Source organism: Pantoea sp. PNA 14-12, from assembly GCF_004364735.1.
In the GTDB taxonomy this organism is placed as follows: Bacteria; Pseudomonadota; Gammaproteobacteria; order Enterobacterales; family Enterobacteriaceae; genus Pantoea; species Pantoea stewartii.
Genome location: NZ_SOAJ01000001.1, coordinates 169847 through 226563 on the forward strand (window position 1 = coordinate 169847; position 56717 = coordinate 226563).

General features: G+C 49.8%; 58 protein-coding genes, 1 other RNA gene and 1 other annotated feature (2 of these 60 running past the window's edge). Of the genes, 33 read left to right on the forward strand and 26 right to left on the reverse strand.

Annotated elements, in window-relative coordinates:
• The 4 genes from C7434_RS00850 to amtB form a co-directional block, all read left to right on the forward strand.
• On the forward strand, positions 1–524 hold the final stretch of the coding sequence (locus C7434_RS00850) for a SmdA family multidrug ABC transporter permease/ATP-binding protein (protein ID WP_033738672.1). 1246 nt of this gene lie to the left of the window's left edge; the window shows 524 of its 1770 coding nt (coding positions 1247–1770); its start codon lies beyond the left edge, outside the window; the stop codon is at positions 522–524.
• On the forward strand, positions 517–2292 hold the full coding sequence (locus C7434_RS00855) for a SmdB family multidrug efflux ABC transporter permease/ATP-binding protein (protein WP_110268602.1): 1776 nt from the start codon (positions 517–519) through the stop codon (positions 2290–2292). The genes C7434_RS00850 and C7434_RS00855 overlap by 8 nt, the downstream gene beginning before the upstream one ends.
• A 257-nt stretch (positions 2293–2549) precedes the next feature.
• Entirely contained in the window at positions 2550–2888 is a 339-nt protein-coding gene (glnK, locus tag C7434_RS00860) for a P-II family nitrogen regulator (protein ID WP_003850469.1), read from the forward strand.
• 33 nt (positions 2889–2921) lie between these two features.
• Positions 2922–4208 carry an ammonium transporter AmtB gene (gene amtB, locus C7434_RS00865; RefSeq protein ID WP_033738675.1) on the forward strand — a complete coding sequence of 429 codons (1287 nt, stop codon included), beginning with the start codon at positions 2922–2924 and terminating at the stop codon, positions 4206–4208.
• A gap of 48 nt (positions 4209–4256) precedes the next feature.
• On the opposite strand, the gene tesB is transcribed toward amtB, so the two are convergent.
• Entirely contained in the window at positions 4257–5120 is an 864-nt protein-coding gene (gene tesB, locus C7434_RS00870; RefSeq protein WP_006117944.1) for an acyl-CoA thioesterase II, read from the reverse strand.
• Between the two features lie 192 nt (positions 5121–5312).
• Here tesB and C7434_RS00875 point away from each other — a divergent pair, with 192 nt between their 5' ends.
• Positions 5313–5870, forward strand: a complete 558-nt coding sequence (locus C7434_RS00875) for a YbaY family lipoprotein (RefSeq protein WP_006117943.1) — start codon at positions 5313–5315, stop codon at positions 5868–5870.
• Positions 5871–5910: 40 nt separating this feature from the next.
• Here C7434_RS00875 and C7434_RS00880 read toward each other — a convergent pair whose 3' ends face one another.
• Positions 5911–6225 carry an MGMT family protein gene (locus C7434_RS00880; protein ID WP_033738677.1) on the reverse strand — a complete coding sequence of 105 codons (315 nt, stop codon included), beginning with the start codon at positions 6223–6225 and terminating at the stop codon, positions 5911–5913.
• Between the two features lie 161 nt (positions 6226–6386).
• Here C7434_RS00880 and ffs point away from each other — a divergent pair.
• The 6 genes from ffs to C7434_RS22090 all read left to right on the forward strand — a co-directional run bounded on the left by ffs (position 6387) and on the right by C7434_RS22090 (position 11735).
• Positions 6387–6483, forward strand: an RNA gene (gene ffs, locus C7434_RS00885) — signal recognition particle sRNA small type.
• 109 nt (positions 6484–6592) lie between these two features.
• Entirely contained in the window at positions 6593–7669 is a 1077-nt protein-coding gene (locus C7434_RS00890) for a site-specific integrase (protein WP_116584274.1), read from the forward strand.
• A 57-nt stretch (positions 7670–7726) separates the two neighbouring features.
• A complete protein-coding gene (locus tag C7434_RS00895; protein WP_133745054.1) occupies positions 7727–8638 on the forward strand; it encodes a hypothetical protein in 912 nt (303 codons plus the stop codon).
• Between the two features lie 1054 nt (positions 8639–9692).
• Positions 9693–10160: a hypothetical protein gene (locus C7434_RS00900; RefSeq protein ID WP_116584277.1), complete on the forward strand. Its 468-nt coding sequence runs from the start codon at positions 9693–9695 to the stop codon at positions 10158–10160.
• A 707-nt stretch (positions 10161–10867) separates the two neighbouring features.
• Positions 10868–11407, forward strand: coding sequence for a hypothetical protein (locus C7434_RS22085; protein WP_226374637.1), 540 nt, complete (start codon positions 10868–10870; stop codon positions 11405–11407).
• Positions 11408–11414: 7 nt separating this feature from the next.
• Positions 11415–11735, forward strand: coding sequence for a hypothetical protein (locus C7434_RS22090; protein WP_226374638.1), 321 nt, complete (start codon positions 11415–11417; stop codon positions 11733–11735).
• Positions 11736–11875: 140 nt separating this feature from the next.
• Here the strand turns inward: C7434_RS22090 and C7434_RS00910 are convergent, their stop codons facing one another.
• The gene (locus C7434_RS00910) at positions 11876–12544 is read right to left on the reverse strand and encodes a hypothetical protein (protein ID WP_133745055.1); all 669 of its coding nucleotides are present in this window, start codon (positions 12542–12544) and stop codon (positions 11876–11878) included.
• Positions 12545–12766: 222 nt separating this feature from the next.
• Between C7434_RS00910 and C7434_RS00915 the strand changes: the two genes are divergently transcribed.
• From C7434_RS00915 to C7434_RS00930, 4 genes are all read left to right on the forward strand, one after another.
• A complete protein-coding gene (locus tag C7434_RS00915; protein WP_116584278.1) occupies positions 12767–13495 on the forward strand; it encodes an HNH endonuclease in 729 nt (242 codons plus the stop codon).
• On the forward strand, positions 13496–14287 hold the full coding sequence (locus C7434_RS00920) for a hypothetical protein (RefSeq protein WP_133745056.1): 792 nt from the start codon (positions 13496–13498) through the stop codon (positions 14285–14287).
• 517 nt (positions 14288–14804) lie between these two features.
• A complete protein-coding gene (locus tag C7434_RS00925) occupies positions 14805–15401 on the forward strand; it encodes a hypothetical protein (RefSeq protein WP_133745057.1) in 597 nt (198 codons plus the stop codon).
• A 22-nt stretch (positions 15402–15423) separates the two neighbouring features.
• Positions 15424–15780, forward strand: a complete 357-nt coding sequence (locus C7434_RS00930; protein ID WP_116584282.1) for a hypothetical protein — start codon at positions 15424–15426, stop codon at positions 15778–15780.
• A gap of 758 nt (positions 15781–16538) precedes the next feature.
• Here C7434_RS00930 and C7434_RS00935 read toward each other — a convergent pair.
• Genes C7434_RS00935 through C7434_RS00945 form a run of 3 tightly spaced genes read right to left on the reverse strand, consistent with a single transcriptional unit; the run spans position 16539 to position 19499 of the window.
• Positions 16539–18326 (reverse strand): DUF2326 domain-containing protein, encoded by a 1788-nt coding sequence (locus C7434_RS00935; protein ID WP_133745058.1) that lies wholly within the window; start codon positions 18324–18326, stop codon positions 16539–16541.
• Positions 18323–18562, reverse strand: coding sequence for an ABC-three component system middle component 8 (locus C7434_RS00940; protein WP_044263712.1), 240 nt, complete (start codon positions 18560–18562; stop codon positions 18323–18325). Before C7434_RS00940 ends, C7434_RS00935 begins: the two co-directional genes overlap by 4 nt.
• Positions 18552–19499, reverse strand: coding sequence for an ABC-three component system protein (locus C7434_RS00945; protein ID WP_133745059.1), 948 nt, complete (start codon positions 19497–19499; stop codon positions 18552–18554). Before C7434_RS00945 ends, C7434_RS00940 begins: the two co-directional genes overlap by 11 nt.
• A 459-nt stretch (positions 19500–19958) precedes the next feature.
• Here C7434_RS00945 and C7434_RS00950 point away from each other — a divergent pair, with 459 nt between their 5' ends.
• From C7434_RS00950 to C7434_RS00960, 3 genes are all read left to right on the forward strand, one after another.
• The gene (locus C7434_RS00950; protein WP_205956238.1) at positions 19959–20579 is read left to right on the forward strand and encodes a recombinase family protein; all 621 of its coding nucleotides are present in this window, start codon (positions 19959–19961) and stop codon (positions 20577–20579) included.
• A 220-nt stretch (positions 20580–20799) separates the two neighbouring features.
• Complete coding sequence (locus C7434_RS00955) at positions 20800–21027, forward strand: DUF2188 domain-containing protein (RefSeq protein ID WP_205956239.1); 228 nt, start codon at positions 20800–20802, stop codon at positions 21025–21027.
• A gap of 200 nt (positions 21028–21227) precedes the next feature.
• Positions 21228–21680 carry a hypothetical protein gene (locus C7434_RS00960; RefSeq protein ID WP_226374639.1) on the forward strand — a complete coding sequence of 151 codons (453 nt, stop codon included), beginning with the start codon at positions 21228–21230 and terminating at the stop codon, positions 21678–21680.
• A 455-nt stretch (positions 21681–22135) separates the two neighbouring features.
• Here the strand turns inward: C7434_RS00960 and C7434_RS00965 are convergent, their stop codons facing one another.
• The 3 genes from C7434_RS00965 to C7434_RS00975 form a co-directional block, all read right to left on the reverse strand.
• Complete coding sequence (locus tag C7434_RS00965; RefSeq protein ID WP_006117940.1) at positions 22136–22351, reverse strand: HHA domain-containing protein; 216 nt, start codon at positions 22349–22351, stop codon at positions 22136–22138.
• Between the two features lie 24 nt (positions 22352–22375).
• Complete coding sequence (tomB, locus tag C7434_RS00970; protein WP_039338473.1) at positions 22376–22753, reverse strand: Hha toxicity modulator TomB; 378 nt, start codon at positions 22751–22753, stop codon at positions 22376–22378.
• 146 nt (positions 22754–22899) lie between these two features.
• Positions 22900–23253 (reverse strand): hypothetical protein, encoded by a 354-nt coding sequence (locus tag C7434_RS00975; RefSeq protein WP_033738682.1) that lies wholly within the window; start codon positions 23251–23253, stop codon positions 22900–22902.
• A gap of 349 nt (positions 23254–23602) precedes the next feature.
• On the opposite strand from C7434_RS00975, the gene C7434_RS00980 reads away from it, so the two are divergent.
• From C7434_RS00980 to C7434_RS00990, 3 genes are read left to right on the forward strand one after another with little or no spacing between them, the layout of a single operon-like run.
• Positions 23603–24271: an ATP-binding cassette domain-containing protein gene (locus tag C7434_RS00980; protein WP_033738793.1), complete on the forward strand. Its 669-nt coding sequence runs from the start codon at positions 23603–23605 to the stop codon at positions 24269–24271.
• Positions 24268–25107, forward strand: a complete 840-nt coding sequence (locus C7434_RS00985; protein WP_006117933.1) for a metal ABC transporter permease — start codon at positions 24268–24270, stop codon at positions 25105–25107. Before C7434_RS00980 ends, C7434_RS00985 begins: the two co-directional genes overlap by 4 nt.
• Before the next feature lie 12 nt (positions 25108–25119).
• Positions 25120–25998: a metal ABC transporter substrate-binding protein gene (locus tag C7434_RS00990; RefSeq protein WP_033738684.1), complete on the forward strand. Its 879-nt coding sequence runs from the start codon at positions 25120–25122 to the stop codon at positions 25996–25998.
• Positions 25999–26055: 57 nt separating this feature from the next.
• Here the strand turns inward: C7434_RS00990 and ykgO are convergent, their stop codons facing one another.
• The 4 genes from ykgO to C7434_RS01010 form a co-directional block, all read right to left on the reverse strand.
• A complete protein-coding gene (gene ykgO, locus C7434_RS00995; protein ID WP_006117931.1) occupies positions 26056–26196 on the reverse strand; it encodes a type B 50S ribosomal protein L36 in 141 nt (46 codons plus the stop codon).
• Between the two features lie 11 nt (positions 26197–26207).
• Positions 26208–26462, reverse strand: a complete 255-nt coding sequence (locus C7434_RS01000; RefSeq protein WP_033738687.1) for a type B 50S ribosomal protein L31 — start codon at positions 26460–26462, stop codon at positions 26208–26210.
• Between the two features lie 559 nt (positions 26463–27021).
• Entirely contained in the window at positions 27022–30180 is a 3159-nt protein-coding gene (locus tag C7434_RS01005; RefSeq protein ID WP_033738689.1) for a multidrug efflux RND transporter permease subunit AcrB, read from the reverse strand.
• Positions 30181–30196: 16 nt separating this feature from the next.
• Positions 30197–31399 (reverse strand): efflux RND transporter periplasmic adaptor subunit, encoded by a 1203-nt coding sequence (locus C7434_RS01010; RefSeq protein ID WP_033738691.1) that lies wholly within the window; start codon positions 31397–31399, stop codon positions 30197–30199.
• Between the two features lie 142 nt (positions 31400–31541).
• Between C7434_RS01010 and acrR the strand changes: the two genes are divergently transcribed.
• Positions 31542–32180 carry a multidrug efflux transporter transcriptional repressor AcrR gene (gene acrR / locus C7434_RS01015; RefSeq protein WP_039338471.1) on the forward strand — a complete coding sequence of 213 codons (639 nt, stop codon included), beginning with the start codon at positions 31542–31544 and terminating at the stop codon, positions 32178–32180.
• On the opposite strand, the gene rsmS is transcribed toward acrR, so the two are convergent.
• On the reverse strand, positions 32177–32332 hold the full coding sequence (gene rsmS / locus C7434_RS01020) for a pleiotropic regulatory protein RsmS (protein WP_006117926.1): 156 nt from the start codon (positions 32330–32332) through the stop codon (positions 32177–32179). The genes acrR and rsmS overlap by 4 nt on opposite strands.
• A gap of 76 nt (positions 32333–32408) precedes the next feature.
• Positions 32409–32939 carry a primosomal replication protein gene (locus C7434_RS01025; protein WP_039338470.1) on the reverse strand — a complete coding sequence of 177 codons (531 nt, stop codon included), beginning with the start codon at positions 32937–32939 and terminating at the stop codon, positions 32409–32411.
• Positions 32940–32996: 57 nt separating this feature from the next.
• On the opposite strand from C7434_RS01025, the gene C7434_RS01030 reads away from it, so the two are divergent.
• The 8 genes from C7434_RS01030 (at position 32997) to C7434_RS01065 (ending at position 41775) form a co-directional block, all read left to right on the forward strand.
• A complete protein-coding gene (locus C7434_RS01030; protein ID WP_058708335.1) occupies positions 32997–33386 on the forward strand; it encodes a DUF454 family protein in 390 nt (129 codons plus the stop codon).
• Positions 33387–33531: 145 nt separating this feature from the next.
• Positions 33532–34083 (forward strand): adenine phosphoribosyltransferase, encoded by a 552-nt coding sequence (gene apt / locus C7434_RS01035; RefSeq protein ID WP_133745060.1) that lies wholly within the window; start codon positions 33532–33534, stop codon positions 34081–34083.
• Between the two features lie 158 nt (positions 34084–34241).
• Positions 34242–36218 (forward strand): DNA polymerase III subunit gamma/tau, encoded by a 1977-nt coding sequence (gene dnaX, locus C7434_RS01040; protein ID WP_133745061.1) that lies wholly within the window; start codon positions 34242–34244, stop codon positions 36216–36218.
• Positions 35560–35621 (forward strand) — a sequence feature (DnaX frameshifting element). It overlaps the preceding gene by 62 nt.
• A 56-nt stretch (positions 36219–36274) precedes the next feature.
• Positions 36275–36604 (forward strand): YbaB/EbfC family nucleoid-associated protein, encoded by a 330-nt coding sequence (locus C7434_RS01045; protein ID WP_033738698.1) that lies wholly within the window; start codon positions 36275–36277, stop codon positions 36602–36604.
• Complete coding sequence (gene recR / locus C7434_RS01050) at positions 36604–37209, forward strand: recombination mediator RecR (RefSeq protein WP_006117920.1); 606 nt, start codon at positions 36604–36606, stop codon at positions 37207–37209. The genes C7434_RS01045 and recR overlap by 1 nt, the downstream gene beginning before the upstream one ends.
• A 98-nt stretch (positions 37210–37307) precedes the next feature.
• A complete protein-coding gene (gene htpG / locus C7434_RS01055) occupies positions 37308–39182 on the forward strand; it encodes a molecular chaperone HtpG (protein ID WP_033738700.1) in 1875 nt (624 codons plus the stop codon).
• A gap of 278 nt (positions 39183–39460) precedes the next feature.
• Positions 39461–40105, forward strand: a complete 645-nt coding sequence (gene adk, locus C7434_RS01060; protein ID WP_033738701.1) for an adenylate kinase — start codon at positions 39461–39463, stop codon at positions 40103–40105.
• Between the two features lie 368 nt (positions 40106–40473).
• On the forward strand, positions 40474–41775 hold the full coding sequence (locus C7434_RS01065) for an inosine/guanosine kinase (RefSeq protein ID WP_033738797.1): 1302 nt from the start codon (positions 40474–40476) through the stop codon (positions 41773–41775).
• Between the two features lie 67 nt (positions 41776–41842).
• Here C7434_RS01065 and ybaL read toward each other — a convergent pair whose 3' ends face one another.
• Positions 41843–43537 (reverse strand): YbaL family putative K(+) efflux transporter, encoded by a 1695-nt coding sequence (gene ybaL / locus C7434_RS01070; protein ID WP_033738703.1) that lies wholly within the window; start codon positions 43535–43537, stop codon positions 41843–41845.
• 716 nt (positions 43538–44253) lie between these two features.
• On the opposite strand from ybaL, the gene ushA reads away from it, so the two are divergent.
• On the forward strand, positions 44254–46020 hold the full coding sequence (gene ushA, locus C7434_RS01075; RefSeq protein ID WP_133745062.1) for a bifunctional UDP-sugar hydrolase/5'-nucleotidase UshA: 1767 nt from the start codon (positions 44254–44256) through the stop codon (positions 46018–46020).
• Positions 46021–46065: 45 nt separating this feature from the next.
• On the opposite strand, the gene C7434_RS01080 is transcribed toward ushA, so the two are convergent.
• Entirely contained in the window at positions 46066–46488 is a 423-nt protein-coding gene (locus C7434_RS01080) for a multidrug/biocide efflux PACE transporter (protein ID WP_133745063.1), read from the reverse strand.
• Positions 46489–46574: 86 nt separating this feature from the next.
• On the opposite strand from C7434_RS01080, the gene C7434_RS01085 reads away from it, so the two are divergent.
• Positions 46575–47444 (forward strand): LysR family transcriptional regulator, encoded by an 870-nt coding sequence (locus C7434_RS01085; protein WP_033738707.1) that lies wholly within the window; start codon positions 46575–46577, stop codon positions 47442–47444.
• Here C7434_RS01085 and ybaK read toward each other — a convergent pair.
• The 4 genes from ybaK to C7434_RS01105 all read right to left on the reverse strand — a co-directional run bounded on the left by ybaK (position 47441) and on the right by C7434_RS01105 (position 52254).
• On the reverse strand, positions 47441–47920 hold the full coding sequence (gene ybaK / locus C7434_RS01090; RefSeq protein WP_006117912.1) for a Cys-tRNA(Pro)/Cys-tRNA(Cys) deacylase YbaK: 480 nt from the start codon (positions 47918–47920) through the stop codon (positions 47441–47443). The two genes, C7434_RS01085 and ybaK, sit on opposite strands and share 4 nt — an antisense overlap.
• A 184-nt stretch (positions 47921–48104) precedes the next feature.
• Positions 48105–48908, reverse strand: a complete 804-nt coding sequence (locus tag C7434_RS01095) for a TraB/GumN family protein (RefSeq protein WP_006117911.1) — start codon at positions 48906–48908, stop codon at positions 48105–48107.
• Between the two features lie 67 nt (positions 48909–48975).
• Complete coding sequence (copA, locus tag C7434_RS01100) at positions 48976–51492, reverse strand: copper-exporting P-type ATPase CopA (RefSeq protein WP_133745064.1); 2517 nt, start codon at positions 51490–51492, stop codon at positions 48976–48978.
• A gap of 429 nt (positions 51493–51921) precedes the next feature.
• Positions 51922–52254: a seryl-tRNA synthetase class IIa gene (locus tag C7434_RS01105; protein WP_033738713.1), complete on the reverse strand. Its 333-nt coding sequence runs from the start codon at positions 52252–52254 to the stop codon at positions 51922–51924.
• Positions 52255–52654: 400 nt separating this feature from the next.
• Here C7434_RS01105 and cueR point away from each other — a divergent pair, with 400 nt between their 5' ends.
• Positions 52655–53071, forward strand: a complete 417-nt coding sequence (gene cueR / locus C7434_RS01110; protein ID WP_006117867.1) for a Cu(I)-responsive transcriptional regulator — start codon at positions 52655–52657, stop codon at positions 53069–53071.
• Here the strand turns inward: cueR and C7434_RS01115 are convergent.
• From C7434_RS01115 to tesA, 5 genes are all read right to left on the reverse strand, one after another.
• Positions 53047–53505: an NfeD family protein gene (locus C7434_RS01115; RefSeq protein ID WP_033738715.1), complete on the reverse strand. Its 459-nt coding sequence runs from the start codon at positions 53503–53505 to the stop codon at positions 53047–53049. The genes cueR and C7434_RS01115 overlap by 25 nt on opposite strands.
• Positions 53505–54419 carry an SPFH domain-containing protein gene (locus tag C7434_RS01120; protein ID WP_006117865.1) on the reverse strand — a complete coding sequence of 305 codons (915 nt, stop codon included), beginning with the start codon at positions 54417–54419 and terminating at the stop codon, positions 53505–53507. The genes C7434_RS01115 and C7434_RS01120 overlap by 1 nt, the downstream gene beginning before the upstream one ends.
• A gap of 58 nt (positions 54420–54477) precedes the next feature.
• Positions 54478–55335, reverse strand: a complete 858-nt coding sequence (locus C7434_RS01125) for a co-chaperone YbbN (RefSeq protein ID WP_006117864.1) — start codon at positions 55333–55335, stop codon at positions 54478–54480.
• Between the two features lie 79 nt (positions 55336–55414).
• Positions 55415–56188, reverse strand: coding sequence for an SDR family oxidoreductase (locus C7434_RS01130; protein ID WP_033738720.1), 774 nt, complete (start codon positions 56186–56188; stop codon positions 55415–55417).
• Between the two features lie 20 nt (positions 56189–56208).
• On the reverse strand, positions 56209–56717 hold the 3' portion of the coding sequence (gene tesA / locus C7434_RS01135) for a multifunctional acyl-CoA thioesterase I/protease I/lysophospholipase L1 (RefSeq protein ID WP_174250603.1). 115 nt of this gene lie beyond the right edge of the window; the window shows 509 of its 624 coding nt (coding positions 116–624); its start codon lies beyond the right edge, outside the window; its stop codon occupies positions 56209–56211.

Below are 56717 nucleotides of genomic sequence, written 5' to 3' on the forward strand. Positions count from 1 at the left end.
GCCAAACTCCGTTCCTGTTCTCGGACAGCGTGGCCCGTAATATTGCGTTAGGTAAGCCCAACGCCACGCAGGACGAGATTGAGCAGGCGGCGAAAATGGCCTGCGTGCACGAGGATATTCTGCGTCTGCCGCAGGGCTATGAAACCGAGGTGGGCGAGCGCGGCGTCATGCTGTCGGGTGGTCAAAAACAACGCATTTCCATCGCCCGTGCCTTGCTGATGAATGCGGAAATTCTGGTGCTTGATGATGCACTCTCGGCGGTTGATGGTCGCACTGAACACGACATCCTGCATAATCTGCGGCAGTGGGGCAGAGGGCGAACGATCATTATCAGTGCGCATCGTTTGTCGGCGCTGACAGAGGCCAGCGAAATTCTGGTGCTGCAAAAAGGCACGGTGGCACAGCGTGGCGATCATGCCGGGCTGGCGAATATGCCTGGCTGGTATCGCGATATGTACCGTTACCAACAGCTGGAAGCGGCACTGGACGACGATGAGAGGGAAGAAGAGGTGGCACATGGCTAAATCACAACGTATGTGGCCAACGCTCAAACGCCTGCTCAGTTATGGCAGCCCGTGGCGCAAGTCATTGTCTCTGGCCGTGTTGATGCTGTGGATTGCGGCCGCGGCAGAAGTGACCGGTCCGGTTCTGGTGAGCTATTTTATTGATAATCTGGTCGCGAAGCATCAGATGCCGTGGGGCACGGTGGCGGGACTGGTCGTAAGTTTTATCCTGTTGCAGCTTCTGGCTGCCGCTTTGCATTACTGGCAGGCCTTACTGTTTAACCGGGCCGCCATTGGTGTGGTACAGCGCCTGCGTACCGACGCCATGAATGCGGCACTGCGCCAGCCGCTTGGCGCCTTTGATACGCAGCCGGTCGGGCAAATTATTTCCCGGGTCACGAATGATACCGAAGTTGTTCGGGATCTGTACGTCACGGTGGTGGCAACGGTGCTGCGTAGCGCCGCGCTGGTCGGTGCCATGATGGTGGCGATGTTTAGTCTGGACTGGCGCATGGCGCTGGTGGCGATGTTAATTTTCCCGATGGTGCTCATTGTGATGCTGATTTATCAGCGCTACAGCACGCCGATAGCCCGTCGTGTACGCAGCTACCTGGCAGACATTAATAATGGCTTCAATGAAGTCATCAGCGGAATGAGCGTGATACAACAGTTTCGCCAGCAGGCGCGCTTTGGTGAACGCATGCTGGAGGCCAGCCGTTCACATTATCTGGCGCGCATGGAAACGCTCAGGCTGGATGGTTTCCTGCTACGACCGCTGCTGAGCCTGTTCTCCGCGCTGATACTCTGCGGATTACTGTTGCTGTTCAGCTTTTCGGTGCCGGGTGTGTTTGAAGTTGGGGTACTTTACGCCTTTATTACCTATCTGGGGCGCCTCAATGAACCGCTGATCGAACTGACCACCCAGCAGTCGATGCTGCAACAGGCGGTCGTGGCGGGCGAACGTATTTTTGAACTCATGGATGCGCCACAGCAGCATTACGGTCATGACGATCGGCCTCTGCAATCGGGACGTATTACGCTGGAGAACCTGAGCTTTGCCTACCGGGACGATCGTGAGGTGCTGAGTAATATTGATCTCGACGTGCCTTCGCGGGGCTTTGTCGCCCTGGTGGGACATACCGGCAGCGGCAAGAGCACACTGGCAAATTTGCTGATGGGCTATTACCCCGCCACGCGCGGCGAGGTGCGCCTGGACGATCGTCCGCTTAACCAGTATTCCCATGAGGCACTGCGTCGCGGTATCGCGATGGTACAGCAGGATCCGGTGGTGCTGGCCGACACGCTGTTAGCGAATGTACGGCTGGGTCGGGATATCAGTGAAGAGGCGGTCTGGTCAGTACTTGAACAGGTACAGCTGGCCCCGCTGGCGCGCGCCTTGCCTGACGGTATCCATACCCGACTGGGAGAGCAGGGTAATAATCTCTCGGTAGGGCAGAAACAGTTACTGGCCCTGGCTCGGGTGCTGGTGCAACTGCCGCAGATTTTAATACTGGATGAAGCTACCGCGAATATTGACTCCGGCACGGAGCAGGCGATCCAACACACGCTGCGCACCTTACGTCAATATACGACCCTGGTAGTGATTGCTCACCGCCTTTCCACTATCACCGAGGCCGATACGATTCTGGTTTTGCACCGTGGCCGTGTTGTCGAGCAGGGGAATCATCAGCAGCTGCTGGCCTTGCAGGGCCGTTACTGGCAAATGTACCAGCTGCAGCAGGCAGGTGATCAGCTCGAATCGGATGAGGTGCTGACCAGTGCTGGATGATCTGCACCTTTTTTGCGCATTTTTTCCTTGTTGACCCGTTTGGATGCACGTCTTTGTGCTTAACAGCACCAAAAGTGTGCATCCGCTTCGTTTAGTCATCCCATCACTGCGCCCTGCTTATTTATTCTGCGTTTCCTAACCCTGATTCCATCGAAGCCTGAAAAGTGATTTTGCCCATTAATTATATCTGGCACAGGCTTTGCTTAACTCTCTCCGTGTCCATGAGACCGACCTATTTTAATCCTTAAGGAGAGGCTATGAAGCTGGTTACCGTCGTGATTAAGCCGTTCAAGCTGGAAGATGTGCGAGAAGCATTGTCTTCAATTGGTATTCAGGGACTGACCGTCTCCGAAGTTAAAGGTTTTGGGCGTCAGAAAGGACATGCTGAACTCTATCGCGGGGCGGAATACAGCGTAAATTTTCTGCCGAAAGTAAAAATTGATATCGCCATTGCCGATGACCAACTGGACGAAGTAGTGGACGTAATCAGTAAAGCGGCTTACACCGGAAAAATTGGCGACGGCAAGATTTTCGTTGCTGAACTGCAGCGCGTGATTCGCATACGTACCGGCGAAACCGACGAAGCCGCACTGTAAACAAGACTCAGTAATGTGATGGGATGGAAAAAAATGAATAAAATGCTGACCAAGTTGGGCCTGACCAGCCTGGCACTGTTACCGTCGCTGGCGATGGCGGCACCTGCCGTAGCGGACAAAGCCGACAACGCCTTTATGATGATTTGCACCGCACTGGTGCTGTTTATGTCAATTCCTGGGATTGCACTGTTTTACGGCGGCCTGATCCGCAGTAAAAACGTGCTGTCGATGCTCACACAGGTTGCGGTGACCTTCTCACTGGTGTGCGTACTGTGGGTGGTTTATGGCTACTCACTGGCCTTCAGCGAAGGCAACGCCTTCTTTGGCAGCTTCAACTGGGCCATGCTGAAAAACATTGCACTGACCGCCGTCATGGGCACCTTTTATCAATATATTCACGTCGCGTTCCAGGCATCCTTTGCCTGTATCACGGTCGGTCTGGTCGTCGGTGCGCTGGCGGAACGTATCCGTTTCTCCGCGGTGCTGATTTTTGTCGGTGTCTGGCTGACCCTGGCTTATCTTCCCATTGCGCATATGGTCTGGGCGGGCGGCTTACTGGCTCAGGATGGCGCACTGGACTTCGCGGGCGGCACGGTGGTGCACATTAACGCTGCGGTAGCCGGTCTGGTTGGTGCTTACCTGGTGGGCAAACGTGCCGGTTTTGGCAAAGAAGCATTCAAACCACACAACCTGCCGATGGTGTTCACCGGTACTGCGATTCTGTATGTTGGCTGGTTTGGTTTTAACGCCGGTTCAGCTTCCGCTGCGAATGAAATTGCTGCTCTGGCCTTCCTGAATACCGTGGTTGCGACGGCGGGTGCGGTGCTGGCCTGGACTTTTGGCGAGTGGGCGCTGCGTGGTAAACCGTCTTTGTTAGGTGCCTGTTCTGGCTTTATTGCTGGTCTGGTTGCCATCACGCCGGCTTGTGGTTATGTCGGTGTCGGCGGCGCGCTGATCATCGGTATCGTGGGTGGTCTGGCAGGTATCTGGGGCGTGACAACGCTGAAAAAATGGCTGCGCGTTGACGATCCCTGCGATGTGTTCGGTGTCCACGGTGTCTGTGGCATCATCGGTTGTATCCTGACCGGCGTGTTTGCTTCATCTTCACTGGGCGGCGTGGGTTATGCGCCTGGCGTGACCATGGGCCATCAGGTTGCGATTCAGTTGCTGAGCGTGGGCGTTACCATTGTCTGGTCTGCCGTCGTTGCCTTTATTGGCTTTAAACTGGCCGATATGATCGTCGGTCTGCGCGTACCGGAAGAGCAGGAGCGCGAAGGTCTGGACGTCAACAGCCATGGCGAGAACGCTTACAACCAGTAACTTGTCAGTCTGAATAAATAAAAAGGGGCGATGATTCGCCCCTTTTTGCTATTCGCTGCGCTGACGCATAACGCCTTCCTGCACGGTAGACGCGACCAACTCACCCTGTTGATTGTAAAACTCCCCGCGAACAAAGCCGCGTGCACCCGATGCTGAGGTGCTTTCAACGCTGTAAAGCAGCCAGTCATTAAAGTTCAGTGGCCGATGGAACCACATAGAGTGATCAATGGTCGCCACCTGCATATCGGCTTCAAGAAAACCTTTACCATGCGGTTGTAAGGCCACAGGCAGAAAGTTGAGATCGGACGCATAGCCAAGGAGATACTGATGGATACGCACATCGTCGGGCAGGGTGCCATTGGCCCGAATCCACACCTGACGCTGCGGTTTATCGACATGGCCTCTTAACGGGTTGTGGATCTGTACCGGGCGGATTTCCAGCGGGCGTTCAGCGACAAATTTTTCGCGTAATTTTTCCGGCAGCATATGCGCCATTTTTTGCGCCATTTGCTGCTCATTGGCCAGGTTTTCCGGTCCTTTAACCTGCGGCATCGGTTTTTGATGTTCAAACCCGCTTTCCGGAGACTGGAAGGATGCCGTCATATAAAAGATCGGCTGACCATTTTGGATGGCACTGACGCGGCGCGCGCTAAAACTTTTGCCGTCGCGCAGACTTTCAACATCGTAAATAATCGCCTTCTGGCTGTCGCCGGGGCGAAGAAAATAGCTGTGAAAGGAGTGAACGCCCCGATCCTCGGGAACGGTCTGTTTGGCCGCAAAGAGAGCCTGTCCAACGACCTGACCGCCAAATACCTGACGCAGGCCCAAATCTTCGCTCTGGCCGCGAAATAACCCCTCGTCGAGTTTTTCCAGATGAATAAGATTAAGCAGATTTTCGAGTGCCTGACTCATGGCGCTATCCTGAGAAAATGTATTTTGTTAAGTGTGAAAGATCCGACCAGTTTCCGTCAACCACACTTTTGGACTTTCATCCAACCAGGCAAACTTTTGATTTTGTGCCAACATTAAAGCTATACGGCGAGTGAAACGCTGTAATAAAGATTCACTGCTAAAAATCATTCTGATCAAAAGGAGACGACATCGATGAAATTCTGGCATGTGTTAAGTGGCGTCGCGATGGCCATGGCTCTCGCAGGTTGTGCCCATAAAGGAAAACCGGTACCGACACCGACATTGGGTTCTGCGGTCGCAGGACAGACGGCGACCATCGCTCAGCCTAATGTAAGCGGGGCGGTTTATATTCGTCAGCGTATCGCGTTACCGCCTGATGCAGCCCTGACAGTGACCCTGTCTGATGCATCAGTGGCAGATGCACCGTCCAAAGTGTTGGCACAGCGCGTGGTTCGCACCGACGGGAAACAGGCGCCGTTCCATTTCATACTGCCGTTTAACCCAGCGGATGTTCAGCCAAATGCACGCATTCTGTTGAGCGCAGCTATTACGGTTAATGGCAAGCTGGCCTTTGTCACGGAAGAAGTGAAACCGGTCGTGAATCAGGGCGGCACCAAAGCCGATCTGGTGTTAGTGCCCGTGCCTTCTGTACCGATGAAGACTCAGCCTGGCGCCGTCACCACTGTGCCACCGACATCGCCCACGCAGGTTACGCCGTCCGCCGCCGTGCCGGCACCGACAACGATGTAAGGCTCTGAGGCAGGGCGGCGCGCTGTGCCGCCCTGCAGTATTAAAACTGCCAGCGAAACTTGGCCAGATCGATCTGACCTGCCTCTGTAACTTCCACGCCTTCCGCTTCCAGCGCTTCACGCTGACGAAAAAAACGTTCGCCCTGGAGCGAAAGCGTACCGTGACGGTTAATCACCCGATGCCAGGGAAGCGTACTGCCTTCCGGTAAGCGGCTCAGAACGCCGCCCACCTGGCGCGCCGCACGGGGTGAGCCTGCCAGTAATGCCACATCGCCATAGGTGGTAACCTTGCCGGGCGGAATGGCGGCCACAATTTGCCAGATACGTTGTTTAAAGCCGTCAGTGGTTGAGTCCATAGGCTTACCTGCCAGTAAAAGAACCATAATGCTAACATAAAGGGGGTAATTTACAGGGATCGTACAAGAAACCAACGGTCATCCGTGCCAGGCTTGCAATTGCCATAGGCTTCCCCGATAATGCCTGCGCTCTCGATATGAGGGCTTGTCAATGGGGGCCCTGTTGGTTCTCCCGCAATGCTAGCTTGTGAACTCGGTCAGGTCCGGAAGGAAGCAGCCGCAGCAGGTGACGCGTGTGCCGGGATGTAGCTGGCAGGGCCCCCACCCATTTCTGCATAAGTAATTGATCATTAACAGAAATAGTACTGACAGCCTCCCGCCAAAACCTTAGTGGTACAAAAATTGTGTATCACCTTAGGGCTGCACAATGCCTCTTATGCTCTCCCGTCACGGTATTTGGTACTACCGAAAAGTTAATCTCATGCCATGCGGTAAACGCCGTGAGTTTCGTCGTTCGTTAGGCACTCGTTCTAAAACTGAAGCATTGAAACGTGTTGAACGTTTTGCAGATCGTCAGTGGACGGTGGTTGATACTCCCGTAGTAACCTCACCATCACAAATTGTTGCACCGGCGTCTCTTGGCTTTGATGAGTTAAAATATCAATCTGAACAGTATGTTACTTTCAAAAGTAAAGAAGTTGGGGAAAGAGAAACAGCATCAATACGACGCTGCTTGAACAGCTACTTCAAGTTTACCAACCAACCTGCAAGCAAAAGCCAAGCAGCAGCGTTTATTGCTGGGCTGGACATGGCGATCCCAACAAAAAACAAGTACGTGAAGAAGTTGGGTGCGTTCTTTCGGTGGCTTAGTAGTCGGGTTGACCATGAGGTGAAGAACCCCTTTGATGGATTAATGCAGAAGGATAAGGAACCAGCAGCAAGTAAACGAGAAAGTTACAGTACTAGCCAAATTAATCGACTCGTTACTTCTCTCCAGCAAGTTCCTGAATGGAAGCGGTGGATCATATTGCTTGGTCGTTTTACGGGGATGCGAGCAAATGAGATTTGCCAGCTATATCATGGCGATATAAAGCAGGTTGACGGTATCTGGTGTGCAGTCGTTGATGATTCCCAAGAAGGGCAGTCAGTTAAAACAGAAAACAGCAAACGCAGAGTGCCGTTACATCACGAACTTATAGCCCAGGGGTTTCTGGAGTACGTAGATAGGAATAAAAATCGCCTTTTTCCACAACTGACATTTTATAAAGGTTCATACAGCCATTATTTTACCCGTTGGTTTAGTCGGTTCCGTAAGAAAATTGCCGTGCCAGAATTTCATTCGCTAAGACATTATGTCGCCACAGTCTTTAAGAATGCTGGTGTAGCGGAGCAGTTTGCAGGGGCGTTTTTAGGCCATGCAAATAATTCAATTACATATAATCGCTATGGTAAATCAGTTCGGCTGGTAGAGATTTATGGCTTACTTGAGTATCTTGATGATTGATTATCAATGAAATTTACTTTTTAATGAATGCATATACAGTGTTTAAATTGGTACATAATGAAAAGTTTAAGTCATAGCCAGGTTAAGTTACTTGAGAAGTTTAAACGCGAACTTGATAATGATGAGTTGGCTGAACTTCTTGTCAGATATAAGGATTATGAAGCGAAAACTTCATTTGCGGAAATAAGAGTCATTGCTTATGTGGCATCTTATTTTAAACAGTTAACCTTTTCAACCGATTCAATTAATAATAAAAAACTAACTCATGTCTACGGGCAGTATAAAAATGGAGAATATATCATAGTTTTTGATTTACAATATAAAATTCAAAAACCTAAGGGGGCCCCTTACTCTGTGGATGTCCTGCTGAAGATGTTAGATAATAAGGACAGAAGTCATGAGTTTATAAAGATTGCATTAGAGTATGATGGTGATGATAGTCATTATAAAGAGTCAGGAATAAAAAAGTCATATAAAAGAGATTTATATGTTCTTGCGGAAACTGGTATATCCACAATTCGTCTAAGCCCTGAGATGGTGAAAGAGGATCCTGAACTTAGAGATCTGGTAAAAAATTTAAAAAAAATCTTCACAAGAAAAATCGATGATTCCATTAAAGAATTTCATTACCATAACAGAAAGCAAGCTTTAATAACCTCTGCCAATATACTCTCAACTAAAATGAATAAAGCACAAACTAATACAAGTGCTAGGTTTATTCAGTGTCATATATGTGAGGGGCAAGGTTACATGGGGAATGATTATTGTCAACCATGTAAAGGAATGACGGTTTTATTAAAAGAAGATGTTCATCTTTATAATATCGATGACTATTTATTATATCCATGTCCTGATTGTATTAATGTCTTTAATTATAATTTAAAAGCTAGGTGTATAATGTGCAGTGGAGCGGGTGAAATATCGAGAGATAAAGCTATTGAAATTGCAAGGAAACGAAATGAAAATTAAATATATTAATTTAAGAAACATAACATTATTAGTTAACTAACAGCGTTAACTTTTCGGTAGTACCAAATACCGTGACGGGAGAGCATAAGAGGCATTGTGCAGCCCTAAGGTGATACACAATTTTTGTACCACTAAGGTTTTGGCGGGAGGCTGTCAGTACTATTTCTGTTAATGATCAATTACTTATGCAGAAATGGGTGGGGGCCCTGCCATCAGCCATTAGTACTAAATTGTGTTGGTTAATCAATTGGTTATAGTGGTAGTGCTACAACAGTACTGTACCACTCTCGATAGTACCGTCCAGCACAAAATCTTGCAAGGGAACGTGTTTCAATAGATTTGTTATTATGTTTATTGATTTTCCTTTTTTATATCCTGCCTGACCGCAAGGTCGCATAAATTTATGCACCACTTAGAAAGTACATGAATACTTCTAAAACAATTTACGAATGTATCAGTAAGTAAGTACAAAGATATTCGCTAAATCATCTAATAATGTACCATTTAAAAAGTACAAAGATAGTGCCTAAATGGTATATGATTTTTTGACTCGAATAGTAATGATATTGTCAAGAAAAAGTTGCAACTATTCCTTGATTGGGGCAATTTTGCCCGTTAACATATAGCCAATCGAACATAAATAGCAGCCGTAGGAGGTTAACCATGAGATGAGTTTTAATTTAGAGGAGTGACAAAATGTCAAAGAAAAACGGTAAAATACAAACCAAAAATAAAATCAGGACTAATAGGAAGTCATTGAACAAATCAGTACGAAAGAAAGAAAAGGTTAATTTCATTCAACTAACATTCTCTCAGTACGAGAATATCCTACTAAGTGATATGACAAGTGCAAGGATCTGTAATTTACTTAAAGTTAATTGCGGGCAAGATTTCATTAGCAATCTACGAAAAAATAAAGTGCCAGAGTATAGTGAATGGTTCAAGAAGGTACGTGGAGTATAACCCCACCAATTTTCTTCTGAAATAAAAAAGCCTGAGTATTAGGAATACATCAGGCCAATATTAATTAACATCTTCCATAGGGGTATTTATCATGGCAAAAAAAGAAAGGATTTATGACAATAAAAAGTTAGAAGAAGCACTAAAACGTGTTACTTACAGTGGCCTAACATCAGAAGCAACTCTAATAATTAACCAGACGATTCAAGAGTGTAAATCATTGGGAAAGTACAAGTTACCTGTCAAAGACGTGTTCTACATTGTACGAAACGCGACAGAACTTTCAAAGGCACAGGTTAAACATTACCTAGCCCTAACTCGTATGGATCAGTCAAAGAACTTCGCAGCAAGTGAATCATCTATCGAGAAGTACAAATTAGCTTGTACCGCCGTTGCTAAAGCACTGGATAAGTTTGTGGACGAGGGAGGTATGCTATGTGGACTAAAGAAAGCATTACCTGGCAAGCCATTGACCGATGAACAGCAGAACGCAGTACAGGAATTATTGGACAGTAAAGCCTCAGCGAAAAATCTAATTGCATATCTACGCACAATTGCTTAACCGTAACTATAACCGTAACAAAAAACTTAAAAATACGGTTATTGTAGCTACTGGTGAATGGTTATGCAGATAAAGGCTGGTAAATCAACGCATTATGCATTTCCTTTCCAATGGAATGAATAACCGTAACTTAATATGATATTACCTTTACCTGATATTTTAAATGTAATTGTCTTACTGATATTCAGTCTCTAAAGAGCCTAACTCGCTTTGCTCGTCAGTCTCTATAAAAACAAATATTAGATCGTAACTTTGCGTTTTTCTCGTCAGTACTCGAAAGAAAGCCAAAGCCCTTACTCGCTCTCGCTCAGACAGATAACAGTACTGACAAATGAACTACTCAAAATTTTTTTGGGTCGGCCTGTGGCCTAAAGTCTTCGTGAGTAACTACGCGGTCGTAAACTCCCTTGTCGGGGTGTTCGGCTGTTAAAGCCTCACAAAATTACTTTCTAAGTACTGGCAAAATAATTGATCAAAGTATTAGTGAGTCGCCCACACAGTCCCACCTGCTAACCGTGTATCGTCCGAACTGAGATTGTTGCATACGATTTACATGATCGTTCATTGCAAGTAGATATATTAATTTGAACTACAGAAGCAGTCTTAGCTTTCTAACTAAGCTGTAAGGTTGCTTATCTGTCACATGAACAATTAAAGGCATTTGGAGTAGTATTAGCAGTACATTCTGTTTAGGGATATTGATTAATATGTACAATTCAGGCAAGGAATATGAAGAACTAGTACGAGATATTCAGCGGTCACTTATTGCAGCCGAGAACATACCAAGCTTAAGTAACATTAATATTGAGAAAAATAAAAAGATAAAAGATCGTTCGGGTATTGAAAGGGAATTTGATATCTATTGGGAATTTGAGTTAGGAGGGGGTATCTATAGATCAGTGATAGAATATAAAGATTATTCAACACCAGTTTCTATTGAAAAAATTGATGCGTATATTGGTAAAACTTCGGATATCCCAGGTCTTAAGCTAATTTATGCAACACGGACAGGTTATCAGAGTGGTGCAAAGATAAAAGCTGAACAGCACAATATACAGTTGCTTGTTATACGTGGTCAGCAAGAGTCCGATTGGATTACTGAAGATGGTCAGCCATTGTTAAAAACAATTCATATGAATATAATTGCACGGACATTACCAGAAATTGTAAACTTTAATGTAAAAGTAGATGGTGCATGGTTTAAATCTCAGAATGACTATACAGAAGATGATTTCCAGGATGTTTAAAGGAAAAATGAATAATGAGGTTTTCATCAATGATATACAAAATAGCATTAAATATACCATTCATGATATACCTAGTAGGATTTTTAGTTCGAGTGAAGATCTGAAATATGGCCCAGGTGAATATTTAGAAAAATTCAATGATGGTTGGCTAGAGGATTCAGATAGTAAGGTACGATTTAAAATTACAGAATACCATTGCGATTACGATTATCGGGAACCTATAGCTAGTACATCCATTATAGATTTTTCAGAACAAATTAAAGCTATAGTCGAGGATTTTCAATCGGGGAAGAAAAAATTGGTTATGAATGATGGTAGTGTTAAATAGTGTTGGAATAAGATACTTTTAATACTTCACCATTAGAGAACCAAAAGATGAGTACTTTAATGAAGCCATTGTAAATCCGTATATTGAAGTATTAATTATAGTGGTGAAGATTCTCCACCGCTTGTTGAACGATGTGAACTCTAATTAGAGAAATGGAAAAGATTATTCATGTCCTTTTTAAGTGTTTCATGTGTGTTAATTAAACCTTTAAAAGTGTCAACTAATACTTTTCCATAGTTCATGTTGTAATGATATCGCTCAGATATATCATTTATATCAAAATTTATTGTTTCCTTTAAAGTGCTCAGAGCCATTTGATTGCTGATAAAATAATTTTCAAAAATGGTTGCATCCTTTGGTGATACCTTCCAAAAAGTAAGCGATTGCAACTCATTTTTTAATGAAGTTAGCTTTATTTGTAGTTGATCGATAACTTCTTTTTCTGTCCTCACTAAGTAAGCGAAGTCTTTTGGCTCAAAATCAGGATCTGTATTGTTGAGATTGCGTACATTTTCATATGTTTTCAACATTTCTAACGAAAAAATATCGCAGTTAGTCCAGAACTTAGTAACTTGATTTAATGCATTTTCCTTTATTTTAGTTTGAAACCAATTTTTAGCGTTCCATGCTGCATAAAGGGCTGCCCCTGCCATAATTAGATTGGCGATAGAACTAACCCAATCACTAACAGATCCCCATTCTAATTGGCTACCTCCATGAAAAAGTACTTTAACCAACACCAATATTGCTACCCATAGAAGTACGATAACTGTGGATGCAAGAATTCTGTTTGTGATTTTAATATTCACATGAAGTACTCGAAACTCAACCAATAATGATGGATGTTAACATTTGGGAAAGTGAATCGTAAATATTAATTTTCTGTACCCTTCAATGCTGCTTAAACTTAGGTTTAGTTATACTTATGGTGTTGATAATGATCACAAATTATATGAGAAAATCGCTCGTTCTCCTGAGATCCGGATAACATAAGGCATTACATATCAGCATCATACAACAAAGGATTAGAAATGAACCGGAAGCAATTCATCAAGTCACATGGGGCTACTTGCAGTAACTGGACGTGGAGTTGGTCATTTGTTAACCATGAAAAGAGGATGGTCATCTTTGGGTCATGGGATGTTGAGAGTGAGCATGAGCGATCTGTAATACTCCGTGAGAAATGGGAATACAACTCAAACAATAAAAGACAGCCGGGTTATACACAGGCACTGGAGCACATCCGTTTAGCCCATGAGGGCTATGGATTGTACACCTTCAACATGGTTTTCTCTGAGCACCCAGATAACCCTGAAGTCGCAGTCATCAAGGATTTTGAACGTAAGCTACACAAACGTTATCTCCGGAAAGAAGGGGATGTATGGTACGCAGATTTCATGCCGAATCCATTCCCTGATGAAATCCCTTCTGGAGAGAGATTTGTTGAAGGAGCTAAGACGCAGGTAACAGTAAACTACTACGAGCGAGATCCTAAAGCCCGTCATGCTTGTATTCAACATCACGGTACTAACTGTAAATGCTGTGGCTTCGATTTTGAGAAGGTCTATGGTACACATGGCCGTGGGTTCATTCATGTACATCACATCAAGCCGCTTCATACGATTGGGGAAAACTATGTGGTCAACCCCGTAACAGATATGATCCCATTATGTCCAAACTGCCATGCAATGGTACATCGTGGAAGCGAAGTACTTCCAATTGCAGACTTGAAAAAGAAAATGACATTCTGGAGCGAGTAAATGGATTTATCACAATTGAGTAACGTCGAATTGATGCAACTGAATCAGTTGACGCTTGATGAGTTAGAACGACGAGAGGTTATCAGAACCAGAAACAATCCTATCAGTGAGTACACTGAATGGCTGGTTGCGGATAAGATGCAAATGGTACTAGCTGCACCTAGTACTAAAGGGTATGACGCTACAACAACGGATGATCGAAAAATTCAAATTAAGTCTCGTAAGAATAATTTAAAAAACAAATCATTAATTCTTGGAATTATCAGAAATTATGATCTGAACCAGTTCGATGAACTCATTGCCGTAATATACAACCATGATTTCTCAATTCGTTATGCTATATCCATACCACATGAATTAGTAAAGGAATATGGTTTTTATAATGAGCACCAGAATGGTTACACTCTCAGAATCAGCAATCTATTACTTAATGATCCACGCGTAACAGACATAATAGAATTTATAGATCCAGACACTGAACGTTCAAAGGAAGAGATCACGGTAAAGCTAGCTTCAAACACTATCCGGGATGTAAAGACAATAGGAATGCAAACATTCGTTGAGTACTATCAATATGTTGAAGGTGATATGGACACAACCGATCTTGTTGAAAGGATGGTAACTGACCATCCAGACTGGAAGGAAAGTACTGCAAGAACAAAGGCATCTTCAATGCGAAGAGTATTCAAGAATGGCGACAACGTTGAAGCACTAAAAATCATCTATAAGTCGAATCACCCAGCAATAACGGATGAGATTAAGAGTAAACTGATAACGCTTTGGGATAAATGAGCCAAGTTTGGGTTATATTTTTGACGCAAAAAGATATAATTTTAGTACTTACACCTTTCGCATTTGGGTAGGTTTGTTTGGGTGATTGGTGGAAGTACTGAAAACGGCAGTTCTTCTGTCCACAAAACCAACCATCTTCATGAGGCCTGGCAATTCATCTTCCCTCGCCAGATAAGCTAACCCTTCCAGTACTGACCAGAGCGAAGCGACTCCGATCCGATTTATCCCCCTCCATGATGGTGTTCCCGACAAAATGCACATGAAGCCCCCCCTGAAAGCGATTTTAGCCAAAGGCAGAAAAATCCCAAGCCATAAGCGATAAAGCGACCTTAGCGGTTTTCTGAGGGTGTTTAAACGGCAGACCCAAACCATACTTCTGGTGTTTCCGAAGTACTGACCAACGTCTGATCGTTTTTACCTATTGATTTGCCTTCAATTAATAGATTTTGATAGATTTAATCGATCGAAAGTTGAATATTGATCGTTTTAATCGATCAATATGTTGCGAAGTGATACTATGATTGCCTTTGATACACAACCTTTGAGGGATTTTATGGTCGGGCTTGTCGTTTTCATCATTTGTGTGATCCTTGCAGTACTTACTTTCAGGAAAGTTTCAAACCATTCTAGAAATAAAGGTCGGGGAAAGTTCCGTACTTTGATTACGTCGTTAGGCATGAGTTTTATTGTCTTTGTCGTTTCGGTAGGCATCGGTTCCGAGATTGTTTCACAAGATAAAAGTACTGATGCAAAGGCTTCAACGTTTGCCAGTACTGAAAAGGCCAAAACCAATGTTTATAAATGCGATAAGTTCGATGCAATAATACAAACTCGACAGGGAACAAAAAGCGATTCAGGTTACTATTCAGATAAAGGAATTTTAATTTATTATACTATATCCGATAATGAATTAATCAGTCGAATGCCAATTCCCGGCGATAAAGATAGTGTGTATACTGCTAAATTCAACAAGATTGCAGCAGATGGTTCAAGGAAGTATGGAAATGCGGCAAGTAATTATTTTGTATCAGTACTAAATGATAGCACTATAAAAGTAATTGATGTTGAATTTAACCATAATGCAACGATTACACAAATTTGTTCTAAACAATGATTTTATTCAAGGGAAAGAATAGATGAAAAGAGCATTATCGGTACTATTGGCGATAGCTCCATTAACCACAATCGCGGCTACTATTCCTGACGGGAAAACAGAAAAGCCGTTCGTAATTGATGGTGAAGTTATTTGTCTGAAAGGAATTCAGAAGCAAATCACCCCCTATCTCAGTTCATTTGAAGAAGAAAGCGGGGTTAAGTACAAATATGTTGTTAAATCTGGTCTATCGTACAAGGACACTGTAGGGCTACGGTTGCAGATCAACCGCGTGGATTCGGGGTTGGATGTGCATGTAGCCGATCTTGATTACTACTGGCTACAGGAGCGGGGTAGTATGTGTCAGCCAGCGTATATGGTACTTGAGCGTTCTCAATGAGCACGGTGCTAAAAAAGGTCGCGAAAGCGGCCTTTTTTTGGTTATTGGAAGAATCTCGATTTGGTTAATGTTACTGGTCTTAACCTGTTAAATAATCAACCCCCAGCTCTATCATTACAGAACTAGAAAGTTTAAGGGATTACATATACATATTAAAAGTGCAGTGTTTTTTTTCCGGATTAGTTTGTAGCTGAACTGCTTGGTGTAATCAAACATCAGTATATTAAAACTCAGGATCACTAGAGATGATTACTCAAGATGTTGCACAACCTGTAATGAGCACAGATCACAAGCTGCTAGGAGTGGAAGTACTGACTAGATTTCAGACAGATGGGCTAAACTTGCTCAGGTCAACATCTGCTGAAATAATGCAGGGTTGGACTATCCACGAAAGACGAGTCTATCTTATTGATATAAGATATTTTATTACTAATGAAGGAGGGTTTTTCATTGATAATAAACTCTTTTGCTCTATCAATATCTATTTCAGTACTGTATTGTTTTTGAAACATGATGCTTACGTTCATACTTTAATAAAATCAATATCACATGTTAACTTTTTATTCAGAGGATAGTGAAAAAATTAGGGGATGGAAATCCATCTTGAATTGAAATCACTTTCATATAGTAATAATGCTTTTTTACTTAACCATCTAAGCGTTGAGGGGGATATGTGAAAATTGGTGCTAGTACATTTTTTGAACGAGGCGTAACATTTAAAACTTATAATAATAATAAGGGAGCGTGCTCCCTTTTTATTACCAAGATGGCATTTTGAACAGTAAGCCACTATCACCGTTATCATGTAATTTAAGAACGATTTCCTCGTCATTAAATGAAAAGCCTTCAGGTAGATCTGAATCAATTACAGTAAGAATGTATTGGGTGCCATATAAAAGAGGTATTAAACGTACATATTTTAAAAACTCAATTTTTTTACGGCTATCGAGTGTTTCTAAGCCGCCGTCATGGTAGATAAAGCGAATGAAATTTTTATTAGAATATGCAAGATTAACAGCTAAATCATATCCCATACAAAGAATTTTTTTGTAGCTACAACCATCAGACTCGCTAGTAAAGTTGAAGTCTCCATTAACAAAGCCAGCATGAAATACAAGATTGCCCTCACTGTTTTGCTCTGTCGATATGCGGCCATCTTTATCAAGAACAAGTTTAACGAAGTTGGCGAAATTCTCCTTGATACAATTGTAAATTGAGGTTTCTGAATGTATTACAGATTCGCGATTTAATCTTATTTTTTCAATGACTTCATTCTTTTTATTACTCAATGATCTAGACTCGCTCTTTTTAATTTTTATTTGCTCACTGATTTCTAATTTTCTACGAATAGAATGAATCTCGGAGTTAATAATTACCAAGCGAGTTGAGACTTCTTTGTATTTTTCAAATGTATTTGTGCTAGTTAAGAATGAAACGCGTTTAGATTTTTGAGTGTTTAGTTCTGTCAGGCGTGAAGAAATTTCAATTAATTGCTGCTCTAAATCGAGAGTTTGTTGTTTAACAAAACCAGTTCGTTCGACTGTTATTTTCCTATTGAATTCAACAAGTTGCTCGTAAGACTTCTTGATTTGCTCACCGAACATTATTCCAGCCTCATTGAAAAGCTGTTCAGTTTTACTCAAGTTGAACGTTGTTGGTTGTTTTGATTCTGCTCTGCGTAATTTTTTTAAATTGGTGGTGAGGTAGTAGCGAATACGGTTAAGTTCTTCTATCTCACTATCAATGTTTTCTGACAATTCTTCTACAGCTTTTGTATCTGACTCATCGAAATTAAATGAATCGAGTTGTTCATTGATTGCCTGTGCATCTTGAAGTTTAAGAGCTAAAGCATCTTTGAGCATCTCTTCTTCGTCACCTTGGTATAATCCAATTTCTTTCTGCAACTCATCTAATTTCTCAGCGATTTTATCTATGCAATTTTTTAACTCATAGTTTTTTATAAGATTTTCAGCATCAAATCCAAGTAAATGGCCAATGTATGGTTTCCAAGATATATGCTTTTGACCAAATTTTTTTAATTGAAAGATATCATTAAAATCGTCTTGACGTCTTAGAGCATAGCTAATAGCCATGCGATAGTCCCATGGGGAAATAGAAGTAAGATTAAGTATACTATCGAGTAGCAATTTTGCTTTGTCGAAAGTTAATTTTTTATAATCCCATTCAGCATCAGATAAATGAGTGAAGTTTTGATCATTATAATCATGACGTTTTATGTATATTTTTGTGTTATCTGAAACTGATCGACGTATTGTTATATATTTTCCATCATTGAGTTTAACTTCAAAATAGAATACGAATTCAGAAAATCGCTCAAAATGCTTAAATAAAAACATTTCTTTGGTTCTTTTTTTTAAAAAACCGAAATCGATAAGATCAGCTAACTTGCTTTTACCTAAGTTATGAGAGTCCTTATCTTTGTCATTATGGAGTTGAATTTCTCCTAAGATGACATTAAAGCCGTCATTGAATTTAATTGGCTCAAAAATTTTAGGTATATTAGAATAAATTTTTGAAATTTTCATGAGCCGGTATACTCTATGAGGTCATTTTTAGGATGATACTCAACTAAGCCAAGAATAAATAAAAGCTCTAGCGACGGCTCTAGCAGAGCAACCGCATTTTTGTTGTTTTCCATCAATGCTAATCTCAATTCTGTAATCTTCTCAAATTGATTTTTCTTAAGTTCTTTGAGCAAGAATGTTGACGTAGCCATTATAGTCAAGTCTGGGTCTGCATTTTTATTTGGTTTAAGTAACATTGTTTTCACCAATATCACATTTGTAATACATGTAATAAATCATGGTTCGTGTAAGTATTTTATTTCGTTTACAGTCATTATCTCTATTAATTATTAGCTCTATTGTATTTTCAATGACTTGATCAAACAGATGATTATCATGTTTATATATACAGATTTTTGCATGTAGTTCTTCTGCCGTCTCAACATATTTTTGTTGATACTCTTCATTCTCCGGCATTGACAGAAAATCTTCGATTTCATAAAAATCCCCCATCTTTTTTAGGATAGCCTGTGCATAGCTATTGGTGAGGTTATTAAGTTCATTTTTATTTTCGAAATCAGTACGCTGAAGGTTTGGCTCAATATTCTTTTTCTTTATATCAGGTAAGGCATCTTTGATAGAGATAATAATGTCAGCTAGATCATCTGGTTGAATGTTCAAAGGAACATCATATGGATTCAAATCGACTGCATCTGCAATATGTGGAAATCGTTTGAAGTAATTCCCCATAGCCTCTATACCCATCAATCCAATACTTTCTTTAGCTAGTCCAGTTTCATCACACAGATAATTTTTGATTTTTTCGTTGGCATTTGCAGGTAGTTTTCGATTAGAAAAAATTATGTAATTGTTTATGCCATCATTATGAATTAGCTTTTTGATCTTCTTTGCTTCGACTGTAATAGTTGCCGATTCAGATTCGGGATTAAAAAAGTCAGGATCATTGAATTTATTATTATAACTGATGGTATGTTTTGCTTGGATAATAGTAAGTCCATCCCAAGGTCGATTCATAGATGGATACAATTGAGCTAAACCTTCAAATCGTGAGTCGCGTCCACCGTCAGGACCATCCGAAAATGTTTCGGCCCCCATTCCAAAGAGTTCATAGCATAGAAGAATGACAAGATGTTCAAACTGTGTTGGAGAAAGGTCTGAATAGTTATAGTTCATCTTTTAATGTCCGTATCATTATGAATTAATTCTCCTATTGGCTCATGTGTATATCAACAAAAACTTCATTCAACAAGGGGGGTGTACAAATAAAAAGCTTATTTTGGTCGAAAAGCACACAAAAAAATGACTGTTAAAAGTAGCTGGTGATTAGGCTTTCCAGTGAAACTAAGCATTCATTCTCATCACTAAACGGATTGTAAGGCTGATCCCTTAGTAAAACTGACCAGTTCTGAAGTGAGGTGAAGTCGAGCTTGGGATTCCTCCCACATTGCTTACTAGCAGTTGTATTAAATATTCAGGTCATGCCATAGACATCCTCTGAGCAATGGTACTCTTTATGTATACCTCAAGCAGACCTGCATGAATCTTCATTTAAATTGGTTCATTAAATATATTTTACAACTTAAAACAGACTGAATATAATGAACCATATAAAACAGACTAATGGTGATCATCATGCGTGTATGGGCATATCTAAGAGCATCGACGAAAGAACAAGATGCTGATAGGGCATTGAACGAGTTAGAGGCATTTGCTCATTTACATGATCTGAAAGTATCAAAGTATTTTAAAGAAAATGAATCTGGTGCAAGCTTACAGCGGCCAGAATTGTTTTTTCTCTTAGAAATTGCAGAACGCGGCGACATTCTCCTTTGCGAACAGATAGATCGCATAAGCAGACTTACTTCAGAGGACTGGAAAACCCTAAGAGCACTCATCGAAGCCAAGGGGATAAGGGTTGTGTCGTTAGATTTACCTACGAGCCATCAGCTTTTGCATGTTCAGGATGAGTTTACCGCTCGTATGTTTGAAGCTATGAATTCTATGATGCTCGATATGTTGGCGGCAATTAGCCGCAAGGATTATGAAGATCGCCGCAGACGACAAAAGCAGGGGATTGAAAAGGCCAAAAGTGAGAAAAAGTATCGTGGTCGTCCAGTAGATGAAAACTTGCATCATAAAGTACAAGAACTACTGTCTGACGGTAAAAGCTGGAGCAAAATTCAGGCTTTGATTGGTTGCTCAAGAGCCACGATCGCAAAAGTGGCTAAAAATTCATCTCTTACTGAAGGGTAGACGTGAATAAAGGGCAGAGGCTGTCAGAACTACTAAGGTTGTGAACGGATATAGCAGCATAGGGTTTAGGAAGGAGATTTACAGTTTCATAGGGAAAGAATCCTTTTGATATCTATGCAGGTTTTTGTGATAAGAATCAAAGCGAAACGCAATATATAGTATTGAATGGTTATTGATGAAACTATATGTTGATATTTCCATGGAAATCGAGGGTTCGATTATGGGTAAAGATCAGCATGTTGTTCCTCATGATGGAGGTTGGGCCGTTAAGGGAGCTGGAAACAGTAAGGCGACTTCAGTTCATTCAACAAAGCAATCTGCAGTGGATGCTGCAAGAGCGATTGCTACGAATCAAAAGAGTGAGCTTGTGATCCATAACAAGCATGGCAAGATCGCGAACAAAGATTCGCATGGTAACGATCCTTATCCGCCGAAAGATAAGAAGTAGGCGAAGAAGGGGGCCTTCATTGCCCCCTTTACATCTTATCTAAAAAGGGTCATGCAAGTGTAACGCCGCTTCGTTTGATACCTTAACCCATATCTCATTCGATGCCGTTAAAAATGTTAAATTTTTAATAAATTAGCTTGCTATCTATACCAAACAGTTATGGTATTTTTGGGTAGATATTATCTGGTCAGGAAATCTTGATGATAAACAAACTTTGCTATGAGTTTTTCCGGGAGTTTGCACGCTATGAGTACTGTCTCAAAGCTGCCGGATTTTTATGCGATAAAAGAGTTGCTCAAGTAAATTGGGATAGATATGCCATGGAGGTTACTCCTGTGTTTGATTCGCCGGAAGACACTGCTCTTAAAGCTGCAATCGAATATTTCTTAGAATTTCCGCCTAAAAAACAGATTGTTAAAGACGGCATGCTTGCATGGGATAACACTCCTCTTGAAGAAAAAATCATAGCTAAAAAAATTTTAATCCTTATCCGTCGTGTTAGGAACAATCTCTTTCATGGTGGTAAATTCAATGGCGAATGGTTTGAACCAGAACGTAGTGAGGTACTAATGCGACATGGGCTTACTATCATGGAAGCTTGCAGAAAAAGTCATCCCACGGTGGATGAAGCATACACTGGTATCGTACCTTAACGATACTTTGCCCACGCAATCTACGCTTTCACTTTCTCCAACAATTAGAGTTCACTACTCACATATCTAAACAACATTGCAAACTTTAACGCTCCCTGGCTTTCATCACACTTAGTCGACGCTTACTCTTTTTTACAAAATTATTCCTCCTGAGTTTACACAAGAACGTTAACTTGCAAGATTTTGTGCTGGACGGTACTATCGAGAGTGGTACAGTACTGTTGTAGCACTACCACTATAACCAATTGATTAACCAACACAATTTAGTACTAATGGCTGATGGCAGGGCCTCCACCATTTTGTCTCCACCCGATTCCTCTTTTGTCACTCGCTTTATTTGACACGCCTCTTTCTTCGCAGGCAGGCAAAGCTCGCCTGGGCCGATCCATTGCCGGCAGGCGAGTCGAACAGAAACGGGCGGGTTAAATCAGATTAAACGTAACGCAAAAATTAACTTAGCGTACAAATTTCCATACTGACACGGGGACTTTGTCATACAGTTTGTTCATCGTCAGTTCAGCCAGGCGGTGATCGGCTGCGGAGTAAAATACGGCTAATTCATCATCGGACAATTCATACTTATTTTTCTCAATCACTCTTTCGAGCGTGTCAATTGACCGACAACGTCTCAGTCGCATCAAATAATCAGTTTTAGTCAGGGTTTTGTTCATAAATAAACCGTTCTCACGTCAGTACTATAATGAATGGCTTGGCTGTTGAAGATAAGCGCACTCTTCTTGAAACAGATTAAATAAACGTTTTGCTGAACGTTGCCAGCGCTGCAGATCCTGAGTGTTAACGCTATAGTTGCTAAATAGCATAAAAGTATCATCAAGATATTCATCGATTTGGGTAATCAGCGCTTCGTCTTCTGCATGCTTAATTTTGTAATTCATGGTGAAAGAGGCGATATGCTCTATCAAATCGTTCAGCTGTAAATTACCATCGGCAGTAGGGTCATTTACCCAGCCATGATGGCTGTCGGTTAATGTTGCCATACTGGCGTCAAACAAACTCTCACACACGTATTTAAGCTGGGCAATATCATGCCGTTTCGGTGAGTATTCGTCCATCTTTTTCCCCTCCGTAGCTAGCAAAGTTACCGCAATGCGGCCAGGTTCGGTGAAGCGGCCAGGAAGTGGTGGTTGGGCTTATAATTAACGGACTGCATTAAGGATAGTGTAAAATCATTAGTTCTGCTCACCTCCATTACTAAATATTACAATTCATCTCCGGGTGAGGGACGGTGATTCTCAATGGGCTCAAACACAAGCGCGGCAGGGCCGATATGAAAACTGACTTGTTCATTTTGCGTAATGGTTTCATTTAAATCCAGACAAGGATTAAATAAATTCCACTGGAAATCGTAAAGTAACTTAAATCTATTCGGTCCGGTCATCTGAACATCAATAACTTTTAAACTGTCTGGTACTAACTGAGCGTTTGCGGAATACCATTGCAAATCGCCAACCAGAGATTCTGTTATTTTGAGAATATTCCGTTCAATGATTGTAGCTAATTTTACGCAATCCGTTTCATTCTGCGCAACATCACATTCAATGCTTACTGACATAGCGTACTCATAATAAATGTCTTCAGACCCATCATTGATGTTCTTTTGTCGCTTTGCAAGTCCCCCTCTTCAGCAATATTGCGCTGTGATGCTCTCATTTAAGCAAGTGATTGATTCACTGCTGCTTCTTATTGGGCCTTATACGGGCAATTTGTGCCCTGGTTTATTTTTTGAAACACATTGCCGTGCCAGTGGGCGGACAACATCGGGTATGATGGTTGTTATGTTATAACATTTTTGGTGTAGTGATGAATCAAAGTGGACTGCTGATGTCACTCGGTGGACGGCTGTTGGTGGCATTGATGTTAATCGCCGTACTGGCGCTGGCGATGTGGTGGGGAATGCAGCCGTGATAACGTTCAGGCATTTGCAGGCAGGTTATCAGGGACGCGCGGTCACGCCCGTTGTGACAACAGAACTGGCGCAGGGCAGTATGACCGCCTTAATCGGTGCCAACGGCAGCGGTAAATCTACCCTGATAAAGACGATCGCCGGATTATTACCCCCGGTAAGCGGGCAGTGTGATGTGCGGATCTCGCGCCGTGAAGTGGGCTGGTTGCCGCAACGTAGCGAACTGGAAACGCGTTTCCCGCTCACCGTGTTTGAGCTGGTTTCTATTGGCTGCTGGCCGCGCTGTGGCTGGTTTGGCGGCATTAACCGGGCACTGCGCAATGAGATAAACGCCGCGCTGGATGCGGTGCAGATGCGTGATTATGCGGATGCTCAGCCCGCGACATTGTCTGGCGGCCAGCTACAGCGTGTCCTGTTTGCCCGGCTCATGCTGCAACGTAGTCGCTTGTGGCTGCTGGATGAGCCTTTTAACGGCATTGACAGCAAAACGGTGGCGTTACTGATGTCAATTCTGCAGCAGCAGCAGCAGGCGGGCACGACGCTGCTGGTCGTGTTGCATGACCGTCCGTTAGTTGAACGTTATTTTACGGATGTGCTGTCAATGGATGAGGGATCGCATCAGCGCAGTGCGGTTGCTATGACGCCGTTACGGAGCATTGCCCCGTGACGCTTATTCAACCTTTTATTGAATTCAGCTTTATGCGCAGGGCGCTGGTGGCCTGTATTGCCCTGGCATTCAGTGCCACCCCGCTGGGCGTCTTTCTCTCCTTACGGCGTATGAGCCTGATCGGTGATGCGTTATCCCATGCCGTACTGCCAGGTGCCGCCATTGGCTATTTAATCTCAGGCTTATCCCTTGTTGCGATGGGCGTGGGTGGGCTGATAGCGGGGCTGGCGGTGGCGTTATTGTCCGGTGCGGTCAGTCGTTATACGCCACTAAAAGAAGATGCGAGTTTTGCCGGCTTCTATCTGGGTTCGCTGGCGCTGGGCGTGACGTTAGTGTCACTGCGTGGCTCCAGCGTGGATCTGCTTCACGTCCTGTTCGGTTCATTGCTGGCGGTGGACAACCCGGCCCTGATCGTGGTGGGCAGCATCGCCGCGTTTACCCTCTTGATGCTGGCGGTGATCTATCGCCCTCTGGTTATTGACGCTTTTGATGCGGATTTTCTGCGTGCGCAAGGTAAATGGAGCGCACCGCTGGTGCACGGTATTTTCCTGACGCTGGTGGTGCTTAACCTGGTGGCGGGTTTTCAGGTGCTGGGCACGCTGATGTCGGTCGGGCTGATGATGTTGCCTGCCGCCAGCGCCCGATTCTGGAGCCGTCATCTGGTACTGATGCTGGGCGCGGCCATGTTGATGGCTGTCCTGTCGGCATTTACGGGGTTAGTCCTTTCCTGGCACTTTTCACTGCCGGCCGGACCGGCGGTGGTGTTGAGTGCCGCAATGTTGTTTTTTCTCTCCATCTTAACAGGGCCGTGCGGTGGCATTCTGCGCCGCCATTAATCAGAGGTAGCGATGAAGATATTACCCATTAGTCTGGCAATCGGTGCATTAGTCGTCAGCCCCTTCACCATGGCGAAAACGATCGATGCGGTGGCGAGTTTTACCGTGCTGGCCGATATCGTCAAACAAATTGGCGGCGATCATGTTCATGTTAAAAGCCTGGTCGGGCCCAATGGCGATCCCCATACTTTTGAACCGACGCCGCAGGACAGCGAAGCGCTGGCAAAAGCCGATGTGGTGTTTGTCAGCGGACTTGGTCTGGAGGGCTGGATGAACCGTCTGGTGACGGCCTCAGGTTATAAAGGGGAGCCCGTAGTGGCCTCGACAGGGATTGAAACCCGCACGATGGAAGAGGATGGCAAAACCATTACCGATCCCCATGCGTGGAACAGCATGTATAACGGCACCATTTATGCCAAAAACGTGATGAATGCGTTAATCAAGGCCGATCCCCAGGACGCTGAAGATATCCGTCAGCGCGGCGAAAAATATATTCAGCAACTGCAAAAGCTGGACGCCTGGGCCAAAACCTCTTTTGCCGCCATTCCGCAGCAAAAACGTAAGGTGCTGACCAGCCATGATGCTTTCGGTTACTTTGGGCAACGCTATGGCGTCACGTTCCTTGCGCCGGTTGGTTTCTCCACCGAAGCGGAAGCCAGCGCCAGCGATGTAGCCAGTTTGATCACCCAACTTAAGCAGGAGCATATCAAAACCTACTTTATGGAAAATCAGACCGATCCCCGTCTGGTGAAACAGATTGCCAGCGCGACAGGCGCGAAGCCGGGTGGTGAGCTTTATCCGGAAGCGCTGTCCACCGCGTCCGGACCGGCGCCGACCTATGAAGCCGCGTTTAAACACAACGTTGACGTGATGCTCAAGAGCATGCGCTAAGCATAAAAAAAGCCGGAATGGCTCGAAAGAGACAGTCCGGCTAAGGTTCACGACACATCAACGTTTTTTCTTTCTTCCCTGCACGGCTTTAAAGCGCGGATTCGTTTTGCAGATGACATAGATACGGCCTTTACGCCGAACGACTTTGCAATCCCGATGGCGACGCTTTGCGCAACGGAGTGAGCTGAGTACCTGCATGTTGCCCTCGCTTATTTCCGACCCAGAAAACGCCCAAAACGCTGATTAAAGCGCGCGGTACTGCCTTCTTTGGCAAAGTCTTTCTGCTTACCGGTGTAAAACACATGAGAGGCCGAGGAGACATCAAGCGTCACATACGGCAGGGTTTCACCTTCAAACTCAACGGTACGGTCGGTTTTGATTGTTGAACCGATTTTGAAAAAGACATCAGCCGAGGTGTCATGGAACACCACGGCACGATAGGAGGGATGAATATTCGCTTTCATACTTCTCACCAATGTAATGTTATAATATAACAATATTATGCGCCGTGGCCGATATGAATGCAACCCTGTAAAACCCAGGGGAAACAGCGGGGCGGCGATGGCGGGCAAACCGTGCAACGGATAGCACGCTGTCGCTGACTGAGAACAGGCGCAGGGCAGACCGTGCTTCAGGCAGACAGGAAAGAACAGATTTGCGCTGCCACAAAGACAAAGTGGCTTCAGACACGCTTGTCAGCCGCGTGACACGTCAGCGCAGTCTGACGAGAGGGTAAGAAGCCGGGCAGAGACAAGAGAAAGAAGCGGGTGTGAAATCAGCGTGAACCGGTTAAGACCGAAAAGAAGCAAAGTGACTCGTCAGGTCATCCGGGATCGCGCCGGACGTGACCAGCCTGAATGTAAAAGAGGGTGAGGAAGGCAGCGTTCACCCCGAGTGAACAGGAAGTTATCGCGATAATACAAGCCAGCGTCATCGTGGCAGCGGTTAATCCCTGCGGCTGTCAAAAAAGAGACGGCGTGAGGCATTAAAAAAGGCCGCTGATGCGGCCTTTAAGTTTACAGATTAATGCGAGTGGTCAGGATGATCGACGGGATGACCCTTTTCGATCTCGGCTTTGTTTTTACCAAAGCGACGACGCACCACCACAAAGAATACCGGTACGAAGAAGATGGCCAGCGCGGTCGCGGTCACCATCCCGCCCATGACGCCCGTACCGACCGCATTCTGTGCACCAGAGCCGGCACCGGTACTGATGGCCAGCGGCAGTACGCCCAGAATAAACGCCAGTGAGGTCATCAGGATAGGACGCAGACGCATACGGCAGGCTTCAAGCGTGGCTTCCACCAGCCCTTTGCCTTCTTTCTCCATCAGGTCCTTCGCAAATTCCACGATCAGGATGGCGTTCTTCGCCGAGAGGCCAATAGTGGTCAGTAACCCCACGACAAAGTAAACGTCATTGCTCAGTCCGCGCAAGGTCGTAAAGATCAATGCACCGACCACGCCCAGCGGAACCACCAGCATGACCGAGAACGGAATGGACCAGCTCTCATACAGGGCCGCGAGGCACAGGAACACGACGATCAGTGAAATGGCATACAAGGCAGGTGCCTGGTTACCCGACAGACGTTCCTGATAGGACATCCCGGTCCAGTCAAAGCCAATGCCCGACGGCAGTTTCGAAGCCAGTTCTTCCATCAGGTTCATGGCATCACCGGAGCTCTTGCCGGGGGCTGCCTGCCCAAGGATTTCCATAGACGGTAAACCGTTGTAACGTTCCAGACGCGGTGAACCATACTGCCAGCGTGCTGATGAGAAGGCAGAGAAGGGCACCATCTCGCCGTTGCTGTTTCGGACATACCACTTATTGATGTCGTCAGGCAGCATACGCGCATCAGCTTTACCCATCACGTAGACTTTCTTCACACGACCGCGGTCAATGAAGTCATTAACGTAAGAGCCGCCCCAGGATGCGCCCAGCGTGGTATTGATATCACTGAGTGAGACACCCAGTGCCTGGGCTTTCTCCTGATCGATATCCAGTTTGAACTGCGGCGTATCTTCCAGACCGTTGGGACGCACACCGACCAGCGTATCCGGATGTTGTGCGATCATGCCAAACAGCTGGTTACGCGCCTGCGTCAGCTTTTCATGCCCCAGGTTACCCTGATCGATAAGTTCAAAGTCAAAGCCGGTCGCGTTACCTAACTCGATAATGGCAGGCAGGTTAAACGCAAAGACCATACCGTCTTTAATTTGCGCCAGCGCTTGCATTGCACGTCCCTGGATCGCAGGCACTTTCATGTCGCTGCTGGTACGCTCATCCCACGGCTTGAGGCTGACGAAGGCAATACCGGTATTCTGTCCACGGCCCGCAAAGCCAAAGCCCGCAACGGTAAAAACAGATTTCACCGAGTCTTTTTCTTTCGTCAGGAAGTAATCAGAAACCTGATCCAGCACTTTCTGCGTGCGCTCCTGTGTGGCGCCGGCAGGGAGCTGAGCCTGAGCCAGTAACAGGCCCTGATCTTCTTCCGGCAGGAACGATGAAGGCAGACGCAGGAACAGAAACGCCATCCCCAGCACAATCAGCAGATAAAGCAGCAGATAGCGACCCGTACCGCGAACGATGTGACCTACGCTGTCAACATAGTGATGGGTACTCTTGTCGAACAGGCGGTTGAACCAGCCAAAGAAGCCTTTGGTGGCACCGTGATCGCCTTTTTTCACCGGCTTGAGCATAGTGGCGCAGAGTGCGGGCGTCAGAATCAACGCAACCAGTACTGACAGCGCCATGGCCGACACGATAGTGATGGAGAACTGACGATAAATCACGCCGGTCGATCCACCAAAGAAAGCCATGGGAATAAAGACCGCTGACAGCACCAGGGCAATACCGACCAGCGCGCCCTGAATCTGCTCCATTGAGCGCTTGGTCGCTTCTTTCGGTGGCAGTCCTTCCTCCACCATGACGCGCTCGACGTTCTCGACCACCACGATGGCGTCATCCACCAACAGGCCGATGGCCAGCACCATCCCGAACATCGTCAGGGTGTTTATCGAGTAACCAAAGGCGCCGATAATGGCGAAGGTCCCCAGCAACACAACCGGCACGGCAATAGTCGGAATCAGCGTGGCTCGGAAGTTTTGCAGGAACAGATACATCACCAGGAACACCAACAGAATCGCTTCCATCAGTGTTTTCACCACTTCGAAAATAGAAATTTTAACGAACGGTGTGGTGTCGTAAGGATAAACGACCTTCATTCCCGCCGGGAACGTTGGCTGCAGCTTAGCCAGCTCGGCTTTAACGGCTTCGGCGGTATTCAGGGCGTTAGCGCCGGTCGCCAGTTTGATACCGATACCGGACGCAGGCTTGCCGTTATAGCGCGCAATGATCTCGTAGTTTTCACCACCCAGTTCGATCTGTGCCACATCGCGCAGACGCACCTGAGAGCCATCGTTATTCACTTTCAGCAGAATGTTGCCGAACTCTTTGGTGGAGGTCAGACGCGTTTGCGCAATAATTGAGGCGTTCAGCTGCTGTCCCGGTACCGGCGGTGTTCCGCCTAACTGACCGGCAGCCACCTGGGCGTTCTGGGTTTTAAGCGCATTGATCACATCAACCGGCGTCAGCTGATAGTTATTTAACTTACTCGGATCCATCCAGATGCGCATCGCGTACTGCGCACCAAAGACCTGGGTATCACCCACGCCAGGCGTACGGCTGATAGGATCTTTGATGTTAGAGGCAACATAGTCAGCAATATCGTTCTGCGTCATGCTGCCATCATCGCTGATGAAACCCGCTACCATCAGGAAGCTACTGGAGGATTTTTTAACCTGAATCCCCTGTTGTTGCACTTCCTGAGGCAGCAGTGGCATTGCCAGCTGCAGTTTGTTCTGCACCTGAACCTGCGCGATATCCGCGTCAGTCCCTGACTGGAAGGAGATAGTCAGCGTCAGAGCACCCGAGGAATCACTGCTTGATGACATATACATCAGGCCATCAATGCCGTTCATGTTTTGTTCGATGACCTGCGTCACCGAGTCTTGCAACGTTTTCGCGTCAGCACCAGGGTAGTTGGCCTGAATCTCAATGGCCGGTGGCGCAACATTGGGATATTGCTCAATCGGTAATTTAATAATCGATAACGCGCCCGCCAGCATGACGATAATAGCCAGCACCCACGCAAAGATTGGGCGATCGATAAAGAACTTAGCCATGTATCAACGGCTCCTGTTAGGACGATGTTTTAGCAGACTGGGCCTGAGAGGGATCACCTTTTGCGGCTTTTGCATCGTCTGTGACTTCTTTAGGTGTAACTTGTGCACCCGGTTTTGCACGCTGCAGACCTGTAAAGATCACACGCTCGCCCGCTTTCAGACCTTCTGTTACCAGCCATTTATCGCCAATAGCCTGGGCTGCTTTGATCTTACGTGCTTCAACTTTATTGTCCGCGCCGACCACCATGACAGAGGCGTCACCGGTTGGTGTGCGCGTTACCGCCTGCTGAGGAACGAGCAGGGCGTTTGGATTGGTACCTTCATCCAGACGGGCACGTACAAACATTCCTGGCAGCAAGGCTTTATCAGGGTTAGGGAAGATCGCGCGCAGGGTGATCGAGCCGGTGGTTTGATCAACGGTCACATCCGAGAACTCCAGCGTACCCGGCTGAGCATAGTTTTTACCATTCTGCATCAGCAGGGTAACGTTGGCTTTGCCATCGTTCTGTTTCAGCTGACCGGACGCCAGTTCTGAACGCAGACGCAGGAAATCTTCACTCGACTGGGTAACATCGACATACATCGGATCCAACTGCTGCACCGTGGCCAGCGCTGTGGTTTGCCCGCTTTGTACCAGCGCACCTTCTGTAACGGATGACTTACCAATGCGGCCACTAATAGGCGAAGAGACTTTTGTGTACGCCAGGTTAATGCGTGCGGTTTCTACGTTAGCCTTCGCGGCCTGAACGGCCGCATTGTTTTGTGCCGCGGTGGCGACGGCATTATCGTAGTCCTGCTGACTGATATATTTGGTGCCAAGCAGTGGCTTATAACGATTGACCGTCAGTTGCGCTATACGTGCATTAGCCTCTGCTTTCGCTAAATCGGCTTTGGCGCTGTCATAGGATGCCTGATAGGTCGCGGGATCGATCTGATAGAGCGATTCACCGGCTTTAATCTCACTGCCTTCAATAAAGTTACGCTTCAGAATGATACCGGAAACCTGCGGACGCACTTCGGCAATACGGTAAGCCAGGGTACGGCCAGGCAGTTCGGTCGAAATTTTTAGGGGTTCACTTTTAACGGTGACAACACCGACTTCCGGCGGCTGTTGTTGGGCGGCCTGGTCGGATTTATTTCCGTCACATCCTGTTAACACAAAGCTGCCTGAGAGCATCAGGACGGCCGCCAGAGGCGTTAACCCTCTGAATTTGTTCATAAATAAACCTCTAGAGTCCGATATCAAATGATCAATGGATCACAAAGCCATGAACCCATTGCTGCGTATTATTTTAGCTCGTGCTATGGTACATACATTCACAAATGTATGTAAACTTACCTGTTTGTAAAAAAAGTCCCCTATGGCACGAAAAACCAAAGCGCAAGCTCTTGAAACCCGGCATCAAATTCTGGACGCCGCCCTTGCTCTGTTTTCGAAAGAGGGGGTTTCAGCCACCTCCCTGGCGGACATCGCTTCTGCAGCCAGCGTAACCCGTGGCGCTATCTACTGGCATTTCAAAAACAAAGCCGATTTGTTGAACGAAATATGGCTTCGCTGCGATGCCGGGCTTAATGAAGTGAAACTTGAGTATCAAACAAAATACCCCGGTGATCCACTCTCCATTTTACGGGCGATGCTGGTCTATATCTTTCAGGCGACTGCGCGCGATCCGCAGCGCCGTGCGTTGATGGAAATCATCTTTCATAAATGCGAATTTGTCGGGGAAATGGCTGCCGTAAAAAGTATCCAGCAAAGTCTGTTGCTTGAGCGTTACAACGAAATAGAAGACGTACTGCGTCAGTGCATTGATGCCGGGCAACTTCCAGAAACGTTCCAGACCCGACAGGCGGCGTTAATCATGCGCAGCTATGTCAATGGCATGATGGAAAGCTGGCTTTTTACGCCTGGCAAATTTGATCTGGTTGCCGATGCGCCCGAACTGGTGGATGCCCTGATTGATATGTTGCGCTTAAGTCCGACGCTGGCAAAAAAGGCTTAGTCTTTGCGCTGTTCGTCGCGTTTCTTTTCGTAATCGCGCTGAACAATGGCCAGGGCGGACAACACCGTTTCCACCGACAGTTGGTGTTCTTCAAACAGCTGAATCAAATCTACCGCCAGTTTGACCTCTTCGGGGGCCGTTTCCAGGGACATCATTCCTCCTGCGACGTTGTATCATGGGCCTGATAAGCGTGCCATCCTGCGATGGCGGTCTTGCAAAGATAGCGCATTAACTGCTAAACGGGCTGTCTGACAGTGACATTGCCCACTCCACCGAGCGGATCGCCTGCCGGCAGCGTGCCATACGGCCTTCCAGTACCTCCAGGTCTTTTTTCAACTGCTGCTGAACGGCAAAGGTTTCTGCCAGCGCCAGCCGTTGCTCCCGCTGGTCGATCATCGCCTGTAGTCGACGCTCATATTCCCGGTATTCCAGATATTTTTGCTGACGGGCGGAAGGCCGGGCACGTTCTGCGCGGCTACGAAGTTGCTGGGTACTGGCTTCACGCTGCAGGGCGGCGATTTGGTCCACCAGATGACCCGCCAGCCACTGGCTACGTTCCACATCCTCGCCGGCCTGACAAAGGCGTTGATAGTTGTGCTCAATCTCCTGCAGATAATCGGCCAGTCGGGTCCCTTTCGTCGTAAAGAGTTGGTTGTCAAAACGCGGCGAGCGACACTCGCCGTCGGGATGGCTGTGGATGGCCTGGCGCAAGGTGAGAAGGCAGTGATGCAGCCTTTGCCGCGTCGGATGCTTACTCATTGCGCCCAACGCAGGTATGCTAAAGTCATGCAACGGAAAACGCATTGGGTGGCAGGTATGCAACGCATTGTCTTATTAACCCTGGGTTGGCTGGCGATAGTGCTTGGCATACTGGGCATTGTATTACCTTTATTACCTACAACGCCATTCATGCTGCTGGCAGCGTGGTGTTTTGCCCGTTCTTCACCACGTTTTCATCACTGGCTGCTCTGGAAATCGCCCTTTGGTCGCTATATTCGTCACTGGCAACAGCATCGTGGCATGCCGCCAGGGGCAAAAAGCCGCGCCATCGTACTGATTGTGGCGACATTTTCGCTATCCTTGTGGCTGGTGCCAGTGCTGTGGGTACGGATCATGCTGGGCATCATGTTGTGCCTTCTGTTGCTGTTTATGTGGCGGATGCCGGTGGTGGCAGAAACACCAGACGACAGTTTACCTCCGCGATAAAGTTGCAATTAGCCGGCCATTTGCTTAGATTTGGGCCTCTTCGTGTGCGGCTTCCCATTATGAATGTATTTCCGCTGAACCTTTAATCAGGTATTGGCGCTATTGAAGCTGCGCAAAACAGAATTTTTTTACCAGGCTTAAGATTATGACCGACACTGCGCAGCAGCTTGAACTGATTAAAAACAGTATCAAAAGTATTCCTGATTACCCGAAGCCGGGTATTCTTTTCCGTGACGTCACCAGCCTGTTGGAAGACCCGAACGCCTATGCAGCGTCCATCGCCCTGCTGGTTGAGCGCTACCGTAATAAAGGCATCACCAAAGTTGTCGGCACAGAAGCGCGTGGCTTCCTCTTTGGTGCGCCGGTTGCCCTGGGGCTGGGGCTGGGTTTTGTCCCGGTGCGTAAACCGGGCAAACTGCCACGTGAAACCTACAGCGAATCCTACGAGCTGGAATACGGTACCGACCAACTGGAATTGCACAAAGATGCGATCCAGCCGGGCGACGTCGTGCTGGTGGTCGACGATCTGCTGGCGACCGGCGGAACGCTGGAAGCCACGATCAAACTGATCCGTCGTGCAGGCGGTGAAGTGAAAGATGCTGCTTTTATTATTAACCTGTTCGATTTGGCAGGGGAAACCCGCCTCAAGGCGCTGGGCGTTGACAGCTACAGCCTGGTCAATTTCCCCGGCCACTAAGCCTCGCTTCTGGCCTCGCGCACCTGTGGGGCCATTCCGCTTTACCGCTTCAAGATAACGAGTGATAGGTGAAAGCGTAGCTGTTAGACTACTGCAATCATATACAGGGGTTGCAGTGCGTCTGCGCTCACATTTCCATCCAAATTCGTCGAAACCACATGAGCTATCAGGTACTTGCCCGAAAATGGCGTCCACAGGCGTTTGCTGATGTTGTCGGTCAGGAACATGTTCTGACGGCGCTGGCGAATGGATTGTCTCTGGGACGCATCCATCATGCTTATCTCTTCTCCGGCACACGGGGCGTAGGGAAAACCACGATTGCCCGTCTGCTGGCAAAAGGCCTTAACTGCGAAACCGGGATCACCGCCACGCCCTGTGGCCAGTGCGATAACTGCCGTGAGATCGAACAGGGCCGTTTTGTCGATCTCATCGAAATTGATGCCGCCTCGCGCACCAAAGTGGAAGACACGCGCGATCTGCTTGATAACGTGCAGTATGCGCCCGCCCGCGGCCGCTTTAAAGTTTACCTTATTGATGAAGTGCACATGCTGTCGCGTCACAGCTTCAATGCGCTGCTGAAAACGCTGGAAGAACCGCCTTCACACGTTAAATTCCTGCTGGCGACGACCGATCCGCAGAAGCTGCCGGTGACAATCCTGTCCCGTTGTCTGCAGTTTCACCTTAAAGCGCTGGATGTTGACCAGATCCGTCAGCAGCTCGACAACGTATTAGAACAGGAGCAGATCGCCCGGGAACCGCGGGCGCTGCAACTGCTGGCCCGTGCTGCCGATGGCAGTATGCGCGATGCGCTGAGCCTTACCGATCAGGCCATTGCGATGGGCGAGGGCAGCGTGACCAGCGCGACCGTCGGGGCGATGCTCGGGACGCTTGACGATGAGCAACCCCTGGGGCTGCTTGAAGCCGTAGTCGACGGCAACGGGGAGCAGGTGATGGCGTTGCTGGCGCAGGCAGCTTCGCGCGGGGTTGACTGGGAGGCATTGCTCGTTGAGATGCTGCGCCTGCTGCACCGCATTGCCATGGTACAGTTACTGCCTGCCTCTCTTAATGACGATGAAGAAAGCAATGCGTTGCGCCTGCGGGAACTGGCGCGCGTCGTGCCGCCTGCCGATCTGCAGCTTTATTATCAAACCCTGCTGATGGGGCGCAAAGATTTACCCCTTGCGCCCGATCGTCGTATGGGCATTGAGATGGCCTTATTGCGCGCGCTGGCGTTTCATCCCAAAGCGGCCGTCGCGGAGCCGATCGCGCGGCCCACGCTGACTGCGCAGTCAGCGCCGGTGCCGGTACAGAACGTACCGCCGTCGCCAACCGAATCGGCGCCCGCTGCCCGGCCACGAATGGCGGCACCCGAACCCGCTTCGGCACCAACCGCGCAGTCTGTCTCGCCTGCGGCACCCGAACCGTCACTGTCCAGTTCCACCAGCCAGCTCCTGCAGGCGCGCACCCAACTGCTGCGCCAGGGAGCAAACAAAGCAAAAAAGAGTGAGCCGGCAGCGCCTGGTGCGCGGCCGGCCAGTTCTGCCCTTGAGCGACTGGCCTCGGTGACCGAGCGCAGTCAGCAGCGTGTGCGTGAGCGCGCCCCTGAAGCGCCGGTAAAAAAAGAGGCGTACCGCTGGAAAGCGCTGACGCCCGTAACCGAAGCGGCCGCGCCCGTCGCCACGCCAAAAGCCTTGCGTTCTGCGCTGGAGCATGAGAAAAATCCTGAGCTGGCCGCACGGCTGGCTGAAGAAGCCCAGCAGCGTGATGCCTGGGCGGCTGAGGTGGCCGGTTTGCCGCTGCCTAAACTGGTTCAACAGTTGGCGTTGAATGCCTGGAAAGAGACCACCGATCAGGGTATTTGCCTGCATTTACGTTCCAGCCAGCGCCACCTGAATTCGGCCTCCGCGCAGCAGGCCCTGACCGCCGCATTGAGTCAGGTTGCCGGACACCAGGTTGAACTGTCGGTTATTGAAGACGATAATCCTACGGTATTGACGCCACTGGAGTGGCGTCAGGCCATTTATGAAGAGAAGCTGGCGCAGGCGCGTCAGTCCATCTTGAGTGACAGCCACATTCAAACCCTTCGTCGCTTTTTCGATGCCGATTTGGATGAGGAAAGCATTCGACCCGTTTGAACACGCTGCAACGTTATGAATAAACCGCGTTGTAGCCTCAGCAGAGAGAGAAAACTATGTTTGGTAAAGGCGGATTGGGCAACCTGATGAAACAGGCCCAGCAGATGCAAGACAAAATGGCCCAGGTTCAGGAAGAAATTGCCGCCCTGGAAGTCACGGGTGAATCAGGCGCAGGCATGGTCAAAGTGACCATCAATGGTGCCCACAACTGCCGCCGTGTGGAAGTCGATCCCAGCCTGCTGGAAGATGACAAAGACATGTTGGAAGATTTGATCGCTGCCGCCTTCAACGACGCGGCGCGTCGCATTGATGAAGCGCAGAAAGAGAAAATGGCGTCTGTCTCTTCAGGCATGCAGTTGCCACCAGGCTTCAAGATGCCGTTCTGATGCAAACCAGCCCACTGCTAGAGTCCTTAATGGAATCATTGCGCTGTTTGCCGGGCGTTGGGCCGAAGTCGGCGCAACGGATGGCGTTCCAACTGCTACAGCGCGATCGTAGTGGGGGAATGCGGCTGGCACAGGCGCTGACCCGGGCAATGTCGGAAATCGGTCACTGTGCCGATTGCCGCACCTTCACCGAGCAGGAAATCTGCACTATCTGCGCCAATCCCCGGCGTCAGCAAAACGGTCAGATCTGCGTGGTGGAAAGTCCGGCAGATATCCATGCTATTGAGCAAACCGGGCAATTTGCCGGCCGTTATTTCGTTCTGATGGGCCATCTTTCGCCCCTGGATGGCATTGGCCCGGCAGATATCGGTCTCGATCGGCTGGAACAGCGTCTGGAGAAGGAAGCGATTCAGGAAGTGATCCTGGCGACCAACCCCACCGTGGAAGGCGAAGCGACCGCGAACTACATTGCAGAATTATGTGGCCAGTATGGCGTTGAAGCCAGCCGCATTGCGCATGGCGTTCCGATGGGCGGCGAACTGGAAATGGTGGATGGCACCACGCTATCCCACTCACTGGCAGGCCGCCAGAAGATTAAATTTTAAACGCTTGCCGGCGTTGTGAAAAACGCCGGCTTGAAAATCCTGCATGTACCCCCACATCCTCCTCAACGTTCGTTAAATCTGATTCTGTTGAGGTAGCAATGACCATGAAAGGACAAGAGACTCGTGGCTTTCAGTCAGAGGTAAAACAACTTCTGCACCTGATGATCCATTCTCTCTATTCAAACAAAGAGATTTTCCTGCGTGAACTGATTTCCAACGCCTCGGATGCGGCGGATAAACTGCGCTTCCGCGCGCTGTCTGATGCCAGCCTGTACGAAGGCGATGGTGACCTGCGCGTGCGTCTCTCTGTCGATAAGGATAACCGCACCATCACGCTGAGCGATAACGGTATCGGCATGCGCCGTGATGAAGTGATTGAAAACCTTGGCACTATTGCGAAATCCGGCACCAAAGCCTTTCTGGAATCCCTGGGCTCCGATCAGGCCAAAGACAGTCAGCTGATCGGTCAGTTCGGTGTGGGTTTCTACTCGGCCTTTATCGTTGCCGACAAAGTCTCGGTGCGCACGCGCGCAGCGGGTGCCGCCGAAGACGAAGGCGTGTTCTGGGAATCGGCAGGTGAAGGTGAGTATACCATCGCTGACATCAGCAAAGCCGATCGCGGTACGGAAATCACCTTGCACCTGCGTGAAGGCGAAGATGAATTCCTCGACAGCTGGCGCGTCCGCAACATCATTGGTAAATACTCCGATCACATTGCGTTGCCGGTTGAAATCGAAACCAAAGATGAAGAAAGCGGCACCACGACCTGGGAGAAAATCAACAAAGCTCAGGCGCTGTGGACCCGCAGCAAGTCAGAGATCAGCGACGAAGAGTACAAAGAGTTCTACAAACATATTGCCCATGATTTCAGCGATCCGGCGACATGGAGCCACAACCGCGTAGAAGGGAAACAGGAGTACACCAGCCTGCTATATATCCCGGCTCGCGCACCGTTCGACATGTGGAACCGCGACCATAAACATGGTCTGAAACTCTACGTGCAGCGCGTGTTTATCATGGATGACGCCGAGCAGTTTATGCCGAACTACCTGCGCTTTGTGCGCGGCCTGATTGACTCTAACGATCTGCCGCTCAACGTATCGCGTGAGATTCTGCAGGACAGCCGTGTTACCCAGAATCTGCGCGGCGCGTTGACCAAACGTGTTCTGCAGATGCTGGAGAAGCTGGCGAAAGAGGACAGCGAAAAGTACCAGACCTTCTGGAAAGAGTTTGGTCTGGTCCTGAAAGAGGGCCCCGCTGAAGATCACGCCAACAAAGAGACGATTGCCAAACTGCTGCGTTTTGCCACCACACAAAGCGAGAGCGCGGCGCAAACCGTGTCGCTGGAAGATTACGTCAGCCGTATGGTCGAGGGTCAGGAGAAGATCTACTACATTACCGCCGACAGCTATGCTGCAGCGAAAAGCAGTCCGCATCTGGAGCTGTTCCGTAAAAAAGGCATTGAGGTCCTGCTGCTGTCCGATCGTATCGATGAATGGATGATGAGCTATCTGACCGAGTTCGACGGTAAGGCCTTCCAGTCCGTCAGCAAAGCGGATGAAGCGCTGGATAAGCTGGCTGACGAAGAAACGGAAGCACAGAAAGAAGCGGAAAAAGCGCTGGAACCTTTTGTTGAGCGCGTGAAAACGCTGCTGGGCGAACGTGTGAAAGAAGTCCGTCTGACGCACCGTCTGACCGATACGCCTGCGATTGTGACCACCGATGCAAACGAGATGACCACGCAAATGGCCAAACTGTTCGCGGCGGCAGGACAGGACGTGCCGGAAGTGAAATATATCTTCGAGATCAACCCCGATCACCAACTGGTGAAGCGCGTGGCAGATACCCAGGATGAAGCCCGCTTCGGTGAATGGATTGAGCTGTTACTGGATCAGGCCCTGCTGGCAGAGCGCGGCACGCTGGACGATCCTAACCAGTTTATCCGTCGGATGAACCAACTGCTGACGGCGTAAGACGACGAAACCGGTGAGATCCTCACCGGTTTTTTTGGCTGCAGCCTTCCTGCCTGCTTTCCGGCACCCATATTTGTTGCGCAACCGCCTTAAAAGCCCCATTGCACCCGCTACCAGTCCGAAAATGCCTTTTCACTGACATCGCGCACTGCGATCGCTGGCTAAAGTCAGTACACTGATCTGCGTTGATCCGCCCCTTCCTTGTGGTGCGCGGATCATAATGGTATGTTCTTCCGCTTCTCAGATTCATCAATGCGATTCGCAAGGGGATTTACGCAATGCGTATTATTCTGCTCGGAGCTCCGGGCGCAGGTAAGGGGACTCAAGCCCAATTCATCATGGAGAAATACGGCATTCCGCAGATCTCCACTGGCGACATGTTGCGTGCAGCGGTTAAAGCGGGCACCGAACTGGGCAACCAGGCGAAAGCCATTATGGATGCCGGCAAGCTGGTTACTGATGAGCTGGTGATTGCGCTGGTTAAAGAGCGCATCGCCCAGGAAGATTGCAAAAACGGTTTCCTGCTTGATGGTTTCCCACGCACCATTCCTCAGGCTGACGCAATGAAAGAAGCCGGTATCAAAGTGGACTATGTGCTGGAGTTCGCTGTGCCGGATGAACTGATCGTTGAACGCATCGTCGGTCGCCGTGTTCATGCGCCATCAGGCCGTGTTTACCATGTCAAATTCAATCCACCGAAGGTGGAAGGCAAGGATGACGTGACCGGTGAAGAGCTGACCACGCGTAAAGACGATCAGGAAGAAACGGTGCGCAAACGTCTGGTGGAATACCATCAGCTAACCGCACCGCTGATTGCTTACTACAGCAAAGAAGCCGAAGCGGGTAACACTGAGTACCACAAAATCGACGGCACACGTAATGTGTCCGACGTGAGTGCAGAGCTGGCTAAAATTCTGGGCTAAGCAGAGAGGGGCCGGTACGACTGGCCCCTTTTGCTGTAGTGAATCTACCCATACTTTCCTGCGTTTTCCTTCTTCGTTGTCCTCTGAACGCCAGCCGCGCTTGTCGCAGACCGTTTTCTGGCCCTTGCTGCCTGACAGGTACGGAACCGCATTACTGTCGTGCTGCATCCTCCTACAGGCTGTCATGAACCTGCAGGCGCCACGTCCCGGCGTTCATCAGATGGCCTGCCAGGAATATACGCTGATACGTCAGATGCGCCGGAGTCTGGCAGGGCGGGATGGGCGAGCTACGGATTCGCGCGCAGCGTTAAAGTCGTCGTAGAGAATATGATATGCTTCTCTGCCTGTTTTTCCTCACGGCAGTCACCATGAAATTTCCCGGCAAACGTAAATCCAAACACTATTTTCCCGTCAGCGCGCGCGATCCCCTTCTCCAGTCCTCGTCATTCGATAACGAAGACGGCAGTTGGGTAGTGGGCATCGATCAGACGTTGGTCGATATCGAAGCGAAAGTCGATGACGCCTTTCTGGTCCGCTATGGTCTGAGTGCCGGCCATTCGCTGGTCATTGACGATGCCGTGGCAGAAGCGCTGTACGCTGAACTGATGCGTGACGAGCTGATTACTCACCAGTTCGCAGGCGGCACGATTGGCAACACGCTGCACAATTTCTCCGTGCTGGCGGACGACCGTTCCGTATTGCTGGGCGTGATGTGCAATAACATTCAGATTGGCGGTTATGCGTATCGTTACCTTTGTAATACTTCGAGCCGCATGGATCTTAACTATCTTCAGGGCGTGGACGGAGCGATTGGCCGCTGTTTCACCCTGATCGGCGATCAGGGCGATCGGACCTTTGCGATTAGCCCTGGCCAGATGAACCAGCTCAAAGCGGAAAGTGTGCCTGAGGACGTAATTGCGGGCGCTTCCGCGCTGGTTCTGACCTCGTATCTGGTGCGTTGCAAAGACGGTGAACCGATGCCACAGGCGACGCTGCAGGCTATCGAGTATGCAAAGCGCCACAACGTGCCAGTGGTGCTGACGTTAGGCACGAAACACGTGATAGGTGACAATCCTCAGTTCTGGCGTGATTTCCTGCGTGACCACGTGTCGATTGTGGCGATGAACGAAGAAGAGGCGCTGGCGCTGACGGGCGAGGCCGACCCGCTACTGGCCTCGGACAGGGCGCTGGAGTGGGTGGATCTGGTGCTGTGCACGGCAGGGCCGACCGGTTTATATATGGCGGGCTATACCGAAGACGAATTTAAGCGTAAAACCAACCATCCTTTGTTACCGGGCGCGATTGCTGAATTCAACCAGTACGAATTCAGTCGCGCAATGCGTAAACAGGATTGTCAGCAGCCGTTACGCATTTTCTCGCACATCGCGCCCTACATGGGCGGCCCGGAGAAGATCATGAATACCAATGGGGCAGGGGACGGCGCGCTGGCAGCGTTGCTGCATGACATTACGGCGAATAACTACCATCGCCGCAACGTACCTAACTCCAGTAAACATGCGCGTGCTTATCTGACCTATTCGTCGCTGGCGCAGGTCTGCAAATATGCTAACCGGGTCAGCTATCAGGTCCTGAATCAGCATTCGCCCCGACTGACGCGCGGTTTGCCTGAGCGTGAAGACAGCCTGGAAGAGTCCTACTGGGATCGTTAAGGCTGACAAGTCAGACGCCCCGCTGAATCTCTGAGAGTTCAGCGGGGCGACAGCCGTTTGGGATGGATTAGTGCTGGCCTTCGCTGACGGTTTTTTCTTCCTGCAGCGTTAGCTTTTCCTGTAACTTTTGAATAATACTGGCGGCAATTTCCCGCTCACCCATAACGACGTGGTTTGCACCGCGCTCCAGAATATACTCCACTTCATCGTCATAATGGGCATGCACGATAATATCGATATCAGCCTGCTTCTGTCGTGCTGCCGTCACAATTTCGCCTACCTCGTAGCCGTTAGGGATAGTGACTAACAGCCAGCTGGCACAGTCCACCCGCGCCAGCGCCAGGGTATTGGCGCGGGCAGCATTCGCCAGCACCGCTCTGATCCCCTGATCCCGTAAGGCTTTTACGCGCGGGATGGAGCTTTCTACCACCACCACCGGAATATTCAGTTTGATCAGTTGCTCACACAGCAGGTTGCCGACGCGACCATAGCCAACGATGACCGCATGGTTGCAGACATCCACAGGAATCTCTTGTTCTTCTTCCAGCGCTTCTTCCAGCGTCTGCTGCTCCATCGTTTCATTTTTGGCGAGGTAACGCCCCAGCAGCGTAAACAGAACCGGATTGAGCATGATAGAAAGGATAGCGGCCGCCAGGACCAGATTTCGGCCTTCTTCATCAAGCAGGCCAAGTGAAATGCCCAGACCGGCAAGAATAAAGGCAAACTCGCCGATTTGCGCCAGACTCACCGAGATGGTCATCGCTGTCCGACGCGAATGACCCAGCAGCGAAACCAACAGCCAGGCGGCGGCGGATTTGCCGATGACGACAATCACCAACGCACCCAGCACGGCCAGCGGCTCTTTCACCAGGATCATGGGATCAAATAACATGCCGACAGAGACAAAGAACAGCACTGCAAAAGCATCCCGTAATGGCAACGTGTCACGGGCAGCGCGCTGACTTAACTCCGATTCATTCAGCACCATCCCGGCAAAGAACGCACCCAGCGCAAAAGACACGTCGAAGAACTCGACGGCGCCAAATGCGATGCCCAGCGCCAGCGCCAGGACAGACAGCGTAAACAGCTCGCGTGAACCCGTGGCCGCACTTTTCGCCAGAATCCAGGGGACCGCACGGCGGCCTACCACCATCATCAGCACCATAAAGGCGGCAACTTTGCCGATGGTCCAGAGCAGATCCCAGATCACCAGGCTGGCGCTGGCGTTGCCCTGTTCCATCATGCCCGCAATGGCGGGCAGCAAGACCAGCGTAAGCACCATCACCAGGTCTTCGACAATTAACCAGCCGATAGCAATTTGACCGCGCTGGCTTTCAATCAGCTGCCGTTCTTCTAACGCACGCAGCAACACCACGGTACTGGCGGTAGAAAGACACAAGCCAAACACCAGGCCGGTCATCCACGACCAACCCATCGCCCATGACATCAGCATTCCCAGCAAGGTGGCTACCGCGATCTGTGCAATCGCGCCGGGAATGGCTATCCGCTTTACCGACATCAGGTCCTTCAGTGAAAAGTGCAGACCGACGCCAAACATCAGCAGAATCACGCCCAGTTCGGCCAGTTCCGGCGCCAGATTCGTGTCTGCCACAAAGCCGGGTGTAAAAGGGCCGGCCATAACGCCAGCAACAAGGTAACCCACCAGCGGAGAAATTCGTAACCGGTTAGCCAGCATACCAAGGAGGAAAGCCAGAACCAGTGCCCCGACAATAGTGGTGATCAGCGGTGTGGTGTGATGCATGCCTGTCTCCTTGGATGTAAATGTATCCGGTTGTAACAAATGAGTTTAATGCATATCAGGCGGCATCGCTGAATAATTTGTGGGATTATCAAAAGAAATTAGGGAAATAGGCGAAAAGCGCAAGATGAAGGCTGTTTTTCTCACTTATCGCGGTTATGGGTCGATACAACGGTCTGTTGCGTACGGTCATGAAGGAGTTTATTCATTCTAAATGACACAAGCGTGACGATAATGAGGTGAAAATGTGTTAGTAACAGCCTACAACCGCACTCAGGCAGCGATTTGCCTGCTCCCTTTGCTTCGTTGGCCTCCGTGTGTCGGGGCGGCCGGATAGGCGGCTGACCTGATGGCATGAAAGCGCATGATAAAACAGCAAACAAAACAGTCTGTTATTTAGCATTGGCTCAGCCAGCCTTGTCTGCGCGCGCGAAAGCCATCTTGACGAAATGCACCGTTAAAAACAGAGTAATACATAAATTTAACACAGGGCGAATCACACCAGCGAAAGTAGCTAAAAATTAACAAGCTGATCGTTCCTTCTGCTTAACATTGCGCCTTCATGCATAACAGTGATGACAAAATCAGACCCTGTCCTGCGCTGAACAACCTGCGATAATGACCAGACGACGCGCGATAAACTTGAGTTAACACAGGGAATGTGCGACACAGAAGGGCGCTGACGATCGGCAAGAATCATTATTCAAAGGAGAGAGGCTGTGGTGTTATCTCGATGGGCGGGTGCGGGTCTGACCGGAGCGATGTTGCTCTCATCACTGTTTACTCAGGCCGCCGTGCCTGACCGGAGTTACCGTTTCAGCATTTTGCACACCAACGATCTGCACGGCCATTTCTGGTCTGATGAGCAGGGCGAGTACGGTCTGGCGGCACAAAAAACATTAATAGATACCGTACGCTACGATATTCAGGCCAAAGGCGGTGGTGCACTGATTTTGTCGGCCGGAGATGTCAACACTGGCGTGCCGGAATCGGATGCCCTGGATGCCGAACCTGATATTCGTGGCATGAACCTGATTGGTTACGATGCCATGACGCTGGGCAACCATGAATTCGATAAACCCCTCGCCGTGCTGCGGAAACAGGAAAAATGGGCCAAATTTCCTTTTCTGGCCGCGAATGTTTATCAAAAAAGCACAGGTAAACGTCTGTTTAAGCCCTGGGCGATGTTCCGGCGCATGGGGCTGAAGATTGCGGTTATCGGGTTAATCACGCCGGATACCGCCCGCCTGACCAACCCTGAACAGTTAACGGATATCGAATTCCGTGACCCGGTAGCCGAAGCCGTAAAGGTTGTGTCTGAACTACGCGCCAAAGAAAAACCGGATGTGATCGTGGCGCTGACCCATCTTGGTCATTATGACGACGGCAAACACGGCAGTAACGGGATTGATGATGTGACGCTGGCGCGCAGGTTGCCTGCGGGCACCCTCAATATGATCGTAGGGGGGCATTCGCATGACGCGGTCTGTATGGAAAAAGAGAATGTGAGCCGCAAAGATTACCAGCCGGGTCAGCCCTGTCAGCCTGACCGGCAAAATGGCGTCTGGATTATGCAGGCGGAAAAGTGGGGAAAATATGTCGGACGTGGCGATTTTACCTACCGCAATGGCGAGGTTACCCTGGCGTCGTATCAGCTCATCCCGGTTAACCTCAAACATAAAATCAAAAATCTCGATGGCAGCGAATCCTGGCTGACCTGGCAGGAAGAGATCCCCAAAAACACGGCTATGATGAAATTACTGACGCCGTTTCAAAAACGCGCTGAAGCGACGTTGCAGGTGAATGTCGGGCGCGTCAACGGGGTGTTTTCCGGCGAAAAAGAAACCGTGCGCGTTCAGCAAAGCAGCCTCGGGCAGCTCATCCTGCGGGCGCAGATGGCCGCGACCCAGGCCGACTTCGCCGTGATGAGCGGCGGCGGAATTCGGGCCTCGCTCAAACCAGGGCCCGTAGCGTGGCGCGATTTGCTCCAGGTCCAACCCTTTGCCAATCAGGTCGTTTCCGTCACGCTGAGTGGGGCGGAAATTAAACGCTATCTGGCGGTGGTGGCGAATATCGAACCGGGTTCAGGCGGTTATGCCCAGTTTGCAAATGTCAGTCTGACCGCGAATGGCAGCGGCGTGAGTAAAGTCACGATCAACGGACAGCCGCTGGATGACACCAAAACTTATCGGATGGCGACTAACAGCTTCAATGCGGCGGGCGGCGATGGCTATCCCCGTATTGATTCACATCCGGGTTATGTCAACAGTGGCAACGTTGACGCCGTGGTGCTGCGTGACTGGGTCAGTAAACATTCGCCGCTGAATGCCAGCGACTACGTGCCTCGCGATAAGGTGATTTACCAGACGGCAACGGCCCAGGATACATTGAAAGACGCGAAAGAAACGGTGCCCGCGCGTCGTTATCCCAAAATGATTTTGGCATGGATACAACACTGGAACGGGGAACGTGCAGCACCGCGTTAAATCACCGGGGAGGCGCTTCGTCTCCCCGGTGCCTTGTCAGGCGCGTCAGGCCTTACGGTTGAACCAGTGCAACCGCAGTTTATCCCACACCAGGTTATAGACGAAGGTGTAGGGCAGAAAGAACAGAAAAAACGCCACTTCGATCATAAAGGCCTGCCATAACGAAATCTCCAGCATCCAGGCGGCCAGCGGAAGCCCTATCAGGATAAAGCCGCCCTCAAATCCCAGAGCATGCAGCACACGAACCCATGCACTGCGTTTCTGACGAGGCGGATACCAGCGATCAAACACGCTGTTGTACATCATATTCCAGAGCATCGCGACCGTGGACAACATGATGGCCAGTGCGCCCATCTGAAACAGCGGTTTATCCATCATCCAGGCTGCCAGCGGGGCAATGGTGAGGATGGCCAGACCTTCAAACAGGCTGGCATGTAAGATGCGCTCGGTGAGTGAACGGGTTTGCATGTCAGTCTCCTTAGTTCAGGTGCCTATTTTCCCATGGCATCATGCTAAGATAAAATGATCATCTATCGATAAAAGCGATGGTTCACATGCGTTACTCTCCTGAATCCCTGGAAGCCTTTGTGCAAACGGTAGCCAGTGGCTCGTTTTCTGCCGCCGCGCGCGCCTTAAACAAAAGCCAGTCCACCATCAGCGTGGCTGTGGTTAACCTGGAAGACGATCTGGGTTTTGCCTTATTTGACCGGCGCGGTCGTCAGCCGCAACTGACCGAACAAGGGCGACGCGTCTTACCGCAGGTTCAGCAGATTCTTGCCGCCAGTGAGCGACTGGATGCGCTGGCAACGCGCCTGTCCGAGGGAATCGAACCACGGCTCAGCGTGGCGGTATCTGACTTCTGGCAAACGCACTACCATCAGCGCCTGCTCAGGCAATTTGACAGGCGCTATCCGGAGGTGGAGCTGGAAGGCATTGCCGCAGAAGATGACGATGTCGTCGAACTGTTGCAAACCGGGCGCGCGCAGATCGGCGTGATTCGTGCCCAGCCGACGCTCCCGGCTGACATCGCGGTCGCCCGCCTGCAGGTCGATGCTGAGTTAGGGATTTACCTGCACCGGGATCATCCTCTGGCGCAGGAAGCGACGGTGAATGAAAGCCAGCTTGAACCCCTTCGTCACCTTCGTCTCAATACCTGGACCGAACGCCGCGCCCCCACTTTTCAGGGCAGGGCCTGGTCTGCTCAGACATATTATGTGCTGCTTGAGATGGCGGAACAGGGCTTTGGCTGGAGCATTTTGCCGCGCTGGCTGGTGAAACAGTTTGGACATGGTGTCTTAAAGGAATTGCCTGTCGCCGGGTGGCCGCAGCGCATCGCCGTAGAAGTGGTCTGGTCGCGCCGCCATCCGCCCGGCCCGGCCGGGCGCTGGATGATTGATGAACTCTGTGCTCTGCAACCGGCTTAATCGCGTCGGGCAATGTCTGCCAGCGGGGCATCCAGAAGACGGGACAAATCCTGCGGGCTGAGTTCAATATCCAGTCCGCGTTTACCGCCAGAAATGAACAGCGTGGCAAAGTCGTTGGCTGAGTGGTCAATCACCGTCGGCAGACGCTTTTTTTGCCCCAGCGGACTGATGCCGCCGATCAGATAACCCGTAATCCGCTGCGCCAGCAGGGGATCGGCCATCTCCGCTTTTTTTGCCCCGAGAGCCTTAGCCACCTTTTTAAGATCAAGCTGCGTTGCCACGGGCGTCACCGCCACGGCCAGCTGCTTTGCATCACCGTTCAGCGCCACAAGCAACGTTTTATAGACCTGGCGGGCGTCCAGATTAAGCTTACGCACCGCTTCATCGCCAAAATGCGTTTCGCTTGCGTCATGCTCATAAGGGTGCAGTGTGAAGCTGACTTTTTGTTTTTCCAACAGTTTTACCGCAGGCGTCATAATGGCCTCTGATTCAGAAAAATCTTATTACGTTTTATTGAAGGATAAATGTGGCGAAATAATGTGCTTTAGGCGAGAATTGCCACGCGCCAGCAACTGGGTTGTTGAGCGATAACTAAAATCATTAACACATTCCTCTTTGAAGAGCCGATATGACTGTCGGCTCTCTTTTTTTTATCCCTGATTACTCCGCTCGTAGCAGGGCTGGCAGATTGTTCTCGCCATATAAATGCAGTGCGCCGACGGCCACCACATAACGTCCCGCGGGCAACGTTTGTAATCGCCCGCGCCACTCACGGTTGCGCTGGCTAATCAGCGTGTCATTGAGCGTCTGACTGAACGTCGCCGGTAAGGCGATTTGCGGTTCGCGGGGCGGGCTTTCCAGCCACCAGCTCACCATCGTCTGCAACATGCGCGCGTTGGTGTGCCAGTGCGTCAGCGTATCCTGCAGCAGCGCCATACCGTTATCGGGCAGCGACTTTAACAGGGTGATTTGCGCGTCTGCGCCCTCCAGCTCAATCACGGGTTTTTGCAGTGAACGTGCCGCCTGAAGCAACTGATAATCAATGCCGTAATCCGGGCGCAATCCCAGCCGCTGGGCCTGACGGGCCTGCAGCATCAACGCAATTTGCCAGGCTGGTGACGTATCAAACTGCGTCAGGGACAAACCGGTCTCATTGCATAACGCGTCCAGCTTCGCCAGCGTGCCTTCATCCATACGCACCGACAGCGGCGGGCATACTTCGGTGTCATCAAATGGCGAACCGCCCTGAGTAATATCCGCTTCCACTACCAGGGCATCGGCATTTTGCAACTGTTGTAGCAGCCGCACTGGCAGAGGCTGCATATCGCGCGTGCCCATATGAATGCTTCCCACCAGATGAAACTGGCATGCTCCCGACCGGATATCGACGGCCGGCCACCGGTAGCTGGTGGGAAAAAGGGGCGCCATCCAGTTACGCAAACGTTGCCAAAGGCTCGCAGTCATTCCCTGTCCTTACTGTGTTAAAGACACCATGCTAGCGGGATCCGGCGGCGAAAAACAGAGGCGGCCGTTAAGGCTTCTTGCGCGGTGTGAAGCGCAGTAGCCGGTTAGCATTGCTGACGACGGTAATCGATGAGAGTGCCATCGCCGCGCCGGCAACAATCGGGCTGAGTAACAACCCCGTGAAGGGATAGAGCACGCCCGCAGCCAGCGGAATACCGATAATGTTGTAGATAAAGGCACCAAACAGGTTCTGACGGATATTCCTGAGTGTGGCGGATGCAATCGCTAAGGCATCTGCCACGCCATGCAGGTCGTCACGTAGCAACGTTATCGATGCGCTTTCCACCGCCACATCACTGCCGCCGCCCATGGCTATGCCGACATCCGCCTGGGCCAGCGCGGGTGCATCATTAATCCCATCGCCGATCATGGCGACCTGACGGCCTTGCTGCTGCAACTGGCTGATCGCATCGGCTTTACCTTCCGGCAAAACACCCGCAATCACTTCATCCATGCCCACGTCATCAGCAATAGCGCGGGCGGTATTCTCATGGTCCCCGGTCAGCATAATCAACCGGTAACCTGCCTGATGCAGCCGTTGCAGCGCTTCACCCGCCTCCGGCCGCAGAGTATCACGCAGGCTAATCAGGCCAGTAAGCTTCCCGTCTTCAGCCAGTAAAACCGGCGTTGCGCCCTGGCGGGTTAGTCTCTCCGTTTCTTCCTGTGCCGCCTGGCAATCCACACCGTGCTCGCTTAACAGGCTGACATTACCCAGGACAAGTTGTCTGCCGTTAAGAATGCCACTCACCCCTTTGCCGCGTATTGTACGAAATTGCGAAATCTCAGGCTTCTCGCCAGCGCCGGCCTCTGCCACGATAGCTTTCGCCAGTGGATGCCCTGACGCCTGTTCCAGTGCCGCAGCGGCAGAGAGCACGGCATCGCGGGTGCTGCCCTGCCAGGTGATAACCTCGGTGACCTGCGGGGCACCTTGGGTAAGCGTGCCCGTTTTATCAAACACCAGCGTGTCGATATGACTTGCGCGTTGCAATGCATCGGCATCCCGCACCAGCACACCGTATTCAGCAGCGCGTCCGGTGCCCGCGATAATCGACATCGGTGTTGCCAGACCCAGCGCACAGGGACAGGCGATGATCATGACGGTGGTGGCCACAACCAGCGCATAGGCCAGTTGGGGCTGTGGACCCACCAGGTACCAAATCAGCGCACTCAGCAAGGCAATAACCACGACCACCGGTACGAAGACCGCAGAGATACGATCCGCCAGACGGCCAACCTCAGGTTTGCTGCTCTGCGCTTTACGTACCAGCTGAATAATTCGTGCCAGCGCGGTATTGCCGCCAGTCGCCTGCGCAATAAAGCGAACGGTCCCGTCCTGCACCAGCGTACCGGCAAACAGGCGATCGCCCTGTGTTTTGGATTGGGGAACCGCTTCGCCAGTCAGCATTGCTTCGTCACACCAGGCTTCGCCTGACTGTACCTCGCCGTCTACGGGGATACGATCGCCTGCGACCAGTCGCAGGATCATACCGGGCTCTACCGCGCTGACGGGCATAAGCGTCTCACCTTGTTCCGTGATGACATTGGCCTGTGCGGGCGTAAGATCCAGCAGCCGCTCCAGGGCGCGTGAGGCACGCTGGCGCGCGCGTTGTTCAAGCGCATGGCCCAGATTGATCAGGCCCAGAATCATCACGCTGGCTTCAAAATAGAGATGACGCGCCTGCGGCGGGAAAAAGTCAGGCCAGACGACCACGCTGAAGGAGTAACTCCAGGCGGCCGCCGTTCCCAGCGCCACCAGCGTATCCATGGTGGCGCTGCGGTTAAGGAGACTGCGCCAGGCGCTGCGGTAGAAATGGCCACCCGCCCCGATCATTACCAGCAGGGTGAGCATCCCGAGGACCAGCCAGGTGGTTCTGTTCGCGGCAGTGAGCATCATATTGTCGCCCATCATGCCCCATACCATCAGCGGCACGCCCAGCAGCAGCGCGACGCCCGCCTGCCATCTAAAGCGACGCAGGGCGCGTCGGGCGCTGATTTGCTGCTTTTCACGCCGTTGCTGCTCGTCGTCAACCACTTCCGCACCGTAACCGGCCGCATCCACGGCAGCGACCAGCCGCTGTGGCTCAACATGGCCCATGACCAGCGCGCTTCGCTCGGCAAGATTAACGCGTGCCTGCTGTACACCGGCAACCTGTTCAAGGGCTTTTTCAACCCGGCTGACGCAACTGGCACAGCTCATGCCGTCAATAAGCAGGACGTGAGCAGGCAATGCTTCGGTTGCCGGCAGAGAAGAGGACTCCGTTGTCAGCGCCTCCGGCGGCGGCTCTGATGCTGTCAACGGCTCAGGCTTTGGGCGCGCGCCTTCAGGTTTCAGCGTTGCATGATAGCCCGCCTGTTCGACAGTGGCGATGAGCGAAGTGACCTCGGCGCTGCCAGAAATGCTGGCTTCCTGTTGGGTGACCTCGGCCTGTTCAACATCGTCGCGCTGCTCAAGCGCCTCTTTTACGCGTTTAACGCAATGGCCGCAGGATAATCCTTCCAGTGCCAGGATAACCGTATTTGACATCGTTGACTCCTTGGTTGGTGTGGCGGAGTGAGTAGTCAGAAGTGACTGTGACTAAGGATAAACCTTCCATCAAGGGGAAGGTCAAATACAGGCTGTTAAAAGGCACAGAATGCCAGAATGGGTGGGTAAAAAATGTGCAGCCCGTGTCGCGGGTGGGGGTGGAAAAGCAAAAGCCCCGGGTTATCCGCGGGGCTTTTATGCATCGTTTCGGCGTCAGACGAGCTGTGTGACAACTAACCCGAATCGGATTATCTGAGCGGCGAGCCTTAGCCGGAATTACGCAGCAGGGCGCCTTCAGGGCCTGTCCGCTTCACTGTCAGACTTAATCGTTAATGATGGTCACGATACAGGGTTTTTTACGCGTTATCGCGGGGTGACGCACTGGCGCATTTAACGCAAAAATACTCTACAACACCGCTGTGACGTCCATCATCCCTTCGGTCTTGTGAAGAGGACCAGTATGCCCAGAATAATGTCGCCAATCACCCAAATGCCGCCAATAGCCATGACACCTAAACCGGCACCGATCGCAGCACCCGCTCTTTCCGCATCAGAAGCCGCGTTGTTGACCACCTCGCCGCTTCCACTTAATCCGGCAACAAGGCAGTAGATCATGAGAATGTTGAACAGGATGAAAGCCCATTTGATGACTTTGCCAAAGAACGAACGGCGTGGTTTTCTGAGCTGTTTGGCACATGACGGACAACGTAATGCTGAATCACTTACTTCCTTATGACACTCCGGGCAGCTGACTAAAGCCATAATCACTCCTTAATTTATGTGATTAACAGTTACAAATGGGCGGCATTTTATAAGATTTTTACGCATTGATAATATTTATATGGCTGTTTTTTATGGATTTGATTTAAGTGCCGTGCTTGTGCACGGGCAGCCTGGGGCAGAGGAAGAGCTGCCAACGTAAGCAACATAAGGGAAACAGGAATCAACGCGCGGTCCCTGAAGCCTGACGATGAGCAGGCTCAGACCTCAGAAACGGGGTGATGTGCGCTATAGTTTCTCAGGAAAGCGGGTCAACATAGTGAAGTGAAACCAGGGTGATAAGGCAGAGGCTAAACAGGTAAACTGAGCATTAAGCCAGCAGCGTGCGAACGTTGTTTTCATCATCCCGCTAACTGTTAAGGGGAAGGGCAGGGAACCCATTATGAATATTAGTGCCGTAGCGAAAAAGACCGGACTGACCAGCAAGGCTATTCGTTTTTATGAGGAGAAGGGCGTCGTGACGCCCCCGTTGCGCGGGGATAATGGTTACCGGCATTACAATACGCATCATCTTGATGAGCTGAATCTGCTGCGCCAGGCGCGCCAGGTTGGCTTTACACTGGATGAATGCCGCGAACTGGTTGCGCTGTTTAACGATCCTGAACGTCACAGCGCCGATGTGAAGGCACGTACGCTGCAAAAAGCCGATGAGATTGCTGCGCATATTGAAGAGTTGCACGCCATGCGCGCACGTTTGCTGGCGCTGGCGGCAGCCTGTCCGGGCAACGACAGTGCAGACTGCCCCATCATTAATGACCTGGCAGGTTGCTGCCGTCAGGCTGACGGCAAACGTGGCTGAATACGTAGCGTGATGCCTTCAACGGCCACGATGACCACTTCGGTTCCGGCAGGCAAATTGTGTTCGGCCTGAACGCGCCAGCTGCTGTCACCGATGCGCACATGTCCGATACCGTTTTGCAGCGTCTGTTCCAGCGTCAGGTGTAAACCAATCATCTGGCTGCCGCGCTGGTTCAGCGAACTGGGCTGCTGCTGACGTTCGCGGTAGCGTAGCCAGCGAGACCATAAAAATACGCTGACCAGTGTGAACAGGGCAAACAGCATCCCTTGTGCGGCCCAGTTCATGGGGAGAAACCAGACTACAAGGCCAACCAGCATGGCGGCCAGCCCGCTCCAGAGCAGATAACCACTGGTACCCAGCATCTCAGCCGCCAGCAGTAAGCCACCCAGCGTCAGCCAGAATCCGTGCGGATGCGCCACAATTTCGCTGAGCATCAGCGCGTTGACTCGCTACGGGTTTCTTTTAACAACTCACTGATACCGCCAACGGCGCCCATCAGGCTGCTGGCATCCAGCGGCATCATCACCACTTTACTGTTGCTGGATTCGCCAATTTTTTGCAGCGCGTCGGTATATTTCTGCGCCACAAAGTAGTTCACGGCCTGGATATTGCCTGAGGCAATGGCGTCCGACACCATTTTTGTCGCACGGGCTTCCGCTTCGGCCTGGCGCTCACGCGCTTCTGCCTGAAGGAAAGCTGACGTTCTTTCCCCTTCCGCTTTCAAAATCTGGGCCTGTTTCTCTCCCTCCGCGCGCAAAATCTCTGCCTGACGCACGCCCTCCGCCGTTAAAATATCGGCACGTTTGGTACGTTCGGCCTTCATTTGCGCATTCATAGCACCGATCAGCTCCTGCGGCGGCCGGACATCGCGGATTTCGATACGGGTGATTTTTACGCCCCAGGGATTGGTGGCTTCATCCAGAATATGCAGCAGGCGCGTATTAATGCTGTCACGCTGGGACAGCATCTCGTCAAGTTCCATGCTGCCCAGCACGGTGCGCATATTGGTCATAGTGAGATTGAGGATAGCCAGTTCAAGATTACTGACTTCATAGGCAGCCCGTGCCGGATCGATAGCCTGAACAAAACAGACGGCGTCGATGGTCACGTTCGCATTATCTTTGGAGATGATCTCCTGGGAGGGAATATCCAGCACCCGTTCCATCATGTTGATCTTATGCCCGATACGATCCATGAAAGGCACGACCAGACTCAGGCCGGGCTGCAGTGTACGGGTATAACGACCAAAGCGTTCAACTGTCCACTGGTAACCTTGCGGCACAATTTTCACGCCGGACCAGACAATGACCAGTGCGACCAGAATAAGAACGGGAATAACCGTGAACATATAACCTCCGGGTTGTCAGCGTGACGGGCCAAGTCGTTCGGCCCGTTTTCTGCTTATCTCAGTAAAGCAGGGAGTAAAGCTGGCGGCGGTAGCGCGCAGCGAGGGCGTCGCCGGTGCCTAATGCAGCCAGAATCTCCTGCAACATTTTACGCGCCTGGCCATCTGCAGCATTCAAATCGCGCTTGATAAAGCTGAAGAGCAGTTCCAGCGCTTCTTCATTGCGTCCGACCTGATGCAGCTGAAGCGACAGTTTGGTTGCCAGTTCGGCGTTGTCCGGATCACTTTCCAGCTGCGACTGCAACTGCTGAATTTCTGGCGTGTCAGCGGCCTGTTTCAGCAGGTCGATCTGCGCGACCAGGCTTTGATAACGGGTGTCCTGATCCTGGAGGGGAACGGCCTTTAATACGGTTTCAGCTTCGTCGCTACGATTTAACGTAATCAGCACTTCTGCCAGCAGAAAGCCGATTTCGCTGTCTTTATTACTGAGCTGCCAGGCGTCTTTCAGCAGCGGCAGCGCGTCCAGCGGTTTGCCTTCCTGCATCAGCGCCATCGCCTGTTGGGCTTTTAGCTCTTCTTCGCGCGGCAGCACTTTTTCCAGCAGGGCGCGCACGGCCTCTTCTGGCTGCGGCCCCTGGAAGCCATCGACGGGCTGGCCATTCTGGAACAGGTAAACCGTGGGAATGGAGCGTAACCCAAACTGTGAGGCAACCCGTTGTTCCTTGTCACAATCCAGTCTGGCAAGAATAAACTGGCCTGCATATTCCTGCGCCAGGCGTTCCAGCAGTGGCGTCAGTTCCTGACAGTGTTGGCTGCGATCCGACCAAAAGTAGAACAGCACCGGAATCTGCATTGACTGCTCAAGGGTCTGATGCAGGTTGGATTCGTTAATGTCGATAATCGAAGCGTGTGGTGACATGACTAAGTCTCTTTGCAGAAAATGTTTAAAGAATATGGGGCCGACCGACCCGGCTTCAAGTTGTATTCGCGGATTCGCCTCACTGACTGCGAATTATGCGATCCAGTATCCAGCCAGGCAGCAGACGTTTCAACAGGCTCATGATATGCGCGACCAGCGTCACCGGATAACGCAGGCGGGGATGGTTGCTCTCCAGTGCGTGGCGCAGTTTGGGTAAAATGGCCTCAGGTGGTAATGTAAAACGTGCCGCAAGGCCCGGATTTTGCACCGGATTATCCTGCTCACCCTGAGTAACATTATCCGTGAAGCGGGTATGAATGGGGCCCGGTTCGATTAAACTGACACGCACGCCACTGGTATGCAGTTCCATACGTAACGCGTCGCTCCAGGCTTCCAGCGCGTATTTACTGGCCGCATAAGCGCCGCGGCCCGGCGTCGAAATAATGCCCAGCACCGAGCTGGTATTAATGATTCGGGCATTGCCCCAGGCCTTTAAGGCCGGGAGCAGGCGCAGGGTGAGCTGATGAGTGCCGAACACATTGCTGGAAAACTGCTTTTCCAGTTGCTGGCGCGTCAGGGTATTTAAGGGACCATAGGTACCAAATCCCGCATTGTTAAAAAGCGCAAACAGTCGGCCATGCGTCAGCGCCAGTACCCTGTCGGCAGCGCGATCAACGCTGTCAGGATCGTCCAGATCCAGCTGCAGCCCTGTGAATCCCAGGCTGTCCATCCGTGCGACATCGTCGGCTTTACGACAGGCTGCGATGACGTGATAGCCGCGTGCCAGCAGATCTTTGGCGGCGACCAGACCAATCCCGCTGGAGCAGCCCGTTATCAAAATGGTTTTTTGCATGCGTTACCTTTTTTGCACAACTACTGCTTAACTAAGGGAGCCAGCTCTTTTGCCATCAGGTCGGCGATAAACGGTTGGGCATCAGGATTGGGGTGAATCCCATCCTGCTGCATCCATTCCGGTTTCAAATAAACCTGCTCCATAAAAAAGGGCACTAAAGCAATGTCGTACTGTTTTGCCAGTTGCGGATAAATATCGCGGAAGGCATCAGTATAACGGCGGCCATAGTTCGCGGGTAAACGTATCTGCATCAGAATCGGTTTTGCCTTTGCGGCTTTCACCTGATCGATGATGGTGCCCAGCGTTTGCGCCACGTCTTTGGGAGGAAAGCCGCGCAGACCGTCATTACCGCCCAGTTCGATTAACACCCACTGCGGCTGATGTTGTTTTAATAGGGCAGGTAAGCGTGCCAGCCCTTGTGCGGCGGTATCGCCACTGATACTGGCATTCACGACGCTGGGCTGCTGCTGCCACTGTTTATTCAGCAGGCTGGGCCAGGCCTGACTGGCTGACATTTGATAGCCTGCGC

Coding starts and splice junctions, on each gene's coding strand:
- acrR (WP_039338471.1), top strand. CDS start 31,542: ATGGCACGAAAAACCAAAGCGCAAGCTCTTGAAACCCGGCATCAAATT.
- C7434_RS00925 (WP_133745057.1), top strand. CDS start 14,805: ATGATTGCCTTTGATACACAACCTTTGAGGGATTTTATGGTCGGGCTT.
- C7434_RS00880 (WP_033738677.1), bottom strand. CDS start 6,225: ATGGACTCAACCACTGACGGCTTTAAACAACGTATCTGGCAAATTGTG.
- apt (WP_133745060.1), top strand. CDS start 33,532: ATGACCGACACTGCGCAGCAGCTTGAACTGATTAAAAACAGTATCAAA.
- C7434_RS01080 (WP_133745063.1), bottom strand. CDS start 46,488: ATGCAAACCCGTTCACTCACCGAGCGCATCTTACATGCCAGCCTGTTT.
- C7434_RS01120 (WP_006117865.1), bottom strand. CDS start 54,419: ATGTTCACGGTTATTCCCGTTCTTATTCTGGTCGCACTGGTCATTGTC.
- dnaX (WP_133745061.1), top strand. CDS start 34,242: ATGAGCTATCAGGTACTTGCCCGAAAATGGCGTCCACAGGCGTTTGCT.
- C7434_RS00940 (WP_044263712.1), bottom strand. CDS start 18,562: ATGTTACTTAAACCAAATAAAAATGCAGACCCAGACTTGACTATAATG.
- C7434_RS00965 (WP_006117940.1), bottom strand. CDS start 22,351: ATGAACAAAACCCTGACTAAAACTGATTATTTGATGCGACTGAGACGT.
- C7434_RS01025 (WP_039338470.1), bottom strand. CDS start 32,939: ATGAGTAAGCATCCGACGCGGCAAAGGCTGCATCACTGCCTTCTCACC.
- C7434_RS01105 (WP_033738713.1), bottom strand. CDS start 52,254: ATGGCTTTAGTCAGCTGCCCGGAGTGTCATAAGGAAGTAAGTGATTCA.
- ybaL (WP_033738703.1), bottom strand. CDS start 43,537: ATGCATCACACCACACCGCTGATCACCACTATTGTCGGGGCACTGGTT.
- amtB (WP_033738675.1), top strand. CDS start 2,922: ATGAATAAAATGCTGACCAAGTTGGGCCTGACCAGCCTGGCACTGTTA.
- C7434_RS00890 (WP_116584274.1), top strand. CDS start 6,593: ATGCCTCTTATGCTCTCCCGTCACGGTATTTGGTACTACCGAAAAGTT.
- adk (WP_033738701.1), top strand. CDS start 39,461: ATGCGTATTATTCTGCTCGGAGCTCCGGGCGCAGGTAAGGGGACTCAA.
- tomB (WP_039338473.1), bottom strand. CDS start 22,753: ATGGACGAATACTCACCGAAACGGCATGATATTGCCCAGCTTAAATAC.
- recR (WP_006117920.1), top strand. CDS start 36,604: ATGCAAACCAGCCCACTGCTAGAGTCCTTAATGGAATCATTGCGCTGT.
- C7434_RS01065 (WP_033738797.1), top strand. CDS start 40,474: ATGAAATTTCCCGGCAAACGTAAATCCAAACACTATTTTCCCGTCAGC.
- C7434_RS22085 (WP_226374637.1), top strand. CDS start 10,868: ATGTACAATTCAGGCAAGGAATATGAAGAACTAGTACGAGATATTCAG.
- C7434_RS00990 (WP_033738684.1), top strand. CDS start 25,120: ATGAAGATATTACCCATTAGTCTGGCAATCGGTGCATTAGTCGTCAGC.
- C7434_RS00950 (WP_205956238.1), top strand. CDS start 19,959: ATGCGTGTATGGGCATATCTAAGAGCATCGACGAAAGAACAAGATGCT.
- C7434_RS00945 (WP_133745059.1), bottom strand. CDS start 19,499: ATGAACTATAACTATTCAGACCTTTCTCCAACACAGTTTGAACATCTT.
- copA (WP_133745064.1), bottom strand. CDS start 51,492: ATGTCAAATACGGTTATCCTGGCACTGGAAGGATTATCCTGCGGCCAT.
- C7434_RS00915 (WP_116584278.1), top strand. CDS start 12,767: ATGAACCGGAAGCAATTCATCAAGTCACATGGGGCTACTTGCAGTAAC.
- C7434_RS01045 (WP_033738698.1), top strand. CDS start 36,275: ATGTTTGGTAAAGGCGGATTGGGCAACCTGATGAAACAGGCCCAGCAG.
- C7434_RS01030 (WP_058708335.1), top strand. CDS start 32,997: ATGCAACGCATTGTCTTATTAACCCTGGGTTGGCTGGCGATAGTGCTT.
- C7434_RS00855 (WP_110268602.1), top strand. CDS start 517: ATGGCTAAATCACAACGTATGTGGCCAACGCTCAAACGCCTGCTCAGT.
- C7434_RS00900 (WP_116584277.1), top strand. CDS start 9,693: ATGGCAAAAAAAGAAAGGATTTATGACAATAAAAAGTTAGAAGAAGCA.
- C7434_RS22090 (WP_226374638.1), top strand. CDS start 11,415: ATGAATAATGAGGTTTTCATCAATGATATACAAAATAGCATTAAATAT.
- C7434_RS01005 (WP_033738689.1), bottom strand. CDS start 30,180: ATGGCTAAGTTCTTTATCGATCGCCCAATCTTTGCGTGGGTGCTGGCT.
- C7434_RS00960 (WP_226374639.1), top strand. CDS start 21,228: ATGATAAACAAACTTTGCTATGAGTTTTTCCGGGAGTTTGCACGCTAT.
- glnK (WP_003850469.1), top strand. CDS start 2,550: ATGAAGCTGGTTACCGTCGTGATTAAGCCGTTCAAGCTGGAAGATGTG.
- ykgO (WP_006117931.1), bottom strand. CDS start 26,196: ATGCAGGTACTCAGCTCACTCCGTTGCGCAAAGCGTCGCCATCGGGAT.
- cueR (WP_006117867.1), top strand. CDS start 52,655: ATGAATATTAGTGCCGTAGCGAAAAAGACCGGACTGACCAGCAAGGCT.
- rsmS (WP_006117926.1), bottom strand. CDS start 32,332: ATGTCCCTGGAAACGGCCCCCGAAGAGGTCAAACTGGCGGTAGATTTG.
- tesB (WP_006117944.1), bottom strand. CDS start 5,120: ATGAGTCAGGCACTCGAAAATCTGCTTAATCTTATTCATCTGGAAAAA.
- C7434_RS00930 (WP_116584282.1), top strand. CDS start 15,424: ATGAAAAGAGCATTATCGGTACTATTGGCGATAGCTCCATTAACCACA.
- C7434_RS00955 (WP_205956239.1), top strand. CDS start 20,800: ATGGGTAAAGATCAGCATGTTGTTCCTCATGATGGAGGTTGGGCCGTT.
- C7434_RS01125 (WP_006117864.1), bottom strand. CDS start 55,335: ATGTCACCACACGCTTCGATTATCGACATTAACGAATCCAACCTGCAT.
- C7434_RS01010 (WP_033738691.1), bottom strand. CDS start 31,399: ATGAACAAATTCAGAGGGTTAACGCCTCTGGCGGCCGTCCTGATGCTC.
- C7434_RS00975 (WP_033738682.1), bottom strand. CDS start 23,253: ATGTCAGTAAGCATTGAATGTGATGTTGCGCAGAATGAAACGGATTGC.
- C7434_RS01095 (WP_006117911.1), bottom strand. CDS start 48,908: ATGACTGCGAGCCTTTGGCAACGTTTGCGTAACTGGATGGCGCCCCTT.
- C7434_RS01115 (WP_033738715.1), bottom strand. CDS start 53,505: ATGCTCAGCGAAATTGTGGCGCATCCGCACGGATTCTGGCTGACGCTG.
- C7434_RS01130 (WP_033738720.1), bottom strand. CDS start 56,188: ATGCAAAAAACCATTTTGATAACGGGCTGCTCCAGCGGGATTGGTCTG.
- C7434_RS01085 (WP_033738707.1), top strand. CDS start 46,575: ATGCGTTACTCTCCTGAATCCCTGGAAGCCTTTGTGCAAACGGTAGCC.
- C7434_RS00895 (WP_133745054.1), top strand. CDS start 7,727: ATGAAAAGTTTAAGTCATAGCCAGGTTAAGTTACTTGAGAAGTTTAAA.
- C7434_RS00935 (WP_133745058.1), bottom strand. CDS start 18,326: ATGAAAATTTCAAAAATTTATTCTAATATACCTAAAATTTTTGAGCCA.
- C7434_RS01000 (WP_033738687.1), bottom strand. CDS start 26,462: ATGAAAGCGAATATTCATCCCTCCTATCGTGCCGTGGTGTTCCATGAC.
- htpG (WP_033738700.1), top strand. CDS start 37,308: ATGACCATGAAAGGACAAGAGACTCGTGGCTTTCAGTCAGAGGTAAAA.
- C7434_RS00920 (WP_133745056.1), top strand. CDS start 13,496: ATGGATTTATCACAATTGAGTAACGTCGAATTGATGCAACTGAATCAG.
- C7434_RS00875 (WP_006117943.1), top strand. CDS start 5,313: ATGAAATTCTGGCATGTGTTAAGTGGCGTCGCGATGGCCATGGCTCTC.
- ybaK (WP_006117912.1), bottom strand. CDS start 47,920: ATGACGCCTGCGGTAAAACTGTTGGAAAAACAAAAAGTCAGCTTCACA.